The organism is Pseudomonas sp. SJZ079, assembly GCF_007993865.1.
Lineage (GTDB): Bacteria > Pseudomonadota > Gammaproteobacteria > Pseudomonadales > Pseudomonadaceae > Aquipseudomonas.
Genome location: NZ_VIUH01000004.1, coordinates 112804 through 170474, shown reverse-complemented (window position 1 = coordinate 170474; position 57671 = coordinate 112804). Strand labels below are relative to the sequence as shown.

General features: G+C 59.4%; 53 protein-coding genes and 2 pseudogenes (1 of these 55 running past the window's edge). 39 read left to right on the top strand and 16 right to left on the bottom strand.

All coding sequences use genetic code 11. The features are described from left to right. The 4 genes in view from glyQ to FBY03_RS06275 are tightly spaced (at most 35 nt apart) and all read left to right on the top strand, a layout consistent with a single transcriptional unit that may run on beyond the window. On the top strand, positions 1-197 hold the end of the coding sequence (glyQ, locus tag FBY03_RS06290; protein WP_147171338.1) for a glycine--tRNA ligase subunit alpha. The gene continues 796 nt to the left of window position 1, outside the view; the window shows 197 of its 993 coding nt (coding positions 797-993); its start codon lies beyond the left edge, outside the window; its stop codon occupies positions 195-197. Then, positions 194-2308, top strand: coding sequence for a glycine--tRNA ligase subunit beta (gene glyS / locus FBY03_RS06285; RefSeq protein ID WP_147171337.1), 2115 nt, complete (start codon positions 194-196; stop codon positions 2306-2308). Before glyQ ends, glyS begins: the two co-directional genes overlap by 4 nt. A gap of 3 nt (positions 2309-2311) precedes the next feature. Then, positions 2312-2842: a D-glycero-beta-D-manno-heptose 1,7-bisphosphate 7-phosphatase gene (gmhB, locus tag FBY03_RS06280; protein ID WP_147171336.1), complete on the top strand. Its 531-nt coding sequence runs from the start codon at positions 2312-2314 to the stop codon at positions 2840-2842. 35 nt (positions 2843-2877) lie between these two features. Beyond that, positions 2878-3651 carry a 1-acyl-sn-glycerol-3-phosphate acyltransferase gene (locus FBY03_RS06275; RefSeq protein WP_147171335.1) on the top strand — a complete coding sequence of 258 codons (774 nt, stop codon included), beginning with the start codon at positions 2878-2880 and terminating at the stop codon, positions 3649-3651. A 301-nt stretch (positions 3652-3952) separates the two neighbouring features. Here the strand turns inward: FBY03_RS06275 and FBY03_RS06270 are convergent, their stop codons facing one another. The 10 genes and pseudogenes from FBY03_RS06270 to dnaA form a co-directional block, all read right to left on the bottom strand. Continuing rightward, on the bottom strand, positions 3953-5119 hold the full coding sequence (locus FBY03_RS06270; protein WP_147171334.1) for a BCCT family transporter: 1167 nt from the start codon (positions 5117-5119) through the stop codon (positions 3953-3955). Positions 5120-7127: 2008 nt separating this feature from the next. Next, positions 7128-7835: an IS21-like element helper ATPase IstB gene (gene istB / locus FBY03_RS06265; protein WP_147171333.1), complete on the bottom strand. Its 708-nt coding sequence runs from the start codon at positions 7833-7835 to the stop codon at positions 7128-7130. A gap of 17 nt (positions 7836-7852) precedes the next feature. Then, positions 7853-9367, bottom strand: a pseudogene (gene istA, locus FBY03_RS06260) (IS21 family transposase). Between the two features lie 135 nt (positions 9368-9502). Beyond that, positions 9503-9961, bottom strand: a pseudogene (locus FBY03_RS06255) (DEAD/DEAH box helicase); the annotation flags it as partial. A 49-nt stretch (positions 9962-10010) separates the two neighbouring features. Next, a complete protein-coding gene (locus FBY03_RS06250) occupies positions 10011-10298 on the bottom strand; it encodes a type II toxin-antitoxin system RelE/ParE family toxin (protein ID WP_147171332.1) in 288 nt (95 codons plus the stop codon). After that, on the bottom strand, positions 10288-10527 hold the full coding sequence (locus FBY03_RS06245) for a type II toxin-antitoxin system RelB/DinJ family antitoxin (protein ID WP_147171331.1): 240 nt from the start codon (positions 10525-10527) through the stop codon (positions 10288-10290). The genes FBY03_RS06250 and FBY03_RS06245 overlap by 11 nt, the downstream gene beginning before the upstream one ends. Before the next feature lie 524 nt (positions 10528-11051). Next, entirely contained in the window at positions 11052-13469 is a 2418-nt protein-coding gene (gyrB, locus tag FBY03_RS06240) for a DNA topoisomerase (ATP-hydrolyzing) subunit B (protein ID WP_147171330.1), read from the bottom strand. A gap of 3 nt (positions 13470-13472) precedes the next feature. Then, positions 13473-14576 carry a DNA replication/repair protein RecF gene (recF, locus tag FBY03_RS06235; RefSeq protein WP_147171329.1) on the bottom strand — a complete coding sequence of 368 codons (1104 nt, stop codon included), beginning with the start codon at positions 14574-14576 and terminating at the stop codon, positions 13473-13475. A gap of 7 nt (positions 14577-14583) precedes the next feature. Beyond that, positions 14584-15687, bottom strand: a complete 1104-nt coding sequence (gene dnaN / locus FBY03_RS06230; RefSeq protein WP_147171328.1) for a DNA polymerase III subunit beta — start codon at positions 15685-15687, stop codon at positions 14584-14586. A 31-nt stretch (positions 15688-15718) separates the two neighbouring features. Beyond that, on the bottom strand, positions 15719-17185 hold the full coding sequence (gene dnaA, locus FBY03_RS06225) for a chromosomal replication initiator protein DnaA (RefSeq protein ID WP_147171327.1): 1467 nt from the start codon (positions 17183-17185) through the stop codon (positions 15719-15721). A 536-nt stretch (positions 17186-17721) separates the two neighbouring features. Between dnaA and rpmH the strand changes: the two genes are divergently transcribed. The 22 genes from rpmH to FBY03_RS06115 all read left to right on the top strand — a co-directional run bounded on the left by rpmH (position 17722) and on the right by FBY03_RS06115 (position 39180). Beyond that, entirely contained in the window at positions 17722-17856 is a 135-nt protein-coding gene (gene rpmH, locus FBY03_RS06220) for a 50S ribosomal protein L34 (RefSeq protein WP_003213577.1), read from the top strand. Positions 17857-17867: 11 nt separating this feature from the next. Beyond that, entirely contained in the window at positions 17868-18272 is a 405-nt protein-coding gene (rnpA, locus tag FBY03_RS06215) for a ribonuclease P protein component (protein ID WP_178090575.1), read from the top strand. Continuing rightward, positions 18265-18510, top strand: coding sequence for a membrane protein insertion efficiency factor YidD (gene yidD / locus FBY03_RS06210; protein WP_218570759.1), 246 nt, complete (start codon positions 18265-18267; stop codon positions 18508-18510). The genes rnpA and yidD overlap by 8 nt, the downstream gene beginning before the upstream one ends. A 2-nt stretch (positions 18511-18512) precedes the next feature. Beyond that, on the top strand, positions 18513-20186 hold the full coding sequence (gene yidC / locus FBY03_RS06205) for a membrane protein insertase YidC (protein WP_147171324.1): 1674 nt from the start codon (positions 18513-18515) through the stop codon (positions 20184-20186). Between the two features lie 87 nt (positions 20187-20273). Then, positions 20274-21641: a tRNA uridine-5-carboxymethylaminomethyl(34) synthesis GTPase MnmE gene (gene mnmE / locus FBY03_RS06200; protein WP_147171323.1), complete on the top strand. Its 1368-nt coding sequence runs from the start codon at positions 20274-20276 to the stop codon at positions 21639-21641. 569 nt (positions 21642-22210) lie between these two features. Beyond that, entirely contained in the window at positions 22211-24103 is a 1893-nt protein-coding gene (gene mnmG / locus FBY03_RS06195) for a tRNA uridine-5-carboxymethylaminomethyl(34) synthesis enzyme MnmG (protein ID WP_147171322.1), read from the top strand. Beyond that, entirely contained in the window at positions 24103-24750 is a 648-nt protein-coding gene (rsmG, locus tag FBY03_RS06190; protein WP_147171321.1) for a 16S rRNA (guanine(527)-N(7))-methyltransferase RsmG, read from the top strand. The genes mnmG and rsmG overlap by 1 nt, the downstream gene beginning before the upstream one ends. A 12-nt stretch (positions 24751-24762) precedes the next feature. Beyond that, positions 24763-25551 carry a ParA family protein gene (locus tag FBY03_RS06185; RefSeq protein WP_147171320.1) on the top strand — a complete coding sequence of 263 codons (789 nt, stop codon included), beginning with the start codon at positions 24763-24765 and terminating at the stop codon, positions 25549-25551. A gap of 10 nt (positions 25552-25561) precedes the next feature. Beyond that, positions 25562-26434, top strand: coding sequence for a ParB/RepB/Spo0J family partition protein (locus tag FBY03_RS06180; protein WP_147171319.1), 873 nt, complete (start codon positions 25562-25564; stop codon positions 26432-26434). Between the two features lie 151 nt (positions 26435-26585). Then, a complete protein-coding gene (locus tag FBY03_RS06175; RefSeq protein WP_147171318.1) occupies positions 26586-26993 on the top strand; it encodes a F0F1 ATP synthase subunit I in 408 nt (135 codons plus the stop codon). Between the two features lie 16 nt (positions 26994-27009). After that, a complete protein-coding gene (atpB, locus tag FBY03_RS06170; protein ID WP_147171317.1) occupies positions 27010-27879 on the top strand; it encodes a F0F1 ATP synthase subunit A in 870 nt (289 codons plus the stop codon). 173 nt (positions 27880-28052) lie between these two features. After that, positions 28053-28310 carry a F0F1 ATP synthase subunit C gene (gene atpE / locus FBY03_RS06165; RefSeq protein WP_002555987.1) on the top strand — a complete coding sequence of 86 codons (258 nt, stop codon included), beginning with the start codon at positions 28053-28055 and terminating at the stop codon, positions 28308-28310. 56 nt (positions 28311-28366) lie between these two features. Further along, positions 28367-28837: a F0F1 ATP synthase subunit B gene (locus tag FBY03_RS06160; RefSeq protein WP_147171316.1), complete on the top strand. Its 471-nt coding sequence runs from the start codon at positions 28367-28369 to the stop codon at positions 28835-28837. Between the two features lie 14 nt (positions 28838-28851). Beyond that, positions 28852-29388, top strand: coding sequence for a F0F1 ATP synthase subunit delta (locus tag FBY03_RS06155; protein WP_147171315.1), 537 nt, complete (start codon positions 28852-28854; stop codon positions 29386-29388). Between the two features lie 21 nt (positions 29389-29409). After that, positions 29410-30954: a F0F1 ATP synthase subunit alpha gene (atpA, locus tag FBY03_RS06150; protein ID WP_025163729.1), complete on the top strand. Its 1545-nt coding sequence runs from the start codon at positions 29410-29412 to the stop codon at positions 30952-30954. A 50-nt stretch (positions 30955-31004) separates the two neighbouring features. Continuing rightward, the gene (atpG, locus tag FBY03_RS06145) at positions 31005-31865 is read left to right on the top strand and encodes a F0F1 ATP synthase subunit gamma (protein WP_147171314.1); all 861 of its coding nucleotides are present in this window, start codon (positions 31005-31007) and stop codon (positions 31863-31865) included. A gap of 30 nt (positions 31866-31895) precedes the next feature. Then, on the top strand, positions 31896-33272 hold the full coding sequence (gene atpD / locus FBY03_RS06140; protein WP_147171313.1) for a F0F1 ATP synthase subunit beta: 1377 nt from the start codon (positions 31896-31898) through the stop codon (positions 33270-33272). Positions 33273-33311: 39 nt separating this feature from the next. Continuing rightward, positions 33312-33740, top strand: a complete 429-nt coding sequence (locus FBY03_RS06135) for a F0F1 ATP synthase subunit epsilon (protein WP_025163732.1) — start codon at positions 33312-33314, stop codon at positions 33738-33740. Positions 33741-33922: 182 nt separating this feature from the next. Beyond that, positions 33923-35287 (top strand): bifunctional UDP-N-acetylglucosamine diphosphorylase/glucosamine-1-phosphate N-acetyltransferase GlmU, encoded by a 1365-nt coding sequence (gene glmU / locus FBY03_RS06130; protein WP_147171312.1) that lies wholly within the window; start codon positions 33923-33925, stop codon positions 35285-35287. 167 nt (positions 35288-35454) lie between these two features. Then, positions 35455-36225 (top strand): DeoR/GlpR family DNA-binding transcription regulator, encoded by a 771-nt coding sequence (locus FBY03_RS06125; protein WP_147171311.1) that lies wholly within the window; start codon positions 35455-35457, stop codon positions 36223-36225. Between the two features lie 10 nt (positions 36226-36235). Further along, complete coding sequence (gene glmS, locus FBY03_RS06120; RefSeq protein WP_147171310.1) at positions 36236-38098, top strand: glutamine--fructose-6-phosphate transaminase (isomerizing); 1863 nt, start codon at positions 36236-36238, stop codon at positions 38096-38098. Positions 38099-38517: 419 nt separating this feature from the next. Then, positions 38518-39180 carry a class I SAM-dependent methyltransferase gene (locus FBY03_RS06115; protein WP_147171309.1) on the top strand — a complete coding sequence of 221 codons (663 nt, stop codon included), beginning with the start codon at positions 38518-38520 and terminating at the stop codon, positions 39178-39180. Positions 39181-39511: 331 nt separating this feature from the next. Here the strand turns inward: FBY03_RS06115 and FBY03_RS06110 are convergent, their stop codons facing one another. From FBY03_RS06110 to FBY03_RS06095, 4 genes are read right to left on the bottom strand one after another with little or no spacing between them, the layout of a single operon-like run. Further along, positions 39512-42166 carry an ABC transporter permease gene (locus FBY03_RS06110; RefSeq protein ID WP_147171308.1) on the bottom strand — a complete coding sequence of 885 codons (2655 nt, stop codon included), beginning with the start codon at positions 42164-42166 and terminating at the stop codon, positions 39512-39514. Then, the gene (locus FBY03_RS06105; RefSeq protein ID WP_147171307.1) at positions 42163-42840 is read right to left on the bottom strand and encodes an ABC transporter ATP-binding protein; all 678 of its coding nucleotides are present in this window, start codon (positions 42838-42840) and stop codon (positions 42163-42165) included. The genes FBY03_RS06110 and FBY03_RS06105 overlap by 4 nt, the downstream gene beginning before the upstream one ends. Next, positions 42833-43543: an ABC transporter ATP-binding protein gene (locus FBY03_RS06100; RefSeq protein ID WP_218570758.1), complete on the bottom strand. Its 711-nt coding sequence runs from the start codon at positions 43541-43543 to the stop codon at positions 42833-42835. The genes FBY03_RS06105 and FBY03_RS06100 overlap by 8 nt, the downstream gene beginning before the upstream one ends. Further along, positions 43497-44099 (bottom strand): hypothetical protein, encoded by a 603-nt coding sequence (locus FBY03_RS06095; protein ID WP_147171306.1) that lies wholly within the window; start codon positions 44097-44099, stop codon positions 43497-43499. Before FBY03_RS06095 ends, FBY03_RS06100 begins: the two co-directional genes overlap by 47 nt. A 358-nt stretch (positions 44100-44457) precedes the next feature. Here FBY03_RS06095 and FBY03_RS06090 point away from each other — a divergent pair, with 358 nt between their 5' ends. Beyond that, complete coding sequence (locus FBY03_RS06090; protein WP_147171305.1) at positions 44458-44826, top strand: hypothetical protein; 369 nt, start codon at positions 44458-44460, stop codon at positions 44824-44826. A gap of 152 nt (positions 44827-44978) precedes the next feature. Here the strand turns inward: FBY03_RS06090 and FBY03_RS06085 are convergent, their stop codons facing one another. Together FBY03_RS06085 and FBY03_RS06080 are read right to left on the bottom strand one after the other, a co-directional pair. Further along, positions 44979-45827 (bottom strand): FTR1 family protein, encoded by an 849-nt coding sequence (locus FBY03_RS06085; protein WP_147171304.1) that lies wholly within the window; start codon positions 45825-45827, stop codon positions 44979-44981. Positions 45828-45844: 17 nt separating this feature from the next. Next, positions 45845-46198, bottom strand: a complete 354-nt coding sequence (locus FBY03_RS06080) for a cupredoxin domain-containing protein (RefSeq protein ID WP_147171303.1) — start codon at positions 46196-46198, stop codon at positions 45845-45847. 441 nt (positions 46199-46639) lie between these two features. On the opposite strand from FBY03_RS06080, the gene FBY03_RS06075 reads away from it, so the two are divergent. The 12 genes from FBY03_RS06075 to cfaB all read left to right on the top strand — a co-directional run bounded on the left by FBY03_RS06075 (position 46640) and on the right by cfaB (position 57562). Then, positions 46640-47371, top strand: a complete 732-nt coding sequence (locus tag FBY03_RS06075) for a histidine phosphatase family protein (RefSeq protein ID WP_147171302.1) — start codon at positions 46640-46642, stop codon at positions 47369-47371. A gap of 60 nt (positions 47372-47431) precedes the next feature. After that, positions 47432-48253 (top strand): phosphatase PAP2 family protein, encoded by an 822-nt coding sequence (locus FBY03_RS06070; RefSeq protein ID WP_147171429.1) that lies wholly within the window; start codon positions 47432-47434, stop codon positions 48251-48253. Positions 48254-48789: 536 nt separating this feature from the next. After that, positions 48790-50286, top strand: a complete 1497-nt coding sequence (locus tag FBY03_RS06065) for a glycosyltransferase family 39 protein (RefSeq protein ID WP_147171301.1) — start codon at positions 48790-48792, stop codon at positions 50284-50286. Next, on the top strand, positions 50283-51281 hold the full coding sequence (locus FBY03_RS06060) for a glycosyltransferase family 2 protein (protein WP_147171300.1): 999 nt from the start codon (positions 50283-50285) through the stop codon (positions 51279-51281). The genes FBY03_RS06065 and FBY03_RS06060 overlap by 4 nt, the downstream gene beginning before the upstream one ends. After that, positions 51278-51664, top strand: a complete 387-nt coding sequence (locus tag FBY03_RS06055) for a GtrA family protein (protein ID WP_147171299.1) — start codon at positions 51278-51280, stop codon at positions 51662-51664. Before FBY03_RS06060 ends, FBY03_RS06055 begins: the two co-directional genes overlap by 4 nt. Next, positions 51661-52452: a ChbG/HpnK family deacetylase gene (locus FBY03_RS06050; protein WP_147171298.1), complete on the top strand. Its 792-nt coding sequence runs from the start codon at positions 51661-51663 to the stop codon at positions 52450-52452. Before FBY03_RS06055 ends, FBY03_RS06050 begins: the two co-directional genes overlap by 4 nt. Positions 52453-52742: 290 nt before the next feature. After that, a complete protein-coding gene (locus tag FBY03_RS06045) occupies positions 52743-53240 on the top strand; it encodes an ATP-dependent zinc protease (protein WP_147171297.1) in 498 nt (165 codons plus the stop codon). Positions 53241-53281: 41 nt separating this feature from the next. Further along, positions 53282-54100, top strand: coding sequence for a hypothetical protein (locus FBY03_RS06040; protein WP_147171296.1), 819 nt, complete (start codon positions 53282-53284; stop codon positions 54098-54100). Positions 54101-54353: 253 nt separating this feature from the next. Continuing rightward, positions 54354-54605 (top strand): hypothetical protein, encoded by a 252-nt coding sequence (locus FBY03_RS06035; protein WP_147171295.1) that lies wholly within the window; start codon positions 54354-54356, stop codon positions 54603-54605. Positions 54606-54677: 72 nt separating this feature from the next. Then, entirely contained in the window at positions 54678-55523 is an 846-nt protein-coding gene (locus FBY03_RS06030) for a DUF692 domain-containing protein (protein ID WP_147171294.1), read from the top strand. Then, on the top strand, positions 55514-56299 hold the full coding sequence (locus FBY03_RS06025) for a DNA-binding domain-containing protein (protein ID WP_147171293.1): 786 nt from the start codon (positions 55514-55516) through the stop codon (positions 56297-56299). Before FBY03_RS06030 ends, FBY03_RS06025 begins: the two co-directional genes overlap by 10 nt. 81 nt (positions 56300-56380) lie before the next feature. After that, positions 56381-57562 (top strand): C17 cyclopropane fatty acid synthase CfaB, encoded by a 1182-nt coding sequence (cfaB, locus tag FBY03_RS06020; protein WP_147171292.1) that lies wholly within the window; start codon positions 56381-56383, stop codon positions 57560-57562. Positions 57563-57671: the final 109 nt, after the last annotated feature.

Here is a 57671-nt window from a genome sequence, read left to right as displayed (position 1 = left end):
TGACCGAACGTCAGCGTTATATCCTCCGCGTGCGCACTCTGGCTCGCGCCGTGGCGCAGAGCTACCTGCAGGCACGACGCAAACTCGGCTTCCCGATGGCCGCCCCCGAACTGCGTGACGAAGTACTGGCCAAACTGACAGAAACGGATCTGCTTCAAGGCAAAGCCCTGGGCAATAAGCTGGAGGCAGCAGAATGAGTGCACTGGATTTTCTGGTTGAACTGGGCACCGAAGAACTGCCGCCGAAGGCCCTGAAAACCCTCGGTACAGCCTTCCTCGCCGGCATCGAAAAGGGCCTGACAGCGGCCGGTCTGAACTACGCCAACGCCCGCTATTACGCCGCGCCACGCCGCCTGGCCGTACTCGTCGAGCAGCTTGAAACGCAACAGGCGGATCGCGCACTGAACCTCGACGGCCCGCCCGTGCAGGCGGCGTTCGACGCCAATGGCAAGCCGACCCAGGCCGCCCTGGGCTTCGCCAAGAAGTGCGGGGTCGAGCTGAGCGAAATCGATTGCAGCGGTCCCAAGCTGAAATTCAGCCAGAACATTCCCGGCCAGGCCGCCGCCAGCCTGCTGCCCGCTATCGTCGAAACCTCGCTGAATGAACTGCCGATTCCCAAGCGCATGCGTTGGGGCGCGCGCAAGACCGAGTTCGTCCGCCCGACCCAGTGGCTGGTGATGCTGTTCGGCGATCAGGTAATCGACTGCGAAATCCTCGCCCAACGGGCCGGCCGGGTCTCCCGTGGCCACCGCTTCCACCATAACGCCGAGGTGCGCATCTCCGCGCCGGCCAACTATGCGCAAGAGCTGCGCGCGGCCTATGTGATTGCCGACGCCGACGAGCGCCGTGAGCTGATCGCCCAGCGTGTCGAACAGTTGGCCGCCGAACAGCAGGGCACGGCCATAGTGCCGCCGGCACTGCTCGATGAGGTCAGTGCCCTGGTCGAATGGCCGGTGCCGCTGGTCTGCTCCTTCGAGGAACGCTTCCTCGAGGTGCCGCAGGAAGCCTTGATCACCACCATGCAGGACAACCAGAAGTACTTCTGCCTGCTGGATAACAACGGCAAGTTGCTGCCGCGCTTCATCACCGTGGCCAACGTCGAGAGCAAGGACCCGGCGCAGATCATCTCCGGCAACGAGAAAGTCGTGCGACCACGCCTGACCGATGCCGAGTTCTTCTTCAAGCAGGACAAGAAGCACAAGCTGGAGCTGTTCAACCAGCGCCTGGCCAATGTGGTCTTCCAATCGCAGCTCGGCTCGGTCTATGAAAAAGCCCAGCGGGTTTCCGCCCTGGCGGCCTACGTCGCCGAACGGGTCGGCGGCGATAAGGATCGCGCAGCGCGTGCCGGGATACTGTCCAAGTGCGACCTGGCCAGCGAGATGGTCGGCGAGTTTCCGGAAATGCAGGGTATCGCCGGCTATTACTACGCCAAGCATGATGGCGAAGCGGACGATGTCGCCCTGGCTCTCAACGAACAGTATATGCCGCGCGGGGCGGGGGCCGAACTGCCCAGCACCCTGACCGGCGCGGCCGTGGCCCTGGCCGACAAACTCGACACCCTGGTCGGCATCTTCGGCATCGGCATGCTGCCAACCGGCAGCAAAGATCCCTATGCCCTGCGCCGCGCGGCCCTCGGCGTGCTGCGTATCCTGATCGACAAGCAGCTGGATCTCGATGTGGTTGAAACCATTCAGTTCGCCATTGGCCTCTACGGCCCGGGTCTGGAACAAGAGTGGAATAGCATCGTGGCCAGCAAGCTGCAAAAACAGGTCGGCGCCAACGCCACTGCCAGCGGCTTGGCCGAACAGGTGCAGGACTTCATCTTCGATCGCCTGCGCGCTCGCTACGAGGACGAAGGGGTCGATGTGTCCGTCTATCAGGCCGTACGCGCCCTGAGCCCGGCCGCGCCGCTGGACTTCGACCAGCGCGTGCAAGCGGTCCAGGCTTTCCGCGCGCGCAGCGAAGCCGACGCCCTGGCCGCCGCGAACAAGCGCGTGTCGAACCTGCTGAGCAAGTTCGACGGTGACGTACCGGGCCACGTCGACAGTGCCCTGTTGCACGAACCGGCCGAGCAGACGCTGGCTAAGGCCGTAGCCGACGCCGAACTGGCGGTCATGCCGATGGCTGCCGCCCGCTGCTACCGCGAGGCGCTGGAGCATCTGGCCAGTCTGCGCGAACCGGTCGACGCCTTCTTCGAGGCGGTACTGGTGAACGCCGAAGATGCCGCAGTGCGCGCCAACCGCTATGCGCTGTTGGCCAAGCTGCGCGGCTTGTTCCTCGGTGTCGCCGATATCTCGGTGCTTGGCTGAGCGATGAAGCTGCTGATCCTCGATCGCGACGGCGTGATCAATTACGACTCCGACGCCTATATAAAGTCGTTGGATGAGTGGATTCCTCTACCCGGTGCGGTCGAGGCGATTGCCCGCTTATCCAAGGCGGGCTGGACAGTGGCCGTGGCGACTAACCAGTCTGGCTTGGCGCGCGGCTATTACGATCCGGCAACCCTGCAGGCCATGCATGATCATCTGCGCCAGTTGGTGGCGGAGCAGGGCGGCCAGCTCGGTTTGATCGTCCACTGTCCGCATGGCCCGGATGACGGCTGTGACTGTCGCAAACCCAAACCCGGCTTGCTCCAGCAGATCGCCGCGCATTATCGGGTTGCCCTGACCGGCTTATGGTTCGTCGGCGATAGCGCTGGTGACCTGAAAGCTGCACAAGCCGTCGACTGTCAGCCGGTGCTGGTCAAGACCGGTAAAGGCGAACGCACCCTGGCCCAGCCATTGCCACCGGGCACTCTGGTATTCGATGATCTGGCGGCGGTCGCCGAACACCTTCTCCATTGATAGAGCAGGCTTGGCCTGCAACGGTAAAAGTTCCTATGTCGACAGTGCGGGCCTTCAGAATTTTCCTCTTTTACCTGCTGCTGTCTTCCAGCGCCTTGCTCTGGTGTACCCTCAGCTTCTTCGTCGCCCCCTTCCTGGCGTTTCGCGCTCGCTATCGTTTCGTCAACCAGACTTGGTGCCGTTGCGCCGTCTGGTTGAGCAAGGTGCTGCTGGGCATTCGTTATGAAGTCAAAGGCCTGGAAAATATCCCGGCGACCCCCTGCGTGATTCTCGCCAAACACCAGAGCACTTGGGAAACCTTTTACCTCTCAGCCCAGTTCGAGCCACTGAGTCAGGTGCTCAAACGCGAGCTGCTGTACCTGCCGTTCTTCGGCTGGGCGATGGCCATGCTCAAACCCATTGCGATTGACCGCAGCAATCCGAAAGCCGCACTCAAGCAGCTGGCCAAGCAGGGCCACGAACGTCTGGAGCAGGGCGCCTGGGTGCTGATTTTTCCCGAGGGGACGCGCATTCCCACTGGCCAGATCGGCAAGTTCTCGCGTGGCGGCGCGGCACTGGCGGTCAACGCCAACCTACCGGTGCTGCCCATCGCGCACAACGCCGGTGAGTTCTGGCCGAAACAGGGCTGGAACAAAACGCCCGGTACCATTCAAGTCGTGATCGGCCCCGTGCTCTATGCCGAAGGTTCCGGCCCTCGCGCCATTGCCGAGCTGAATGACCGCGCCTTCGCCTGGATCAGCCAGGCTCAACAGGACATCGGCGCCCTTGCCCCTGAAGTCTTGAGCAATGGCTCTCGCGAAGCGGTCTGAATAAAACTGAAATAGCGGTGCTAGAGCGCCCGCAAGCGCGTCTAGGACGGTTTATAGACTGATGGCGTGAGTGACGCAGAGCGCGATAGCCCAGTCGCACTGCCAGACGAAAAAAGCCGCCTCTTCAAGGGCGGCTTTTTCATGGATGGTGCCGGTGCACTGTGCCGCAAGCGTCAGCCGAGCGACTATCCATCCCCGACATCAGCCTGCACAAGCCAACCCTTCAGCAGCAACGTCGGCGCACCCGGGCTGGCTCACAGCGCGTCCTCTCGAGCGAAGCGACTGTCCTCGCAATCCACACTCAACCTACACGTTCAGCCGCTGCCGTGGCCCGCTGCGAGATAGCCGCCAGCGCAGGTCTGTGGCGTAGCGCCATGGTCACTATCGCCGCCGCATACAACGCAATCACGATCAGCCCCACCCACTGAATCTCGAACGGGGTGAACTTGAACAGCAGCACCAGGGTGGCCAGAACGACTACGTTGAGCAGGATAAACCTGGAGCGACCCAACTTCTCGACACTGATCCCCAAATTGTCGGTGTACAGCCGCACCAGGGAGTCGACCGAGTTGATCACGAAGATAACCCCGACTGTGACCATCGCCAGCTTCCAGAACAGGGTGATCTCGATAGCATTGGCAAAATAGTAATAGAGCACGGAAAACCAGACTGCCAAGGGTATTGACGGGATCACCAGCAGCGCCAACAACAGTTGATAGGTTTTGATACCGCCGACAAACCGCGCGACGAACTGACCGATCATCACACTCCAGGCAAACCACCAGAACAGGTAGAAGGCATGGTAGTCGCTCAGGGGCAGAACAAATTTATGCAGATTGGCGAAGTAGCCGGAAGCAATCGCCGTGCTCGCCTCGGAAAAGTAGCTCAAGCCAATATCTGCCATCAGCCACATTCCGCCAATCAACGCGAAGAACAGCCAGGTTGAGGCGACGCTGAGAACTTTCAAATACTTGATATCGGTACTCGAGTAGGCCGCCGCTAACAAGATGGCCAGCACAACCAGGTAGCTCCAAGTGTCACCGAGTTCCGGCGCATACCAGGCGATGTTCACCAGAAACAGGTAGGCGGTGAATGCACAGGTCGCGACAATCACCAGGTTGTTGACGATTTTTACCGGCCTTAATTCGAAGAACTTGACCCGGGGTTCTATCACGCAGAAATAAAACGTCGTGATGAAGTAAAAAGCCCAAATCAGAAAGCCCCAAAAGCCAAACTCAACGGCTAAAGGGTTGGCGAACTGGTATGCGGCTTCCTTGGCATACACCGGGAACTCGGTCAGGGGAAAGATAATCAGCCCCATGTCGAGGCCAGAGGTAAACAGAATGGCCAGGAAGGTGAACAGACTCACCGGCTCAGGCCCTAGACAGCGCTCGTTCCCCCAGCGCACGAGCACAAACAGGGTACTGGCTAACAGGGCAATAATCGCGACTGACAAAATACTATTCATAAGGATCCCATGCGTATCTTCCGAACCTGATAGGCGCGTGGTGCATCGTCGCGACTCAGGCTGGCCTCTTCGTTATGCTTATTATTGCAACGGCTACTCGGGCGTTCTGCGTCAGGGTCAATCTCGCCACCAAGCACGCTGAGGACTGACGGGATTACCAACATCTGTGCGATTTCGCCCTCCGCAGTCACCGTTCGGGCGATCCAGGATGCCGACCCGGTGGGTGAGTCAGGAGAAAACAGCGAGCGTCATGCACGCCAGGCTGACCTATTACCCAGTCGCCATTGGTCACACAGCACTTGGCAATACTGCCCAGCCCAGGTCGGTGCTTATCCTGTCGCGACATGGATAGCCCTGCTTTCCTCCACACGACCCCTTGTGATCTATCTCCGGCGGTACCCTTGCGCATGGCTACCTGTGCGTGAGCCCACGCATGGCGGACGAGATCTTCCTCTCATGGCACTTTTGCATTGAATTCGGGCAGGATTGTTTGGCGGTAGATAAGCGATAGCTTGCAGCGCAATCGGCAAGACTGCGTTGAAGCCATTTTTCACAGGCAACAAAAAACCCGCCGAGGCGGGTTTTTTTCCTGACCATCCCAACATCCTATCGGTAGCTATCCTAGCTATGGTCAATCATCCATGATTCTGAGCGTATCCTGCGCTTCAGAGGATGTGCACAGATTAGTGGTCTGTATCCCAGCGCACTAGCAGCCAACGCCTCCAACCCGTGTAAGACATCCGCTATATCTGCCAGCAGTCAGATACACCGCACCTGAGCAGCACCCACCAGATTGCGCGCTGCGTGTTACTGCCCCCACGCCCAGGTAACGAAGCCGAGTAGGACAGGAACAGAGGTGGCGAATTTGTGAGCGATGCTTCAGTCATAATTTTTATAAAATATTGATTTATAAGGAAAATATAAAATTGGCACGGACGATGCTTTGTTATACGGACAACAATAATAAAATCAGCAGCAAGAAACGACTCGATTCTGAGATAACAAAAACAACAAGCAGATGAGTAGCAAACAGATTTTTTTGGCGAGGGTACGCTGTACCGGTGATTGACCCGGCGACCAGACAAAAATAATAAAACTACCCTGAGGTAGCTGAACTGGTTGGATCGCTAAGTGACTATGGACACACCATCGTTCAAAAAAATACGTTTTCCCTTGATCCCTTTGGGATCATAAAAATCTTGTTCGACATAACGATCAATAAAAATAACAACAGACCGTTAAATAATAAAAAATCATGCAGCAATATTTGAGGGGAGCCACGGCTCCCCTCAGTGCTTTCTGATGTCCGCTCCCCTCAGTACGGTCGCGCAATTGCCCGCAACCCTAGCTAATCCACACTAAGGTTGGATAGTGCCTAGAAAATCGGGGCGAGGTACATCACCTTATCTCACTACCCGATGCCAGGGCGTACCAACCCCTGTTCTTAGCAATGGCCTGTGTGGCTAGTTCAATTGGTCAATTTCGGCATCCGGCTCCCTGATGCGGCGTTACCACTTTTCGCCATAGCCCACTATGACTCGTCGCAGCGCCTGGTCTCGGAGGAAGCTCAGGCGAGCAGTCCGATTCGCCGAACTTGCTACCCCAGCGCAGCGCAAACACAACGGTTCGGCCTCGGAACAATCGCTGAACAGTGCCAGTTTGGCATCCGAGTCGAGCTTCAGGCTCAACGGCGGAGCTGCACGACCGGGGCAGGACTTGGCGACGCAACCGGCACCCGCCTTTCAATGCCATGGGTTTCCAGCAGGGCAACCTGGCGGACATTTCGGCCCGTAGGCGCTCCAGCTGATCGGCACAGTCATCGCGTCGAGGCAACCTTCTGCCAACCGCAGGTAAACAGCTGGCCCATTCGCTGCTATTTGAGGCGTTCGGTAGCCTTGTGGTAAGCCTGCTCACGCTCACGCCGATCAGCCGCCACCATAAACACCACCACCTCATGCTCAAGCACCTGGTAGACCAACCGATAGCCGCTGCAGCGCAGCTTACTCGTCTAGCAGTCGGGCAACGCGTGCAGATAAGCGTTGTGCACCAGGCGGTCGAGGATGGCGTCGGCCAGGGTCGGATCGCCGATCAGTTCGTGCCAGTTGTCCACCGTCATCTGGCTGGTGACGATGGTCGAGCGCTGGCCGTAACGGTCGTCCAGTAGCTCCAGCATGTCGCGCCGTTGCCCGGCAGTGAACGGGGCCTGGCCCCAGTCGTCGAGGATCAGCAGGTCGGTCTTGGCGTAGCTGCTCATCAACTTAGCGAAGCGGCCGTCGCCATGGGCCAGACCCAGCTCTTCCAGCAAACGTGGCAGGCGCAGGTAGCGCACGCGATAGCCGGCCCGGCAGGCCTGGTGGGCCAGGGCACAGGCCAGCCAGGTTTTACCGACGCCGGTGGGGCCGCCGATGATCAGGTTGAGGCCGTCGCGCAGCCACTGGCCGCTGCTCAGTTGCAGGATCAGCGCCTTATCCAGCCCGCGCGGGCTGCGGTAGTCGATGTCTTCGATGCAGGCCGAGTGCCGTAGCCTGGCCTGGCGCAGACGGCTACTCAGACGCTTGTCGTCGCGCTCGGTCAGCTCGCGGTCGACCAGCAGGCCGAGGCGTTCTTCGAAGCTCAGGCTGTCGATGTCCGGGGTTTTCAGTTGTTCATTCAGCGCCTTGAGCATGCCGTGCAGGCGCAGGGTTTGCAGCTTGTCCAGGATCGGATGAGACAGCATGGTGGGATTCCTTGGGGTCAGTGGTAGTAGCCGGGGCCACGCAGGTTGGCGTGATCGTCCGGTAGCAGAGACAGGTTGGCTTGAGCCAATGGCAGGTTTTCCAGCCCCTGGCGCAGGATCGATTCGAGGCTCTTGTAGCTGCACGCGCCGAGACTGAGGGCGCGCCGGCAGGCCAACTCCAGACGCACGTCGCCGTGGGTCTTGCCCAGACGCAGGATGCCCAGGCAGGCCCGGTAGCCGTGGGTCGGGTGGATGCGCCGCTCAAGGATGTGACTGATCACGCTGGCGGTGTTCGGCCCGGTCTGCTCGGCCCAGCGGATCAGCCGTTGCGGCGTCCACTTGGCATGCTCGCGATGGCTCTTGGGCATGTGCTCGGCTTGCGTGCTGTGCCTGCCCTTGTGCATTGAGCGCAGGTGGCTGGCCACCCGCTGGTTGGCGTGGAAGCACTCCACCGTGCGCGCCGTCAGGCGCACCTCCAGCTGCTTCTTCACCAGTTGATACGGCACCGAGTAGTAATGCCCATCGACCTCGACGTGGTAGTCGATGTGCACCCGCGCCTTCTTCCACACGGCATAGACGTAGGGTTACTCCGGCAGGGGGCGCAGCGCCGGACGATCCAGAGCCTCGAAGGCCGATTGTCGGGAGCCAGGCAGTTTGCGAAACAAGCGTCGATTGAGTCGCTCCAGCAATACGGAGATAGCGCTGTTGAGTTCGTCCAGAGAGAAGAACTGCCGGTTGCGCAGGGCGGCGAGGATCCAGCGCTCGACCACCTGCTCGCCGACCTCGGCCTTGGCCTTGTCGCGCGGCTTACGGGCTCGCGCGGGCACCACCGCCACGCTGTAGTGCTCGGCCAGGTCGCGGTAGCTGGGGTTGATGTCCGGCTCGTAGCGATGACTCTTGCTCACCGCGCTGCGCAGGTTGTCCGGTACCACGATCTCCGGCACTCCGCCGAGAAAGGCAAAGCAGCGGGTGTGCGAGCCCAGCCAGTCCGGCAACTGCTGCGACCAGGTCGCTTCGGCGAAGGTGTAGCTGGAAGCACCCAACACTGCGACAAACACTTGGGCCTGACGAATCTCGCCACTGTGGCGATCAATCACCGGCACCGTCTGCCCGGCGTAGTCGACGAACAGCTTCTCGCCGACGCGGTGCTCCTGGCGCATCACCACGTCCAGTTTGCCCTGCCAGGCCCGATAGTGTTCGCAGAACCAGCTGTACTGAAAGCCCTGCGGCTGGCTCAGGCGGTACTCCTGCCAGAGCAGGGCCAGGGTCACGCCGGGACGACGTAGCTCGGCATGCACCCAAGACCAATCGGGCAGTGGCCGCTGCTCGCTGGGCACCGCAGGGGCCGGTGGGAACAGCTGCTGCTCCAGCGCTGCATCGGACAACGAACAGGGCCAGGTGAGGCCGCTGGCGGCAAAGCGACAGAGGTAATCGCCGGCACTGCTGTGGCCAATACCCAGGCTGCGGGCGATCTTGCGCACGGACAGGCCGCAGTCGAACTTGAGGCGCAACACCTCTCGGATTTTACGCATGGATAGACGCTCCACGACGACCTCTTTGCTTCGAAAAAGAGGCCGATGGTAGTGAAGAAATCCTGCGTAGCTGCCTGCCAGAAAAGTGTCCGGATGGCCGTGGAATCGGTGTCCGAGTCAGCGTGGAATCCGCACGCGCCAATCGGCCTCGTCAAAATCCACCGCTAGGAAGTAGCAGGAGTCGTCCGGTAACAACGGGTAAACGCCGATGACAATCTCTCCGGCCAGGTGCCTATAGAGCACCTGATCGGTCAGCGGCAGGAGCTGACGGTACGAGCAATCCCCACATTTGATCCGTGGCTTCTCGCACACACCCGCTCGCCACTCATTGGCGCAAGCGGGCGAATAGCCCGATTTACCGGCCCTGCTTTCCCAGCGCACTGGGAACACATCGGCTCGGCCCCGGAACAGTCGTTTGAACAGCGCCAGCTTTGCATCCGTGTCTAGACTCGAACTTAACAGTGGAGGTGGGCTAGCCGGTTCAACTTGCGACGGCTCGTCAGGCAAACGCCACTCAATACCATGCGCTTCCAACAGAGCGATCAAGCGCGCATTTTCGGCCCGTAGATGCTCAAGCAGATCACCACCATCCATCGTGCCTAGACCACCTTTTTAGTCGTAGGGGAACAGCTGACCCAGCCAGCTATTTGAGGCGTTCGCCTGCCTTGCGGTACGCCTGCTCACGTTCACGGCGATCAACCGCTACTACAAAAACCACCACCTCATGGTCGATCACCTGATACACCAAGCGGTAGCCGCTGCTGCGCAGCTTGATCTTGTAGCAATCGGGCAGCGAGTGGAGACGGTTGGCTTCGATTCGCGGATTCAGCAAGACTTCAGCGAGCTTTTTCTTGAGCTGCTGGCGAACGGTATCACCCAGCTTTTGCCATTCCTTCAGTGCCCGCGCATCGAACTCAAGGCTATAGGTCATCCAGCGCAACCTTCACGCGCTGGGGAGCTGTCAAGCGTTCACTAACAGTGGCGATTAACGCTTCATCTTCCTCGGTCATCAGCACTGGACGAAATGGCAGCTGTCCGCGCTCGGCCACATACTGCAAGGCTTGGCGCATAAGCTCAGAAGGGGTAACACCGAGCTTTTCCAGCTCTCGGTAAGCCCGGACTTTAAGCTCGTCGTCGATACGAATATTGATAGAAGCCATGGTTACAGACACCTGTAATGACATTTGTCATTACGATGCCAGCCTTGCTGTTTTTTGGCAACTGCCGATTAGCTGATTGAATCGACAAACAAGATGCCCGACCTTTTTCCAAGACAATAAAAAACCCGCCTTAGCGGGTTTCGTTCCTGACCATTCCACATCCTGTCGGTGCATCCTAGCGATGGTCAATCGTCTTTGATTCCGAGCGAGTCCTTCGCTCTGTGGATAAGCTTAGGTTAGTGCTGAGAGCCAAAAGCAGATAGCAGCAAACGCCATCATCTAGTGTACCCCTCAGAATCTCCCAGATTCAGCCCCCACCAAAACGAGATTTTCCGGCTTTTCTCTGTAGCTTCACTACACATCCAGCCTGCGTTGGGCTCTGTCCCTATATCGTTGGGCTCTGTCCCTATATCTAAGAGCCTGATCCAAAAAGAAAAACCCCGGCGCTAGGCCGGGGTAGTGGCTGATTTTGGCATGCCAATAACTCGCACAAACATGCCAATTAATCTGCCCATCGACACCGCCTAGAAGTCCAGATTAGACACAGCCAGAGCGTTGCTCTCGATGAATTCTCTACGAGGCTCTACCGCATCGCCCATCAGGGTGTTGAATATCTGATCCGCACCAATTGCATCTTCGATGGTGACCTTGAGCATACGGCGAACTTCCGGATCCATTGTGGTTTCCCACAGCTGATTCGGATTCATTTCACCAAGCCCCTTATAGCGCTGAATGCTATGGCGCTTGGTGCTCTCGGTCATCAACCAGTTCAACGCTTCCTTGAAGGTAACTACCGGCTTTTTGCGCTCGCCGCGCTGCACATAAGCGCCGTCTTCCAACAGGCTATTCAGCTGATCGCCAAGACTGGTGACAGTCTTGTAGTCATTGCTGGAGAAGAAGTCGCGATTGAACGTGACGTAGCTGGATACACCATGTGAAATCAGCTCGACTTCAGGCAGCCACAGATGACGCTCATGGTCCTCGCGCAGGCTGGTCTTGTACACCAGGCCAGACTTTTCCATGCCCTTCAAGCGGCCGTCGAGCTCACCGATCCAACCCTGCATGGCAGTGTGGTCGGCCAGCTGCTCGAGGCTCACGCGCGGCAGATAAACGAAGTGCTCGGTCAGTTCCTGTGGGTACAGACGCGATAGGCGCTTGAGGGTCTTCATGACCAAACGATAATCGTTGACCAGACGCTCCAGGGCTTCACCGGCCAAGCCAGGGGCGCTTTCATTGACGTGCAGGCTGGCATCTTCCAGAGCCGACTGAGTCATGTATTCATCCATGGCCTCGTCGTCCTTGATGTACTGCTCCTGCTTTCCCTTTTTGACCTTATACAGCGGCGGCTGAGCGATATAGATGTAACCGCGCTCGACCAGTTCCGGTAACTGTCGAAAGAAAAAGGTCAGCAGCAGGGTACGGATGTGCGAACCGTCGACGTCGGCGTCGGTCATGATGATGATGTTGTGATAGCGCAGTTTTTCGATGTTGTACTCGTCGCGGCCGATCCCGCAGCCCAGCGCGGTGATCAGGGTGCCCACTTCCTGCGAGGAAATCATCTTGTCGAAACGGGCCTTCTCGACGTTGAGAATCTTGCCCTTGAGCGGCAGGATCGCTTGAGTCTTGCGGTTACGGCCCTGCTTTGCAGAACCACCCGCGGAGTCCCCTTCCACTATGTAGAGTTCGGACAGCGCCGGATCTTTTTCCTGGCAGTCGGCCAGTTTGCCAGGCAGCCCGGCGATATCCAGCGCGCCCTTGCGGCGGGTCATTTCCCGCGCCTTACGCGCCGCTTCACGGGCGCGGGCGGCGTCGATCATCTTGCCGACCACGGCTTTGGCTTCGTTTGGATTCTCCAACAGGAAATCGGAGAAGTACTTGCCCATCTCCTGTTCGACCGCCGTTTTCACTTCGGAGGAGACCAGCTTGTCCTTGGTCTGTGAGCTGAACTTGGGGTCCGGTACTTTGACCGAGATGATCGCGGTCAGACCTTCACGGGCATCATCGCCGGTGGTGGCAATCTTGTGTTTCTTCGCCAGGCCTTCCTGCTCGATATAGGCATTCAGGTTGCGCGTCAGCGCCGAACGGAAACCGGCCAGGTGTGTACCACCGTCGCGCTGTGGAATATTGTTGGTGAAACACAGCAGGTTCTCGTTGAAGCTATCGTTCCACTGCAGGGCGATTTCCACGCCAACGCCATCATCACGCTGTACGTTGAAATGGAACACCTCGTTGACCGGGGTCTTGTTGACGTTGAGGAACTCCACGAAGGCGCGCAATCCGCCTTCGTACTTGAACAGTTCTTCCTTGGCGCTACGCTCATCCTTGAGGACGATACCAACCCCAGAGTTCAGGAATGACAATTCACGCAGGCGCTTGGCAAGAATGTCCCAGCTGAAGTGAATATTCTGGAACGTGTCTTCGGAGGGTTTGAAGTGGATCTGCGTCCCGGTGCCATCGGTATCGCCAACCGGTGCCAGCGGCGCTTGAGGCACGCCATGTACGTAGGTCTGCTCCCAGATCTTGCCGCCTCGACGAATCGTCAGCACCAGTTCCTTGGACAGCGCGTTGACCACCGAGACACCCACGCCGTGCAGGCCGCCGGACACCTTATAGCTGTTGTCGTCGAACTTACCGCCAGCGTGCAGCACCGTCATGATGACTTCGGCAGCGGAAACGCCTTCTTCCTTGTGGATGTCCACCGGAATACCGCGGCCATTATCGCGCACGCTAATGGATTCATCGGGGTGGATGGTAATGGTGATATCGCTGCAGTGACCGGCCAGCGCTTCGTCAATCGAGTTATCGACCACCTCGAACACCATATGGTGCAGACCGCTGCCATCGTCCGTATCACCGATGTACATACCCGGTCGCTTGCGTACGGCATCCAGGCCTTTCAAGACCTTGATGTTGTTGGAGTCGTACGTTTGGTTTTCGCTCATGCTTCACTCCCGGTGGTCGTGGGTCTGGGTGACACAGCCATGTTCCACGTGGAACATGGCAACCGGCGTGTCCGTGCGCCAGCCTTCCCTCAACAATTCATGGTCTACACAGGTAATAAACACCTGGCAGTGCAATTCTTCTAACAAACAACACAAGGCGCGCCGGTGTTGCTCATCCAGTTCCGATGGCAAATCATCCACCAGATAAATACATTGGCCGCGCTTGGCCTGACTCACTAAATGACCTTGTGCAATCCGCAGGGCACAGACAACCAACTTCTGCTGACCACGCGATAAAATATCCGTGGCGTTGTGCGCTCCCGAACGTAACCGCAGGTCGGCCCGCTGAGGACCGGCCTGGGTATGGCCAATCTGTTGATCTCGGGAGAGGGAGGCGCGCAGCACTTCATCCAGCTGGCGATCCTTATCCCAACCTCGGTAATAACTGAGCGTAAGTCCTTTCAGCTCGACCAGCTCGCTCAGGATGCGTTCGAATACCGGCTTCAACGCCTGAATATAGGCTCGTCGATAACCGTCAATTTCGTCGCTAGCCAGGCATAGCTCGCGGTCCCAGGCCGCCTGAGAAGCGGCGTCAAGTGTACCATGCCGCAGCCATGAGTTCCGCTGCCGCAAGGCCTTCTGCAAGCGCTGCCAGGCCGGTAAAAAGCGAGGTTCCACGTGGAACACTCCCCAATCGAGAAACTGCCGCCTGATCTTCGGTGCACCTTCCAGCAGACGAAAGCTGTCCGGGTTGATCAATTGCAGTGGCAGGGTTTCGGCGAGCTGTGCCGCACTCCGTGCATTCTGGCCGTCGATGCGAATCTGAAACTCGCCTTGGCGATCACGAGAAACACCGAGGTTACTTTGCCGGCCATCCGCCAACTGCACCTGACCAAAGATCGTGCAGGCAAGCTGATCGTATTGAATAACCGGAAGCAAATTAGTGCTACGAAACGAGCGCGCAAGGCCAAGCAGATGGATGGCTTCCAGCACGCTGGTTTTGCCACTGCCGTTGTCGCCATGGAGGATATTGATACGCGGGGAGGGAGAGAGCGTCACCGGGTGCAGATTACGCACCGCGGTGACTGTAACGCGGGTCAGGGACATTGAAGTGTTACAAACGCATAGGCATAACGACGTAAGCTGAGTCGTCGTTATCTGCCTCCTGTACCAGGGCGCTGCTGTTGGAATCAGAGAGAATCAGCCGCACCTGATCGGTGGTCATGACGCCCAGCACATCCAGCAGGTAACTGACGTTGAAGCCGATCTCCAACTCACTGCCGCTATAGTCAACGGCGATCTCTTCTTCCGCTTCTTCCTGCTCCGGGTTATTTGCCTGAATTTTCAGCAGACCAGATGCCAGTTGTAAGCGAATACCGCGGTACTTTTCGTTGGACAGAATCGCGGTGCGGCTGAACGCCTCGCGTAAACCCTGACGATCGGCGAGCACCAACTTGTCACCACCACGAGGCAACACGCGCTCGTAGTCAGGAAACTTACCGTCAACCAGTTTCGAGGTGAAGGTGAACTCGCCTGTGGTCGCACGAATATGATGCTGTCCCAAGACGATACTCACGCTGCCGTCCTGTTCGGTCAGTAGACGCGCCAGTTCCAGAATACCTTTGCGTGGCACGATGACCTGGTGGCGATCGACTTGCTCTATAGCCGCTTCCATCGAGCACATCGCCAAGCGATGACCATCGGTTGCCACGGCACGCAGCACGCCGCTTTGCACCTCGAGCAACATACCATTGAGGTAATAACGCACGTCTTGTTGCGCCATGGCGAAACTGGTGCGTTCGATCAAACGGCGCAACTTGCTTTGCACCAAACTGAAGGTCAACGAGCCAGGACCTTCTTCGACCGTCGGGAAGTCATTGGCCGGTAGGGTCGATAGACTGAAACGACTACGCCCGGCTTTGACCAGTAGTTTCTGCTCATCGAGGCGGATATCGATCAGGGCATCGCTCGGCAAGCTTTTGCAGATGTCCATCAGCTTGCGCGCAGGAACGGTTATTTCGCCTGGCTCGGCCGGCTCTTCCAGGCTGACCCGACCAACCAGTTCGACTTCCAGGTCGGTACCGGTCAACGACAGTTGCTGGCCTTCAACCACCAGCAGCACATTGGAGAGCACCGGCAAGGTCTGGCGGCGTTCCACGACGCCGGCGACCAGTTGCAGAGGTTTCAACAGGGCTTCGCGTTGAATAGTGAAATGCATGGTCTAGTCCCTTGCCTAGTGGAGTTGCGTATTAGGTAGTCAGTGTACGCAGCAGATTCTTGTAGTCCTCGCGGATATCCGCGTCGGATTCCCTAAGTTCAGCAATCTTACGGCAAGCATGCAATACCGTAGTGTGATCACGGCCGCCGAAGACGTCGCCGATTTCCGGCAGGCTATGGTTGGTCAGTTCTTTCGACAGCGCCATCGCGACCTGCCGGGGTCGCGCCACGGAACGCGAACGACGCTTGGAGAGCAGATCCGACATCTTGATCTTGTAGTACTCGGCAACTGTGCGCTGGATATTGTCGATGCTGACCAGCTTGTCCTGCAGCGCCAACAGATCCTTCAAGGATTCACGAATCAACTCGATGGTGATGTCGCGGCCCATGAAGTGCGAATGAGCGATAACGCGCTTCAACGCACCTTCCAACTCACGCACGTTGGAACGAATGCGCTGGGCAATGAAAAAGGCGGCATCGTGCGGCAGATCGACTTTGGCCTGATCGGCCTTTTTCATCAAGATGGCGACGCGGGTTTCCAATTCGGGCGGTTCCACCGCCACCGTCAAGCCCCAGCCGAAACGCGATTTTAGACGTTCTTCCAGGCCCTCGATTTCTTTCGGGTAACGGTCGCTGGTGAGAATCACCTGCTGACCACCTTCGAGTAAGGCATTGAATGTATGGAAGAATTCTTCTTGTGAGCGCTCTTTCTTGGCGAAGAATTGAATGTCATCGATCAACAGCGCATCCACCGAACGGTAGAAGCGTTTGAACTCGTTGATGGCGTTCAATTGCAGGGCCTTGACCATGTCGGCGACGAAGCGCTCGGAATGCAGGTAGACCACCTTGGCATTCGGATTCTTCTGCAACAGATGATTGCCCACTGCGTGCATCAAGTGGGTTTTACCCAAGCCCACACCACCATAGAGGAACAGTGGGTTGTAGCCATGCTTAGGGTTATCGGCGACCTGCCAAGCTGCCGCCCGCGCCAACTGGTTGGATTTACCCTCGACAAAATTATCGAAGGTGAAGGTACGGTTCAGGTAACTGGTGTGCTTGAGTCCACCTTCAACCTGCACCGTCCGCTCGGTACGCGCCGGGGCCGTCTGACTGGCCGCCCCCGCCATGGGATCGAAACTGGCACGCGAGGGTTCTTCCACTTTAGCCGCCGGTTGCTGTGTTGCAGCCGGAGCACTGGTTACCTGCGACGGGGCGGCAGCGGTCATCGCGGTGGCAACCCGAGGAGCGGCGTTGCGTTTACTGCCTATTAATAGAGACAGCGCAGGCACCAGACCGTTAGTACGTTCAGCCAACAGTTCCAGCATGCGGCTCAGGTATTTCTCGTTGACCCAGTCGAGCACGAAACGGTTCGGCGCATACACGCGCAGCTCGTCGCCTGTGGCCTCGACCTGTAGTGGACGGATCCAGGTGTTGAATTGCTGGGCAGGCAGCTCATCGCGCAGAAGCTCCACACACTGCTGCCAAAGTTCCACGGACACGGATATCCCCTAAGTCGAAAAGCGCTGAGGCAAAAACAGCCGCCATTGTAGCCGCCGAAGCCTGAGTTATCCACACGTAAACGCCCTAGACAGCATGCTAAATCAAGGTGTTATTGATTTTTTACTTCATGCACAAGGTCGTCAAAAACACTGTGGATAACCATTCGTAAGCTAGCGGGATAAACCTGGGTACAAGCGGTTGGCAAACCGCTCTGTGGATAAGAGCTCATTTCATCCCCAGCTTATCCGAATGCTCCACACAGCTACCTCACCTCTTCTAGACAGGCTTACGCCATGCTGAAGGACCTGTGGTTACTGGCCTTAAGGTACTTATCCACAGAAACCTTGCTCACTAGTAGTTACAGACACTACAAAAGATCTTTAAATATTCTCTTCTTTATATTTCTATCTGATCAGCTCTCTACACAGCGAAAAGCTGGTTGGAAATTGACCTGGCCTTCGGCTTTCTCTAGAATCGCCGGTCTCTCAAAACGGGGGCCATTCCGGCCCGTAGTCGACGACCCAGGTAAAGCATCATGAAACGCACTTTCCAACCCAGCACCATCAAACGCGCTCGCACCCACGGTTTCCGTGCTCGCATGGCTACCAAGAACGGCCGTGCCGTCCTGTCGCGTCGCCGCGCCAAGGGCCGTGCCCGCCTCGCTGTCTAATTTTCAGTCTTGTGGTGAGTCGAGGCTTCGGCCGGGAAAAGCGTTTGCTAACCCCCCGGCAATTCAAGGCAGTCTTCGACTCCCCTAGCGGCAAAGCTCCGGGCAAAAATGTCCTACTGCTCGCGCGCAACAACGAGCTCGATCATCCCCGCTTGGGTCTGGTGATCGGCAAGAAGAGCGTCAAGCTCTCGGTTGAGCGCAATCGCCTGAAACGCCAAATCCGCGAGTCGTTCCGCGCCAATCAGGAAAACCTGATTGGCTGGGACATCGTGGTGGTGGCGCGAAAAGGCTTGGGTGATCTGGAAAATGCCGAACTTGCACAGCAGTTCGGCAAACTCTGGAAACGCCTCGCGCGCAGCAAACCTAACCCGCAGGCGAATGCCGAAACGGGAGGAAGCGACAGATCCAATGCGTAGACTGGTCTTGGCTTCAATCCAGTTTTACCGCTATGCCATCAGTCCATTGATGGCCAGTCACTGTCGTTTCTACCCGAGCTGTTCTTGCTACGCGCATGATGCCATTACTCAACTTGGTGTCATGCGTGGTGGCTGGCTGACCTTGCGTCGGCTTGGCCGCTGTCACCCGTGGAATCCCGGTGGCTACGACCCGGTCCCCCCCGCGAAAACCTCAAGCCCCTCTTCGATGGCCGAATAATCATGGATATTCAACGCTCGATCCTGATCGTCGCCCTGGCAGTCGTGACCTATATGATGGTTCTCCAGTGGAACCAGGACTACGGTCAAGCTGCCCTGCCGACTCAGACTGCCGCAGCCAGCAGCACGGTTCCTGGTTTGCCAGAAATTTCTGCGGCCACCGGCGGTAGCGACGTTCCTACGGCGAATGCCACCGGCAACGAAACGAGCGTGGCGCCCAGCGTGATCAGCGATGCGCTGATCCGGGTGAAAACCGATGTCCTCGACCTGGCCATCGACCCGCGCGGCGGCGATGTGGTGCAGTTGAAACTGCCTAAATTTCCTCGTCGCCAGGATCACCCCGAAGTCCCGTTTCAGCTGTTCGATAACGGTGGCGAACGACTGTACCTCGCACAGAGCGGCCTGACCGGCAGCAATGGACCCGACGCCCGCGCCAGTGGTCGTCCGCTGTATCGCAGCGAGAAAGCCACTTACGCCCTGAGTGATGGCCAAGACCAACTGGTCGTCGATCTGAATTTCAGTGAAGCTGGGGTCAATTACATCAAGCGCTTTACCCTCAAGCGCGGACAGTACGACCTGAATGTCAGCTACCTGATCGACAATCAGAGCAATCAAGCCTGGAGCGGTAACCTGTTCGGTCAGCTCAAGCGCGATGACAGTGGCGATCCGTCTTCCAGTACCGCAACGGGCACCGCCACTTACCTGGGCGCCGCCATGTGGACTCAGGAGAAACCTTACAAGAAGGTCTCCAAAGGGGACATGGACGACAAAAACCTGCGCGAGACCGTGCAAGGTGGCTGGATCGCCTGGTTGCAGCATTATTTCGTCACCGCTTGGGTGCCGAGCAAAGACAGCAACAACGTCGTGCAAACTCGCAAGGACAGCCAAGGCAACTACATCATTGGCTTCACCGGCCCAGTCCTGAATATCCCGGCCGGTGCTAGCGCGCAAACCGACGCCACGCTGTATGCCGGCCCGAAATCCCAGGGAAACCTGGAAGTACTGTCGCCAGGTCTCGACCTGACGGTCGACTACGGCATTCTGTGGTTCCTGGCCAAGCCGATCTTCTGGCTGCTCGGTCATATCCATGATCTGCTGGGTAACTGGGGTTGGTCGATCATTGCCCTGACTATCGTCATCAAACTGGCGTTCTTCCCGCTGTCCGCCGCCAGCTATAAATCCATGGCCCGTATGCGTGCCGTCGCGCCAAAACTGGCGGCATTGAAAGAACAGCATGGCGACGACCGGCAGAAAATGTCGCAGTCGATGATGGAGTTGTACAAGAAGGAGAAGATCAATCCACTGGGCGGCTGTCTGCCGATCCTGGTGCAGATGCCGGTGTTCCTGGCGCTCTACTGGGTGTTGCTGGAGAGCGTGGAAATGCGCCAGGCACCTTGGCTGCTGTGGATAACCGACCTGTCGATCAAGGATCCGTTCTTCATTCTGCCGATCATCATGGGCGCGACCATGTTCATCCAGCAGCAGCTGAACCCGACCCCACCGGACCCGATGCAAGCCAAGGTGATGAAAATGATGCCGATCATCTTCACCTTCTTCTTCCTCTGGTTCCCGGCCGGTCTGGTGCTGTACTGGGTAGTCAACAACTGCTTGTCGATCGCCCAGCAGTGGTACATTACCCGCAAGATCGAAGCAGCAACCAAGGCGGCTGCGGCCTGATAAGCCAGAGCGTTTAAGCTCGAGCAAGCCGTACTACAAGACGCCCCCATCGTGGGGCGTCTTGCTATCCAGGATTTGGAGTCTCGCATGCAAGCAGCCCGTGAAACCATTGCCGCCGTCGCCACCGCCCAGGGTCGTGGCGGCGTCGGTATCGTGCGGGTCTCCGGTCCCTTGGCCGGACAACTGGCCAAGGCGGTTTGCCAACGTGAGCTGAGCCCCCGCTACGCCCATTACGGGCCGTTTTTCGCCGACGCCGAGCAGGTGATCGATGAAGGCCTGGCCTTGTATTTTCCCGGGCCTAACTCCTTTACCGGAGAGGATGTGCTGGAGTTGCAGGGCCACGGTGGTCCCGTGGTCCTGGACCTGCTGTTACGTCGCTGCCTGCAGCTCGGGGCGCGTCTGGCCCGACCCGGCGAATTCAGCGAACGCGCCTTCCTCAATGACAAACTCGACCTGGCCCAGGCCGAGGCCATTGCCGATTTGATCGAAGCAAGCTCGGAACAAGCCGCGCGCAACGCCTTGCGTTCACTACAGGGCGAGTTTTCGAAACGTGTGCATAACTTGACCGAGCGGCTGATCAGCCTGCGGATCTATGTCGAAGCCGCTATCGACTTTCCCGAGGAGGAAATCGACTTCCTCGCCGACGGACACGTGTTGAAGCTGTTGCAAGAAGTGCGCGCCGACCTCGCCGAGGTACTGCGCCAGGCGGGGCAAGGCGCACTGCTGCGCGATGGCATGACCGTGGTGATCGCCGGCAGGCCGAATGCCGGCAAATCGAGCCTGCTCAATGCGCTGGCCGGGCGTGAGGCAGCCATCGTCACCGAAATTGCCGGCACCACGCGCGACCTGCTGCGTGAACATATCCACATCGACGGCATGCCACTGCATGTGGTGGACACCGCAGGCCTGCGCGACACCGATGACCAGGTGGAGAAAATTGGCGTCGCACGCGCCTTGAATGCCATTGGCGAGGCGGATCGAATTCTGTTGATGGTCGATACCACGGCGCCTGAAGCGGCGGACCCCTTCGCGTTGTGGCCGGAGTTTCTCGACCAGCGGCCGGATCCGGCCAAGGTCACGCTGATCCGCAATAAAGCCGATCTGTCCCACGAGGCCGTTGGCTTGGAGGTCAGTGCCGATAATCATGTAACCATCAGCCTGTCGGCTAAATCGAATGCCGGCCTCGAGCTGCTGCGTGAGCACCTGAAAGCCTGTATGGGCTACGAACAAACCTCCGAAAGCAGCTTCAGCGCCCGCCGACGCCACCTGGAGGCGTTGCGTCAGGCAGAAACATGCCTGGCGCACGGTCACGCCCAGCTGACCCTGGCAGGCGCCGGCGAACTGCTTGCCGAAGACCTGCGGCAGGCCCAGCACGCTCTCGGCGAAATCACCGGTGCATTCAGTTCAGACGACTTGCTCGGACGCATTTTTTCCAGCTTTTGCATCGGTAAATAAGCCGCTTCCAGATCCCGCCACCTGCTGGTTTCTCACCTGTGACCAGTCCGGCCAGGTGACGCTTCGTCGATCCAGCCTTGCTCGCAACAATCGAAAACCCACGTTTGACTCCAATTAGCCCGACCGCGAGGCGGCTTTAGTGTGGGCGCAGGTCCGACATAAGCCCTGTGGAAAACCGTGCCTAAACCCGGTCGATAAGCAGTGGGGAAAACTGCAGATAAACCCCTCTGTGGACAACTGGCTGTTTCATCCACAGGCTTAAGTCGTTTATCCAAGCCCCTCATCCCTGGCTGAGCACAGCCTTATACAGAAACGGAAGCATTGGCTGCAGAGGGCTGCAGCCATCTATCCACAGAAAATGGCTTCAGCATTAATAAACATAAAAACAAAGCTTTATAAAAATTCATTCTTTTAATTCTTATTAACCGAGCGCTTTCCGTTCGGCCCGAGAGCTGGCTATTTTTTGTGCAGAAGGGTTCTTTCAGGTCAGCTAAGTGCCTATACTTGCCGGCTTTCCGCTTTTCCCGATAAAAGCCTCCCCATTTTTCTCAACAGGCACGAGGTGCGTGGTGGATTTCCCTTCCCGTTTTGATGTGATCGTAATCGGCGGTGGCCACGCCGGCACCGAGGCGGCGCTCGCGGCTGCACGCATGGGGGTAAAAACCCTGCTGCTGACCCATAACGTGGAAACCTTGGGGCAGATGAGCTGCAACCCAGCTATTGGCGGCATCGGCAAAAGCCACCTGGTCAAGGAAATCGACGCCCTCGGCGGCGCCATGGCCCACGCCACCGATCTCGGCGGTATTCAGTTCCGCGTGTTGAACAGCCGCAAGGGCCCCGCCGTTCGCGCCACTCGCGCCCAGGCCGATCGCCTGCTGTACAAGGCCGCCATCCGCGAAACCCTGGAAAACCAGAGCAACCTGTGGATATTCCAGCAAGCTGCGGATGACCTGATCGTCGAGAACGAACAGGTCAAGGGCGTGGTCACGCAGATGGGCCTGCGTTTTCTCGCCGACTCGGTGGTGCTGACCACCGGCACCTTCCTCGGCGGACTTATCCACATCGGTATGCAGAACTACACCGGTGGCCGCGCCGGCGATCCACCCTCGATCGCCCTGGCCCAACGCCTGCGTGAACTGCCACTGCGCGTCGGCCGCCTGAAGACCGGAACGCCGCCGCGCATCGACGGCCGTTCGGTGGATTTCACCCAGATGACCGAACAGCCGGGCGACACGCCGATTCCGGTGATGTCGTTCCTCGGCCACCAGCTGCAACATCCGCGTCAGGTCAGTTGCTGGATTACCCACACCAACGCCCGCACCCACGAGATCATCGCCGCCAACCTGGATCGCTCGCCGATGTATTCCGGGGTGATCGATGGCGTCGGTCCGCGTTACTGCCCGTCCATCGAAGACAAGATTCACCGTTTCGCCGACAAGGACAGCCACCAGGTGTTCATCGAGCCGGAAGGCCTGACCACCCACGAGCTGTATCCCAATGGCATTTCCACGTCGCTGCCCTTCGATGTGCAGCTGGAGCTGGTGCGTTCTATTCGCGGCATGCACAACGCGCATATCGTTCGCCCCGGCTACGCCATCGAGTACGACTACTTCGATCCGCGGGACCTGAAGTACAGCCTGGAAACCAAGGTCATCGGTGGCCTGTACTTCGCCGGACAGATCAACGGCACCACCGGTTACGAAGAAGCCGGCGCCCAGGGATTGTTGGCCGGCTGCAACGCGGCGCTGCGTGCCCTGGGTCGCGAAGCCTGGTGCCCGCGCCGCGACGAAGCCTACCTCGGCGTACTGGTCGACGACCTGATCACCCTGGGCACCCAGGAACCGTACCGCATGTTTACCTCGCGGGCCGAGTACCGCCTGATCCTGCGTGAAGACAACGCCGACCTGCGCCTGACCGAGAAAGGCCGCGAACTGGGCCTGGTCGACGATCGGCGCTGGGCGGCGTTCGAGGCCAAGCGCGAAGGCATCGCCCAGGAGGAGCAACGACTGAAAAGCACCTGGGTACGACCGAATACTGCGCAAGGCGACGCCATCGCCGCACGCTTCGGTACGCCGCTGACGCATGAATACAACCTGCTCAACCTGCTCTCGCGCCCGGAAATCGACTACGCCGGTCTGGTCGCAGTGACCGGCGGCGGTGCCGAAGACCCGCAGGTCGCCGAACAGGTCGAGATCAAGACCAAGTACGCCGGTTACATCGACCGTCAGCAGGATGAAATCGCCCGTCTGCGCGCGAGCGAGAATACCCAGCTGCCGGCCGATATCGACTACCACGGGATTTCCGGGTTATCCAAGGAGATCCAGCACAAACTGGGCGAGGCTCGCCCGCAGACCCTGGGCCAGGCTTCGCGGATTCCCGGGGTGACCCCGGCCGCGATCTCGCTGTTGTTGATCCACCTGAAAAAGCGCGGTGCTGGCCGCCAGCTGGAGCAAAGCGCCTGATGCCCCTGGTCACCCCCAGCCATGCCGAAGAACTCAGCCACGGTGCGCGTGAGTTGGGCGTCGAACTGTCCGCCCAGCAACACCAGCAACTGCTCGCCTATCTGGCGCTGCTGATCAAGTGGAACAAGGCCTACAACCTGACGGCGGTGCGCAATCCGGACGAAATGGTCTCGCGCCATCTGCTCGACAGCCTCAGCGTGGTGCCCTATGTGGTCGAAGCCGGGGATAACTGGCTGGACGTCGGCAGCGGCGGCGGTATGCCGGGCATTCCCCTGGCGATCCTGTTCCCCGAACGGCGCTTCACCCTGCTCGACTCCAACGGCAAGAAGACCCGCTTCCTCACGCAAGTGAAGCTGGAGCTGCAACTGGCCAATCTGGAAGTTATCCACAGCCGGGTCGAAGGCTTTACCCCCGAGCACCCATTCAGCGGTATCTGCTCGCGGGCCTTCAGCTCGTTGCAGGACTTCAGCGACTGGACGCGTCACCTCGGCGATGGCGATACCCGCTGGTTGGCGATGAAAGGCGTGCACCCCGATGACGAACTACAAGCCCTGCCGACGGATTTCTCGCTGGTCGCCACTCATGTGCTCAAGGTTCCCGGTTGCCAAGGTCAGCGCCATCTGCTGATACTGCGGCGCTCGGTCTAGGGGAAAAGCAGCATGGCTAAAGTATTCGCAATCGCCAACCAGAAGGGCGGCGTGGGCAAGACCACCACCTGCGTCAATCTGGCTGCCTCACTGGTAGCGACCAAGCGCCGCGTGCTGTTGATCGACCTCGATCCGCAGGGCAACGCGACCATGGGCAGCGGTATCGACAAGCATGCCCTGGAGCATTCGATCTATGACGTGCTGATCGGCGAATGCGACCTGGTGCAGGCCATGCAGTTTTCCGAGCACGGCGGTTATCAGTTGCTGCCGGCCAACCGCGACCTGACCGCAGCCGAAGTCTCCCTGCTGGAGATGAAGATGAAGGAGAGTCGCCTGCGCTATGCGTTGGCGCCGATTCGCGAGAATTACGATTACATCCTCATCGACTGCCCACCGGCCTTGTCGATGCTGACGATCAACGCGCTGGTCGCCGCCGATGCGGTGATTATTCCCATGCAGTGCGAGTATTACGCCCTGGAAGGTCTGAGTGACCTGGTCAACAGCATTCAGCGCATCGGCCAGTTGCTCAATCCGAGCCTGAAGATCGAAGGCCTGTTGCGGACCATGTACGACCCGCGCATCAGCCTGACCAATGATGTCTCGGCGCAGCTCAAAGAACATTTTCCCGATCAGCTGTACCAAACGGTGATCCCGCGCAATGTGCGCCTGGCCGAAGCCCCGAGCTTTGGCATGCCGGCGCTGGTTTATGACAAGCAATCCCGTGGTGCCATCGCCTACCTGGCGTTGGCTGGCGAACTGGTTCGTCGCCAGCGTGCAAACGCTCACACGGCAACCGCATAAGGAATTCCGCATGGCCGCCAAGAAACGAGGGCTGGGAAGAGGGTTGGATGCCCTGCTAGGGGGAACCAGCGTCGTCGCCCTGCAAGACGAAGCGGCCCAGGCCGACAGCAGCGAGCTGCAATATGTGCCGCTGGATCTGATCCAGCGCGGTAAATACCAGCCGCGCCGCGACATGGATCCAACTGCACTGGAAGAGCTGGCCCAGTCGATCAAATCCCACGGGGTGATGCAGCCCATCGTAGTGCGGCCGATTGCCGACGGACGCTTCGAGATTGTCGCCGGCGAACGCCGCTGGCGCGCCAGCCATCAGGCGGGTCTGGAGAAGATTCCCGCCATGGTGCGCGAACTGCCGGATCAAGCCGCCATCGCCATGGCGTTGATCGAGAACATCCAGCGCGAAGACCTCAACCCGATTGAGGAAGCCGTGGCGCTGCAGCGCCTGCAGCAAGAGTTCCAATTGACCCAACAGCAAGTGGCAGAGGCAGTCGGTAAATCCCGGGTGACCATCACCAATCTGCTGCGCCTGATCGCCTTGCCGGAAGAGATCAAGACCTTGCTCGCCCATGGCGATCTGGAAATGGGCCACGCCCGCGCTTTGCTCGGTCTACCGGCCGAACAGCAGGTCGAGGGGGCGCGACATGTTGTCGCGCGTGGGCTTAGCGTGCGCCAAACCGAGGCACTGGTGCGGCAGTGGTTGAACAGCAAAGAAAAGCCGGTCACCGAGACCAAGGTCGACCCGGACATCAGTCGGCTGGAACAGCGCCTGGCTGAGCGCCTGGGCTCGCCGGTGCAGATCAAACACGGGGAAAAAGGCAAAGGCCAATTGGTCATTCGCTATAACTCGCTGGACGAGTTACAGGGAGTACTTGCGCACATTCGCTGAAACATTTGGAGTTGTAGTGAGTAGTCGGAAATCACTACCCGGCAGTTGAATGGGCTGGGAAGCGCCCCTATACTCTGCGCGCATTTCGTCGGCACAAAGTATGCCAATTTTTTTGGCGCCGACACCCGGGGACTGATTCAGGAACAACTCGATGGATGTTCGCACGCAAAACCGCCTGCCCTTCCATCGTCTACCGGTTTTTCCGGTGTTGCTGGCTCAACTGGTCGTAGTCCTGCTTGCCGCTGTCGTTCTCTGGCAGTGGCGCGGTGTAACGACTGGATACTCTGGGTTGCTGGGCGGCCTGATTGCTTGGCTACCCAATCTGTACTTTGCCCACAAGGCGTTCCGATTCACTGGAGCGCGGGCCGCCCAAGCCATAGTCCGGTCTTTTTATGCCGGTGAAGCGGGCAAGTTAATTCTGACGGCAGTGCTGTTTGCACTGACGTTTGCAGGGGTGAAGCCATTAGAGGCGCTGGCAGTGTTCGGCGTTTTTGGTCTGACCCAAGTGGTCAACTGGTTCGCACCGCTGTTGATGAAAATAAGATTTTTGAGACCTTAGGGCGTTTGAGGCAACCATGGCAGAACAAACCGCTTCGGGCTATATCCAGCACCACCTACAGAACCTGACTTTCGGGAAACTGGGCAACGGTGATTGGGGCTTTGCCCACACTGCGCAAGAAGCCAAAGAAATGGGTTTTTGGGCATTCCACGTCGATACCCTGGGCTGGTCTATTGCCGTGGGTCTGATCTTCATCCTGCTATTCCGCATGGCCGCGAAAAAAGTGACCTCCGGCCAGCCTGGCGCTTTGCAAAACTTCGTCGAGGTGCTGATCGAGTTCGTCGATGGCAGCGTCAAGGATACCTTCCACGGCCGCAACCCGCTGATCGCCCCATTGGCACTGACCATCTTCGTCTGGGTCTTCCTGATGAACGCCATCGACCTGGTGCCGGTGGATTGGATTCCACAGCTGGCGGCGATCATTTCCGGTGATCCACACCTGTTCTTCCGTGTGGTGCCGACCACCGACCCGAACGCCACCCTGGGCATGTCCCTGTCGGTATTCGCGCTGATCATCTTTTACAGCATCAAGGTCAAGGGCATCGGCGGCTTTATCGGTGAACTGACCCTACACCCCTTCGGCAGCAAGAACCTGTTGGTGCAGGCGCTGCTGATTCCGGTCAACTTCCTGTTGGAGTTCGTGACGCTGGTGGCTAAGCCGATTTCCCTGGCCCTGCGTCTGTTCGGCAACATGTATGCGGGCGAGCTGGTGTTTATCCTGATCGCCGTGATGTTTGGCAGTGGTCTGCTCTGGCTCAGTGGCCTGGGTGTGGTGCTGCAATGGGCGTGGGCGGTGTTCCACATCCTGATCATCACCCTGCAAGCCTTTATCTTCATGATGTTGACCATCGTCTACCTGTCGATGGCGCACGAAGATAACCATTAAAAACCACACGCACATCCGCTGACCGTCTCCCCTCGGGAGACGGAGCCCAAGGGCGCAAGAGGCTGTGCTGTGTTCTTGATGGATGCCCGCAAGGGCAGTGATTCAACCGATTTTGCTTTACCGCTTTACCTTTAAAAACCTTAACCAATACGACGTAAAAGTCGGGAGGAAAAATGGAAACTGTAGTTGGTCTGACTGCGATCGCTGTTGCACTGCTGATTGGCCTGGGTGCCCTGGGTACTGCAATTGGTTTCGGCCTGCTGGGTGGCAAGTTCCTGGAAGGCGCTGCGCGTCAGCCGGAAATGGTGCCAATGCTGCAAGTGAAAATGTTCATCGTCGCCGGTCTGCTCGACGCCGTGACCATGATCGGTGTTGGTATCGCACTGTTCTTCACCTTCGCGAACCCCTTCGTTGGTCAACTTGCAGGCTAATCACTCGATTTTCGAGTGGATTGGTTTGACGGACAACGAACGAGCGAGGTGTTGGCGTGAACATTAATGCAACCCTGATTGGCCAGTCCGTTGCCTTCTTCATCTTCGTGCTGTTCTGCATGAAGTTCGTATGGCCTCCGGTCATTGCGGCTTTGCACGAACGTCAGAAGAAGATCGCAGACGGCCTGGACGCTGCCAGCCGTGCGGCTCGTGACCTGGAGTTGGCCCATGAGAAAGTGGGTCAACAACTGCGCGAAGCCAAAAGCCAGGCAGCCGAGATCATTGAGCAAGCCAAGAAACGCGGTAACCAGATCGTCGACGAAGCCCGTGAACAGGCCCGTCTCGAAGCTGACCGGGTGAAGGCTCAGGCTCAGGCCGAGATCGAACAGGAACTGAACAGCGTCAAAGACGCCTTGCGCGCCCAAGTGGGTAGCCTGGCCGTCAGCGGTGCCGAGAAGATCCTGAGCGCATCTATCGACCAAAACGCGCATGCGGAGCTGGTTTCCAAACTGGCAGCTGAAATTTAAGCGAGGGCGCGATCATGGCAGAATTGACCACGCTGGCCCGACCTTACGCTAAGGCTGCTTTTGAGTACGCTCAGGCCCACCAGCAACTGGCCCCTTGGTCAGCCATGCTCGGCCTGGCCGCTGCGGTGTCGCAAGACGACACCATCCAGCGCATGCTCACGGCTCCGCGTCTGACGAGTACAGATAAAGCCACCGCCTTTATCGAGGTGTGTGGTGACAAGTTCAACGAGCAGGTACGCAATTTCGTCCACGTAGTCGCCGAAAACGATCGTCTGGCGTTGTTTCCAGAGATCGCCGAACTGTTCGAGCTGATGAAAGCCGAACAGGAAAAATCGGTTGATGTGGACGTCACCAGTGCCTTTGCATTGAACGAAGAACAGCAAGACAAACTCGCCAAGGTTCTCAGTGCACGGCTCGGTCGAGAAGTGCGTCTGCACGCCGCGGAGGATGCCACCTTGATTGGTGGTGTTGTTATTCGCGCCGGCGACCTGGTTATCGATGGCTCAGTTCGCGGCAAGCTCGCGAAACTGGCCGAAGCATTGAAATCTTGAGTTTGAAGGGGCAGCAGAGCTATGCAGCAACTCAATCCTTCCGAAATAAGTGAAATCATCAAGGGCCGCATCGACAAGCTCGATGTAGCCTCGCAAGCCCGCAACGAAGGCACAGTCGTCAGCGTGTCCGACGGTATCGTGCGGATTCACGGTCTGGCCGACGTTATGTACGGCGAAATGATCGAGTTCCCGGGCAGCGTTTACGGTATGGCCATGAACCTGGAGCGCGACTCTGTCGGCGCCGTGGTTCTCGGTGCTTACCAGTCCCTGGCCGAAGGCATGAGTGCCAAGTGCACCGGCCGCATCCTCGAAGTGCCGGTTGGTCCGGAACTGCTGGGTCGCGTGGTCGATGCCCTGGGTAACCCAGTCGACGGTAAAGGCCCGCTGAACAACGTCGCTACCGACGCGGTTGAGAAGGTTGCACCGGGCGTGATCTGGCGTAAGTCGGTCGACCAGCCGGTACAGACCGGTTACAAGGCCGTCGATGCCATGATCCCGGTTGGCCGTGGTCAGCGCGAGCTGATCATCGGTGATCGTCAGATCGGTAAAACCGCTCTGGCGATCGACGCGATCATCAACCAGAAGAACAGCGGCATTAAGTGCGTGTACGTGGCTATCGGTCAGAAGCAGTCGACCATCGCCAACGTGGTGCGCAAGCTGGAAGAAAACGGCGCCTTGGCTAACACCATCATCGTCGCCGCCAGTGCTTCCGAATCCGCTGCGCTGCAGTTCATCGCACCGTACGCCGGTTGCACCATGGGCGAGTACTTCCGCGACCGCGGCGAAGACGCGCTGATCGTGTATGACGATCTGTCCAAGCAGGCCGTGGCTTATCGCCAGATTTCCCTGCTGCTGCGCCGTCCGCCAGGCCGTGAAGCCTACCCAGGCGACGTGTTCTATCTCCACAGCCGTCTGCTGGAGCGCGCCTCGCGCGTGTCCGAAGAGTACGTTGAGAAGTTCACCAACGGTGAAGTGAAGGGCAAGACCGGTTCCTTGACCGCTCTGCCGATCATCGAAACTCAGGCTGGCGACGTGTCTGCGTTCGTACCGACCAACGTGATCTCGATCACCGACGGTCAGATCTTCCTGGAATCGGCCATGTTCAACTCCGGCATCCGTCCGGCAGTGAACGCCGGTGTGTCGGTATCGCGGGTAGGTGGTGCGGCTCAGACCAAGATCATCAAGAAGCTCTCCGGTGGTATCCGTACCGCTCTGGCTCAGTACCGTGAACTGGCGGCTTTCGCCCAGTTCGCTTCTGACCTGGACGAAGCCACCCGTAAGCAACTCGAGCATGGTCAGCGCGTAACCGAGCTGATGAAGCAGAAGCAATACGCGCCGATGTCCATCGCCGACATGTCGCTGTCCCTGTATGCCGCCGAGCGTGGCTTCCTGCAGGACATCGAGATCGTCAAAATCGGCAGCTTCGAACAAGCGCTGATTGCTTACTTCAACCGCGATCACGCCGAACTGATGGCGAAGATCAACGTGAAGGGTGACTTCAATGACGAAATCGATGCAGGCCTGAAAGCCGGTATCGAGAAGTTCAAGGCCACCCAAACCTGGTAAGCCGCAGCGGAGGTCGCAAGACCTCCGCCTGCTAACCCGATAGGTGTTACATGGCAGGCGCAAAAGAGATTCGCAGCAAGATTGCGAGCATCAAAAGCACGCAAAAGATCACCAGCGCCATGGAAAAGGTGGCTGTCAGCAAGATGCGCAAAGCACAAATGCGCATGTCTGCCAGCCGTCCTTACGCGGAGCGTATCCGCCAGGTAATTGGTCATCTGGCCAACGCCAACCCGGAATACCGTCACCCATTCATGATCGAGCGTGAAGTAAAGCGTGTCGGTTATGTAGTGGTGAGCAGTGACCGTGGTCTGTGCGGCGGCTTGAACACCAACCTGTTCAAGGCCCTGGTCAAGGACATGGCGGCAAACCGCGAAAACGGTGTAGAGATCGATCTCTGCGTAGTAGGCAGCAAGGGTGCGGCGTTTTTCCGCAACTTCGGCGGTAACGTCGTCGCTGCAATCAGCCACCTGGGTGAAGAGCCGTCGATCAATGATCTGATCGGCAGCGTCAAGGTGATGCTGGATGCCTACCTCGAGGGTCGTATCGACCGCTTGGCCGTGGTTTCCAACAAGTTCGTCAATACCATGACGCAAAAGCCGACAGTGGAGCAGTTGATTCCGCTGGTGGCCGATCCGGATCAGGAACTCAAGCATCACTGGGACTATCTCTACGAACCCGACGCCAAAGAGCTGCTTGACGGCCTGATGGTGCGTTACGTGGAGTCGCAGGTGTACCAGGCGGTGATCGAGAACAACGCAGCTGAACAAGCGGCGCGGATGATCGCGATGAAGAACGCTACCGACAACGCCGGTGATCTGATCAGCGATTTGCAGCTGATCTACAACAAGGCACGTCAGGCGGCGATCACCCAAGAGATCTCGGAAATCGTTGGCGGCGCTGCCGCGGTCTGATACCAGTTCATATATTCAGAGGATCCAGCTATGAGTAGCGGACGTATCGTACAAATCATCGGCGCCGTGATCGACGTGGAATTCCCACGCGATCAGGTCCCGAGCATCTACGACGCTTTGAAAGTTCAAGGCGCCGACACCACCCTGGAAGTTCAGCAGCAGCTGGGCGACGGCGTGGTACGTACCATTGCGATGGGCTCGACCGAAGGCTTGAAGCGCGGTCTGGACGTCAACAACACGGGTGCAGCCATCTCCGTACCAGTCGGTAAAGCTACCCTGGGCCGGATCATGGACGTGCTTGGCAACCCGATCGACGAAGCCGGTCCGATTGGCGAAGAAGAGCGTTGGGGCATTCACCGCCCGGCACCGTCTTTCGCCGAACAAGCGGGCGGCAACGACCTGCTGGAAACCGGCATCAAGGTTATCGACCTGATCTGCCCGTTCGCCAAAGGCGGTAAAGTCGGTCTGTTCGGTGGTGCCGGTGTGGGCAAGACCGTCAACATGATGGAACTGATCCGTAACATCGCCATCGAGCACAGCGGTTATTCCGTGTTCGCCGGTGTGGGCGAGCGTACCCGTGAGGGTAACGACTTCTACCACGAGATGAAGGACTCCAACGTTCTCGACAAGGTAGCCCTGGTCTACGGTCAGATGAACGAGCCACCAGGCAACCGTCTGCGCGTAGCGTTGACCGGCCTGACCATGGCCGAGAAGTTCCGTGACGAAGGTAACGACGTACTGTTGTTCGTCGACAACATCTACCGTTACACCTTGGCCGGTACCGAAGTATCCGCACTGCTCGGCCGTATGCCGTCGGCAGTAGGTTACCAGCCGACCCTGGCCGAAGAGATGGGCATCCTGCAGGAGCGCATCACGTCGACCAAGCAGGGTTCGATCACCTCGATCCAGGCCGTCTACGTACCTGCGGACGACTTGACCGACCCGAGCCCGGCGACCACCTTCGCCCACTTGGACGCCACCGTCGTACTGTCGCGTGACATCGCCTCCCTGGGTATCTACCCAGCGGTCGATCCGCTCGACTCCACCTCGCGTCAGCTGGACCCGATGGTTATCGGCCAGGAGCACTACGACACCGCTCGCGGCGTGCAGTACGTGCTGCAGCGCTACAAAGAGCTGAAGGACATCATTGCGATCCTGGGTATGGACGAGCTGTCGGAAACCGACAAGCAGTTGGTATCCCGTGCACGTAAGATCCAGCGCTTCCTGTCGCAGCCGTTCTTCGTGGCTGAGGTCTTCACCGGTGCTTCGGGCAAATACGTTTCCCTGAAGGACACCATTGCTGGCTTCAAGGGCATCCTCAACGGTGACTACGACAGCCTGCCAGAACAAGCGTTCTACATGGTTGGTGGCATCGAAGAAGCCGTCGAGAAAGCCAAGAAACTGTAATCCGTGCGCCCGGAGACGGGCGCTTACGTGAGGCAAGATATGGCTATGACAGTCCATTGCGACATCGTCAGCGCGGAAGGCGAGATCTTCTCCGGTCTGGTCGAGATGGTGGTTGCGCACGGTAACCTGGGCGATATCGGTATCGCCCCGGGTCACGCGCCGCTGATCACCGATCTCAAGCCGGGTCCGATCCGCCTGATCAAGCAGGGTGGCGAAGCCGAGGTGTTCTACATCTCCGGCGGCTTCCTGGAAGTGCAGCCGAACATGGTGAAGGTCCTGGCCGACACCGTACAGCGCGCTGCCGACCTGGACGAAGCCTCCGCTCAGGAAGCCGTCAAGGCTGCCGAGAAGGCCCTGCATGACAAAGGTGCGGAGTTCGATTATGGCTCCGCCGCCGCACGCTTGGCCGAGGCTGCAGCTCAGCTGCGCACCGTCCAGCAGCTGCGCAAGAAGTTTGGCGGCAGCTGATTCCGTCAGGCTTCATCGCACAGTAGAAAAAGGGTAGCCTTGGCTACCCTTTTTTTCGTCTGTTATTCCACCCCTAGGCTGGGTCGAGCGCAGCGCAATCCAGCATGACTGGCAGTTGCTGCGCAGCCGGGGTTTCGGCAAAAACGTCTCTACCCAGTCACGTATCTTCAGGATCAACTTTCATGTCGCTCGATATCGTCATCCTCGCTGCCGGCCAAGGCACCCGCATGCGCTCCGCGCTGCCCAAGGTACTGCACCCGGTGGCTGGAAAATCCATGCTCGGACACGTCATCGATACCGCGCGCACACTGCAGCCACAGGGTATTCATGTGGTGATCGGCCACGGTGCCGAGCAAGTGCGTGAGCGTCTGGCGGCGGATGACCTGAACTTCGTGCTGCAGACCGAGCAGCTGGGGACCGGCCATGCCGTGGCCCAGGCGTTGCCCGCGTTAAGCGCCGAGCGGGTGCTGATTCTCTATGGCGATGTACCGCTGATCGAACAGGGCACCCTGCAGCGCTTGCTGGAGAAGGTCGGCGACGAGCAACTGGCGTTGTTGACCGTCGACCTCAACGATCCGACCGGTTACGGGCGCATCCTGCGCGACAAGACGGGCAAGGTGCTGGCCATCGTCGAGCAAAAAGACGCGAGCCCCGAGCAGCGGCAGATCTGCGAAGGCAATACCGGGATTCTTGCGGTGCCCGGCAAGCGTCTGGGCGACTGGCTGGGGCGTTTGTCCAACAGCAACGCCCAGGGCGAGTACTACCTCACCGACGTCATCGCCATGGCGGTGGCCGACGGTTTAGTGGTGGCCACCGAACAACCGCTGGACGCCATGGAAGTGCAGGGCGCCAACGACCGCATCCAGCTCGCCGAACTGGAGCGCCATTACCAGCAGCGGGCGGCGCGCCAACTGATGGCCCAGGGTGTGACCCTGCGTGATCCGGCACGCTTCGACCTGCGCGGCGAGGTCACGGTGGGGCGCGACGTGCTGATCGATATCAACGTGATCCTCGAAGGTCGGGTGGTCATCGAGGACGGCGTGCACATCGGCCCGAACTGCGTGATCAGCAACAGTACGCTGCGCAAGGGTGCCGTGGTCAAGGCCAACAGCCACCTGGACGGTGCCGAGGTCGGTGAGGGTGCCGATTGTGGCCCCTTCGCCCGCTTGCGCCCCGGAGCCGTGCTGGGCGCCAAGGCCCATGTGGGTAACTTCGTCGAACTGAAAAATGCCGTGCTCGGCGCAGGCGCCAAGGCCGGCCACCTCAGCTACCTGGGCGATGCCGAGATCGGCGCGCGCACTAACATCGGCGCCGGCACCATCACCTGCAATTACGATGGTGCCAACAAGTTCAAGACGGTATTGGGTGAGGATGTATTCATCGGCTCCAACAGCGCCCTGGTCGCCCCGCTGACCCTGGGCGATGGCGTCACCACCGGCGCGGGCTCGGTGATTACCAGCGATGTGCCGGCCGACACCCTGGCCGTGGGGCGGGCCAAGCAGCGCAATATCGAGGGTTGGAAACGCCCGGTGAAGATCAAGCAGTGAGGCTGATCGGGGGATGGGTTAGACGCGTAGCGGCATAACCCACCGCTTAGGCAGGATGGGTAGCGCCGTGCTCAACCCATCTAACGGCCTTCCATCGGTTTTACTCTTGACGCAAAAGCTTCATTAGGTTTTGATTCGCGCAATTATCTTTCGAATCGAAACTTAGCATGTCGAAACGCAACACTCCGCAGCGGCGTCACGCCATTCTCGCCCTGCTCGCCGAGCAGGGCGAGGTCAGTGTCGATGCGCTGGCCAAGGGGTTTTCGACCTCGGAAGTGACCATCCGCAAGGATCTCGCCGCCCTGGAAAAGAATGGCCTGTTGCTACGGCGTTACGGTGGCGCGGTGCCCATGCCGCAGGAGCTGATCGCTGATGGCGGTCAGCCGGTGTCCAAATACAAGCAGGCGATTGCCCGCGCCGGTGTGGCGCGCATTCGTGAGCATGCGCGGATCATCATCGACAGCGGCACCACCACCGCGGCGATGATCCCCGAGTTGGGGCACAAGCCGGGCCTGGTGGTGATGACCAACTCGCTGAACGTGGCCACTGCGCTGCGCGACCTGGAGCATGAGCCGATGCTGTTGATGACCGGTGGCACCTGGGACCCGCACTCCGAGTCGTTCCAGGGCCAGGTCGCCGAGCAGGTGTTGCGCTCCTATGACTTCGATCAATTATTCATCGGTGCCGACGGCATCGACCTGGCGCGCGGTACCACCACCTTCAATGAATTACTGGGTCTCAGCCGGGTCATGGCCGAGGTGGCCCGCGAAGTGGTGGTGATGGTCGAGAGCGACAAGATCGGCCGCAAGATTCCCAACCTGGAGCTGCCCTGGAGCAGCATCCATACCCTGATAACCGACGAACGCCTCAGCGCTGAGGCCCGTGAACAACTGACGGCACGCGGGATCAACTTGATCTGCGCGGCCGTCGACGCTTAAGGAGAAATCTATGTGTGGCATCGTGGGCGCCGTCGCCGAACGTAATATCACCGCCGTGCTGGTAGAAGGCCTCAAGCGCCTGGAATACCGCGGCTATGACAGTGCCGGCGTGGCGCTGTTGAATGACCAGGGCCAGCTCGAGCGCCGTCGCCGTGTGGGCAAGGTCAGCGAGCTGCAAGCGGCGCTGAACGCTGAGCCCTTGGCCGGTCGTCTGGGCATCGCCCACACGCGCTGGGCCACCCATGGCGCGCCGAGCGAGCGCAACGCTCACCCGCATTTCTCAGGTAGAGAGCCCGGTAGTGAGCTGGCGGTGGTGCATAACGGCATCATCGAAAACCACGATGCCCTGCGCGAGCAACTGAAGAGCCAGGGTTATGTATTCAGCTCGGACACCGACACCGAAGTCATCGTCCACCTGCTCGAGCAGAAGCTGCAAAGCCTGGGCGACCTGGCCGCTGCGCTGAAAGCCGCAGTCAAGGAGCTGCACGGTGCCTATGGCCTGGCGGTGATCAGTGCCAAGCAGCCGGATCGTTTGCTCGCCGCGCGCAGCGGCAGCCCGCTGGTGATTGGCCTGGGCCTGGGCGAAAACTTCCTGGCCTCCGACCAGTTGGCGTTGCGCCAGGTGACTGACCGCTTCATGTACCTGGAAGAAGGCGATATCGCCGAGATTCGTCGCGAGAGCGTGCAGATCTGGGACGTTTCCGGTGAGCCGGTGCAACGCGAAAGCGTGCAGTACCACGAAGGCGCGGAGGCCGCCGACAAGGGCGAGTTCCGCCACTTCATGCTCAAGGAAATCTTCGAGCAGCCCAAGGTGGTGCAGCGCACCCTGGAGGGCCGTCTGGGTTCCGATCACGTGTTGGTGCAGGCCTTCGGCCCCCAGGCCGCCGAGCTGTTCGCCAAGGTCAAGAACGTGCAGATCGTCGCCTGCGGCACCAGCTACCACGCCGGTATGGTCGCCCGTTATTGGCTGGAAGGCCTGGCGGGTATTCCCTGCCAGATCGAGGTGGCCAGCGAGTTCCGCTACCGCAAGGTGGTGGTGCAGCCGGATACCCTGTTCGTCAGCATCTCCCAATCCGGCGAAACCGCCGATACCCTGGCTGCACTGCGCAACGCCAAGGCGCTGAGCCCGGAGCAGGGCGGTTACCTGGCCAGCCTGTCGATCTGCAACGTTGGCATCAGCTCCCTGGTGCGCGAATCCGACCTGTGCCTGCTGACCCAGGCCGGCCCGGAAATCGGCGTGGCCTCGACCAAGGCCTTCACCACTCAGCTGGTCGGATTGATGCTGCTGACCTTGTCCCTCGGTCAGGTGCGCGGCACATTGGACAAGCGGCTGGAAGCCGAACTGGTGGATGAACTGCGCCGCCTGCCGACCCGCCTCGACGAAGCCCTGGCGATGGATACGATAGTGGAGAAGGTGTCCGAACTGTTCGCCGAGAAGCACCACGCGCTGTTCCTCGGCCGCGGCGAGCAATACCCGGTGGCCATGGAAGGTGCGCTCAAGCTCAAGGAAATTTCCTACATCCACGCCGAAGCCTACCCGGCCGGCGAGCTCAAGCACGGCCCACTGGCCCTAGTCGACAGCGACATGCCGGTGGTCACGGTGGCGCCGAACAACGAACTGCTGGAAAAGCTCAAATCCAACCTGCAGGAAGTGCGCGCCCGTGGCGGCGAACTGATTGTGTTCGCCGACCAGCAGGCCGGCATGAGCAACGGCGAGGGCACCCACGTGGTCAACATGCCGCACATCCACGACGCCCTGGCGCCGATCCTCTACACCATCCCGCTGCAGCTGTTGTCCTACTACGTCGCCGTGCTCAAGGGCACCGACGTCGATCAGCCACGCAATCTGGCCAAGAGTGTCACCGTCGAGTGAGGCGGTGGTGAAAAAGGCTCAGCTAGTTTTTGAGACAGGACAAAATAGCCCGCCACTTAGCATAATGTTTTGACTCGATAGCCAGCCCCCTACCTCAGGGGGGTTCCATTTTTAGGCATTCATTACTTATCCGATTCCGCTCCAGCAACTCATGTTCGGTAGTCGGTAGACAAAGATTCGGACTCCAGCTTTCTGCCTGCGTTTTCTAAGCGGACGCAACGTCTGCAGCAGACTAGTGGGTCAACAAACCTTTCAGACTTTTTTCACCGAATCTTGACCTTGCCCAGCCGACACTGCATCTATCCGTAGGTAACGCCTGCTCTCCGCGCGGACTCCCCCAAGTCCACCATTATCGGGCGCGGCGGAGCAAGGCCGCTGTCTAGCCAAGGAGACCTTTTCACCTGCTGGAGCCAGCCACCATGCATTCCCATGTCAAGTCTCTGTACCGTGGTCGTAGCAAGTACGACAAACCGACGGCCCAGCGCTACGAGGAACAACGTCAGGTCGCTAAACACGCCGCAGAAATGCGCCTGATTGATCGTGCATTTGCCCACATCCCACGCACCCACCGCGTACTCGATGCCCCTTGTGGTGGTGGGCGGGTGACTGCTCATCTGGCGGGTAAGGGTTACGCCGTGAGCGGCGTCGATCTGTCCCAGGCGATGCTGGACATTGCTCGAGCCAACCTGTCCGCCCAGAAACTCTCCTGCACGGTCGAGCAGCAGGACCTTGAACACTTGACGTTGGCCAATCGCAGTTTCGATACGGTCATCAGCTTTCGGTTGTTTCACCACTTCCCTGAGCCGCGTATCCGGCAAAGGGTGATCGGTGAGCTGTGTCGCGTCGCCGAGCACTACGTCGTTCTCTCCTATTTCAGCCCCGCGTCCGTCACCTCGCTGAGACGCCGCCTGCGTGAACTGCGCGGTGGTCGGAAATCGGAAAAACATTCGACTTCATTGAAGGAGATCGACATCTACTTCCAGCTCGCAGGTTTTCGCCTGGTCAAAGATTTCGCCCGACTACCGCTACTGCACACTCTGCATCTAGCACTCTTCGAACGTGTCGATGCTGGTCCCACCTGATCAGTTTGCACAGTCGAGAAAGTAGCTGTTCAGGCTCATTGGCAGCGCTCATTGCGCCCTGAGTTCAACCATATGTGCCAACGCAGGTTGGTTAAGGACTCATGACAATTTCACTGGCTCAGCCGTCGGTATTGCTGGGGCGACGAGCGTCCCGGCGCGGCGACTACGCTGCGCAGCACGGAACGCAGGTGCAAGATATTCTTTACCATGTACAACCGGGTGGCTAGGCGTAGGGGCGCTCCTTCGAGCAGAGCGCCTGAAAACGCCTCCCAGTAGCCGTAGTGCGAGTTCGCACGGACGCTGAAAGCAGGGCTCGCAGATACGGCTTTTGCTAGAACTCGCGCATTCGCTGTACTGCCGGGACGCGTGTTTCCCACTGGGCGCCAAGCACTGCGCAAACAACTGAAACCAGCGCCACACCGACCAGGATGACCAAATAGAGCCACGGCACGCTGAGCGATTCTGGCGGCGGGTCGAAAACCCCGGTCAAGAGCTTGACCAGCATCCAGGCAAGCGCAAAACCGGTCAGTATTCCGCTGCTGGTGCCGATGACAAAGAGCAGTAAGGCTTCGCTCCAGAGAAAGGCGCCGAGCTGACGGGGTTTCGCGCCGAGGGCAGACAGAATGGCGAAGGTTCGTCGCCGGTCGGCAAGCCCGAGCGCGAGAATAAGCCCTGTTGCCCCGGCCACCATGAGCACGGCGAAACCCAGTTCGAGTCGCGTCAGGCCACCAAGATCGACGGCAGTCAAACTGGAGCCGATGAGGTGTTGAGCCTGCGCGAGGTCAGTGACCTTGACCCCCGGCAGCGCGGTGACAACTGCCCGCGCTGCTGAGGCAACTTGCGCGGGAGCCGTGGAGGTCTTCAGTAGCACAACTTCTGCCGCATCGGCATTAGTCTGTCGCGTAATGTAGTCAGCATTGGCCACCAGGAAAGAGTCGCGTGGCGCGGTCGGGAATTCACGTACCACGCCAATGAAGTGGAATCGAACCACCTGATACTGATGATCCAGGGCATTTTGCAGCCGCAGGTTGAGCTCATCGCCGACCTGTAATTGGAAATCATTGACGGTTTCTTCCGAGACGAGAATGCCGTCAGGCGTTTGCGCGAGCAGGTCGAGCGTTTGTTTTGCATTTGCGCCGGCGAAGTAGGCATTCGACATCCTCGTGGCATCGCCGATGGACCCGGCGTCTATGCCATACAGGTCCTGCAAGTCGGTACCGACGTAGGCAAGCCGGTGCTGCATCGGTTGCGCAGCGCTCACCCCGGGCAAGGCGGAGAGCTCCTTCAGTTTCATTGATGCGGGGGCCTGTGAGGTACCGGTGACGGTCACGTCCGCGCCGTTCGTGAGTTCTGCATCGACCCGCGTCTGCGCGTTGTAGGTGGTGTTAAAGACCGCGGTCGATGTGGCAAATGCGAAGGCCAGCGCAATCAGGACGATACCTTGGGTCATGCGCTTGCGCTGGCGGCTGATGGCGGCGGCAACGACTCCGGCGAGGGACCCCGCGATAGGGTTCAGCCACTTGGCCAGGCGTTCTCGACCGCGGTCGAGCCCCAGCAGACAAAGCCGGACTGTCAGCAGCCCGAGACCAAGCCAGAGCAAGACGGGCGCGAGAAACGCCGGATATTCCACCGATGACGACGGCGTCCCTTCGGGGGCCAGGACGACCTGATACCCCGTGCTCCATGTTCTCCAGAAGATCAGGGCCGACAGGACCAGGAGCATGAAATCGACGCCAAGGCGTTGCCAGAGTCGGGCGCGTTCCTGGCCGATCAGCATCCGGGCCGTCGCGACGGTTGTATGCCTGGCATCCAGCCATGCAGTGGCGAGAATGGCGGCTGGCGCGAGCACAATGCCTGCCAGGGCTGCGCCTGTGAGCCAACCGATGGCGGAGACCGCAAAAATACCAACGCCGAGCAGCAGTCGAGACAAGAGTGTCGCGAGGAGCAGTCCGGCAGCGGTGCCGACGATGCCGATGCACACTGCTTCGACTGCTGCCAACTGCAGGATTTGTGTGCGTGAGGCCCCGCGAATGCGCAACAACGCCTGATCGCGTCGCCGCCGAGCGGCGCCGGAAGCCACCACCGCCAGCGACAGGAAGGCCGCCAGGAGTACGCCCGGGGCGCCGAGAAATAGAAACAGCACTCTGGCATACAGCGCATCGCTGCGAACCGCATCGAGTCTCGCCGCCAGATTGTCCGCTACCAGGCCAGTGCCCGCGATGCGTGCCTCAAGATTTCTCGCGGCATTCTGTACCGCGGTAAAGGCGGCCTGGGGTTCGCTCGGAAGCCCGTCATGCATTAGGCGGGCGTGCAGTTGCAGGCGAACGGAATCCGGCCTGATTGCCGCCTGCGGATCAAACAGGCGATGCCACTGGTCGATGGGCAGCAGCACGACATTATCCGGTGGCGCCTGCGGTGCCGCCCCAACCGGAACGCCGATAGCCTGGAACAGCGAATCGGCATACGGCAAATCGACGATCCCCGCCACCCTGACGTCGGCAGGCTCGAGGCCAGCGCGCTGGATGCTGACAACGTCACCAACGCCGGCATGCAGGTTGGCCGCCGTTTGTTGCGCAATGAGCACGCCAGCCAGGCTACCAAGCAGCCTGCGAACCTGCTGCGGATAATCGCTGGCATAGGCAGTGGCGATACCCAGCACCTTGCCTGTGCCGGTGGTCTGCACGGTCGCGCCGGTATGGCTCTCGAAACCCTCTACCTCGGCATAGCCGACCGTTTGCAGCCTGGCAACGGCAGTGGCATTTGCGAGGGCAGCGGACATTGCCTGCACGGTTGTTCCAGGGACCAGTTGCACCTGCCAGTCAACCGGCACCCCAGTGATGGCGCGACGCGTCATCGAGGCGCTGCTCTGGGCCAGAAATGCGCCGAGCGTGGCCAACAATGCGACGCTGAGCATGATGCTCGCCGCGGCGCCTGCGAGGCGTAATTTGCGTTCCTTGACCAGGCCGAAAAACCACAACCAGGTCATACGCCCACCAACCTCTTGTCGGCTTCGATGAGGATGCCCTGCTCCATCTGCCAAACCCGCTGCATGCGCTCGGCCACTGCCAGATCATGGGTGGCAATTACCAGTGCGGTCTGGGTCCCGGCGAGATGGGCGATGAGCGCATCGAGCACGGCACGGCCAGTCGCTTGATCCAGTTGACCGGTCGGTTCGTCAGCCAGAATCACCCTAGGGTTTCCAACAATCGCACGAGCCATGGCGACACGTTGCATCTGCCCACCGGACAACTCTTCCGGCAGCTTGAGGGCAAGGTTTTCCAAGCCGAAGATGGCAAGAGTGTTCGCCACTGCCCGGCCGATATCGCCGTTCGCGTTCGCCATGAGCAGCGGCAGGGCCACGTTCTCGTTCACCGTCAATGGCTCGAGCAAGCTCGGCGACTGAAACACCAGCGCAATTTTCTCCGGCAAGAGCGTGTCGGCGGCGCCCAGCGCGGGCCATGTGATGGCGCCGCTGGTCGGTACCTCGAGTCCGGCCATGAGATGCAATAGGGTCGACTTGCCGCTTCCGGATCGGCCGACAAGCGCTACACGGTCTCCCGCCTGCAAGCGGAACGTCGCGCAGGCGACCGCGGCGACGGATACCCCGCTTTGCGGGTAGCAGCGGCCCACCGATTGGGCCTCGATTAGCGAGTCAGACATACGTGATGCGCCCGTCTTGGATGCTGATGCGACGGTCGGCATGAGTGGCGATGACTTCGCTATGCGTCGCGACGAGCACGGCAACCCCTGCGCGACAGCGTTCCATCAAATGGTTCAGGATGGTGGCTTCGGTGGTCGCGTCCACTTCTGCGGTGGGTTCGTCCGCCAATAGCACTTGGGGATTCGACGACAAGGCAAGCGCCAGCCCGGCGCGCGCAGCCTCGCCCCCCGACAGTTGCGAGGGGTAGGCCTGGCGTTGTCGGGTAAGGCCGATCACCGCCAACAGTTGCTCGATGCTCTGTCGATTGGATTGCCCAGACAGAGACATCTGCAGTTTTATATTGGCCTCCACCGTAAGGTGATCAAACAGGTTGCCCGTTTGCATCAGCATACCGATATGTCGAGCTCGCAAAGCGGCGCGGGCTGCTTCGGAGCGCCGCGACATACGCTGCCCCATCACCTCAACATGCCCGCCATCCGGTTCGTCTAACCCAGCGAGGCAAGCCAGCAACGTGGACTTGCCGCTCCCGGATGGCCCCATCAGGGCGACGAATTCGCCTGCCAGGAGCCGCAGTGACACTCCGCGCAATGCCGCCGTCTCGTCGTCGCCACGGTGAAAGAATCGGTAGAGTTCAAACGCCTCCAGCGGTCGCACTTCAGCGCCATTGGAACGAATCTGACATGAGTTTCCATTGGTCGGCATTGTCTGCTCCGAGCGGCGCAGAGAGGTCGAGGGTGGCGAGTTTGCCGCCCCGGTAGATCAGGTAACGATTACTCTCCAGCCGCAGCTGCTTGTTGGTGACGGCATTGACTGCGGAATTCGAGGTGTAAACGATCAACAGTGCCGGGTTGGATCTAAGCTTGACTTGGCTGATCGCCTCGATCTTCACCGCGCGACCGGCCTTGAGCAGATCCACAGCCTCGGAATCGGTCGCGGAGGTAACGGTGGGAGCGCGGGAGGCGGCGGTGACGCTGACGTCGATCCTGTTGTACTTGTCCGAAAAGCTTGCCCCATCACTGCGATCCGTTCGCGCCCAGCCCTCTGGCACCTTGAGCGAAAAACCCAAGGGTGACCTATAGGTCACGAAGACTTGGCTGTCGGGAATGTCACCGGGTGGATTTTTTTCAGGCATGGCCGGCCGCTCGGTTGCCATTGCGGGCGTGGCAACTATTTGCACACTGCCGATCAAGGCAGCCAGCGCAAAACAGCTCATGAGTACAAGCAGGAAGTACCGTCTGATCCGACTGCAACCTCGCATGGCGGCTCCTTTGGCTCCAAGTGCGTTGTTACTTCTGCCATACAACAAATCAGTCATTCGTGCGTATACAACTAACTCTGCACGGCACTTTGCCTGGTGTGGTCGCACCGCAGAGCAGTTATTTGCGGGCAGTTTCGAGAGGCTGGAAAGGTAACTCCCCATTGTTTAGTACGCGTCGGAAATTATAGTTCAGGAAACCTGTGCCAACGCTTCAGCCATCTATTCAAAGGCATATTCCGGCATAACGGGCAGTTCCCGTTCTGATTGATCGTGTTTGTGCGGCCCAGGCAGCTCTGGCAACAGATCAAAAATAACACCTCGTTGAGGCTCGTCACTTGCGCCGCTGTTGGTGTTTTCTGTGTTCAGCGAAAAGCATGCGAAGTATTTGCTGCCCACGTACCTTGCTATCGCGTTGTTGCTGGCCTGGCAATGGGTCGACCTGCTCAAATCCAGAGAAGGTTGGCAACGCCAGCAAATGATAGGGCTCCCTCTGGTTGTATTGGTCGGTTTCGTCATTTTTTACAGTATTTTTGAAGGCAAGATATTCGCCTCCCGAGTCCAGGCGCTGCCTGAAATCAGCCAGTTAACCAGCGAGCACTCAGACCTGCCGATCTACAGCCTGGGTCAATCAGATATGCGTCCGGTCTACTGCGTTGGACACCCCATCAGCCGCTCGCAGAAGATGCGGTCATGCCGCATTCTGCAACGGATGCCCTGTTGTTTGTGAAGGGCAAACTACCTGAATCGCTCGCGTCGCTTCCGCACTGCGTAATAGGTCGTTTCAACCCTTACCTGAAGCATCGCGGGGAAGGTCTTTTGATCCATCTGGGCGGTGCCTGTCGGTCCATGAACTGACAGGCACTGTAGGTCCCGCCAGTCCTATCGGCTGTTGCGAGCTTGCCTGAGCGCCTGTGGATAAGTGGGTTTCGGCTGCCCCAACACGCGAACCAACGCGACTATCCCAAGCAGTGTGCCGAGGTAGGCGATCACCTGTATGCCACTAGGTTGTGCGGTATAGCCAATCAACGTGTGCAGCATTTTGCCGACGATGCTGTTCTCGTTAAGCAGGCGCGAGCTGTCCCATAAGGTGTCGCCCAGTGCCGGCAACCAGTCTGCCGCCACGAGAAAGCCAACGCACTGACTCGCCATACCGGCCGCCAGCGCAATGATCATCGCATTGGTCACCCGGAACAGGTGCCGCATCGCGACCCTCAGCAGGCCAAAGTAGATCGCCACCCCGGTTGCTACGCCACCGGCTATCCCGAGCGCGCCACCGGCAAGCATCTGCGGTGCCTGCCCTGGATCACTGGCCGCGATACCGTAGAGGAACAGCACGGCTTCCGAACCTTCGCGCAAAATGGCCACGGCGATCACCACGGCCATGCCGGCCAGCGACTGCTGTCCACTGACCACCGCCTGCCCGAGCACGTTGAGTTGCGCGGACATTTCCCGCCCATGGCGGCCCATCCAGATGCTGTGCCAGGCCAGCATCAGCACTGCGATTAACATCACCGCCGCATTGAACAGCTCCTGGCCCATACCCGAGGCCAGGTCACTGATCACGTCGGCAAAGGCGGCCACCAGGCCTGCGCCGCCGATACCCGTCGCCAACCCCCAGGACACCCAATAACCTCGCCGAGGTACGCCCTTGGTAGCCGCCAGCACAATGGAAACCACCAGGGCAGCTTCGAGAATTTCACGGAAAACGATGAGGGCCGTCGAGAGCATGCTGATGTACGCCAGGCTTATTGAACGATCAGCTGCGTCTTTGACGCCGCCTCATGGTATTCGTCATGGAACTCGTAGGTGCCGGCCTTGAGCGGGCCGATGAAAAAGCTCACGGTTTTGCCGCCAGTGGCCAACTTGCCGCCCTTGAAGTCATCGCTGATGAACTCGGCAGTGCTCTGATCGAGGTTTTTCAGGGTGATCTTGACCTTGGTATCTGCCGGGATAATCAGCGGTGCCGGGGAGAATTGGTGATCCTTTACGGTGAGCTCGAAAGCATTGTCTGTTGCCAGGGCAGGTTGCATGAAAGCGGCCAGAATGCCACCGGCCACCAGAGTCGAGGCAGCCGTGAATGCGCTATTGGTAAATCCCATGATACTCATTCCTATTAGTGTTCAGCGTTCGGGGAATATGCCCAGGCCAATGTGAAAATTTCGTTCAAAAGACGTTATGAAAACGTCCTGGCTTGCGTCCACTGAGCGCCTTTCAACCCGCCTCTCCATGCGCGAGGTTTGCCAGCCGCCCGCTCACATTTGCTCCGCGTACACTGGAAAAGAACGGAGTAGAACCCGCCAACCCTGACTCACAGCCACCGATCAGTCCTGAATCAGGTCCTCCCCGACGCTGCGCTGGTACACATAACGGTCACACCGCTTCGACCTAATTTTCATGTTCACCCCCGTAATCTGCGCCATATGGATCGCTTATCCGGACCTCAGCACCGTCGACTGCAAACCACGCTGGCGCAAAAATGCCTACATGGCGCGGTCTGACATACCTGGAGCGTGAAAGGCGAAGTTATTGTGAAGCCCGTAGTGAATATTGAGAGCAGCGGCCTGCGATGTGATTGGGATTGGCGCCGATATTCCCGCCTACCCTGCATCTGCGCCTTTCTCTGGGCCGCCCTGGTTTCAAGCCTGTCGCTGTTCCAGCCGCCCGCGCCGCGCCAGCTAACGGAGGCTGGCAATTGGCCTGCTGCTCAGTTCAAGGCGCTCTGGAACAGGGGCGAGATCGTTGTATTAGTGCGCCACGTCGAACGCTGCGATCACTCCAGCGCCGTGTGCCTGAACGCTGCAGACGGCATTACCGCGAGGGCCAAAAATGTTGCCGTCCACCTTGGCGGTCACTTCAAGACCCTGGGCCTGGATAATGCGGATATTTTCGCCAGCCCTCTGACCCGCACAGCGCAAACTGCAACCTTCATGTTCAATTCCAAGGTGACTAAGCACGATTGGCTCTATCGCTGTAAAAAGCACCTGCTCAAAGACGTTGCTCAGCACAAACAGGTGCGGCGCAACCTGATTTTGATTACCCACAGCGAGTGCATCGAGCAGCTGGAGCAAGAGTTGCACGTACCCCACAACCAAGTGCCCGGTTATGGCGCTGCGCTGTTCCTCTCGTACGACACTGAAAACGGCCCGACTGCCCTTGGCGTCGTCAACGCGAGTGACTGGCCGGAGTTCCTCACCCGACTCAACCGTGACGGCCCGAGGGCTACCCTGGTAAGCAAATCAATTTCAGGTGGATATAGGCCGGCTACTCGATGAATGAGTGCCACCTTTTCAGAACGGCGAGCACTGCAACCCTCAGCGCCCCCTGGAGTCACTATGAGTCAAACGGTCAGACATCGATTCTATTTGAGTCACGTTGGCATCCCCCTGCTGTGCGCCGCCACGGTCTTCGTCCTGTTCGACCTCAGTAACCTGGATGTGATTTTGAGCAACCTGCTGTACAACCCGGACAGCCACAGCTTTGTCCTACAGCACAGCTACCTGTTTGAACAAATCACGCACAAGTGGGCGCGCATCATTCCGAATTGGACCGGTGAAATCGCCATTATGGGATGTCTGCTCTCGTTTATCTGGCCACGGCTTGATCCGTGCCGACATGCTCGGCTGCTGGGTGTATTGAAACGCTCCAATATATCTCTGGTGCTGGCGTTGGCTGCGCGTCACCGCAAGGACCTGTTGTTTGTCGTCATCGCTTTTGCCGTGAGCACCGGTTGTATTCACTTCTTCAAGAGCCACACCAGCATCTATTGCCCGGTGGAAACCACACTGTTTGGTGGCGCGATGCCCAAGCTCGAGTGGTTTCGCAACTTTATCCTCTGGCACGACGCAGGCGAGGGTCGATGCTGGCCGGGCGGTCATGCCTCGGGAGGATTCAGCATGCTGGCGCTGTATTTCATTGCCCGCCGGCATCGCTGGCGCTACGCGAAAACCTTGCTGAGTGCGGCCTTGGCCTTGGGCTTGGTCTACGGCACGACCCGGGTTTTCCAGGGCTGGCACTACATGTCGCACACCTTCTGGTCGGGCATAGTGGTCTGGCTGTCCATGCTGTTAACCGCCTTGGCTTTCTATGGCCGCCAGGCACTTGAGCAGCCATCCACTGTTGGCAATCCGCCACCCGCGTGCCCAGTCTCCACCTGAGCACAGACAAGCCCACTGGGCACAGCGCCAGTTAGTAAATCTGCTTCATGCCGCGTTGCTCCCGCGCGGGGTCAGCCTGCATGGGTGGCTAAAGCCAGCAGCGTCAGAGCGAGTATCGGCACAAGACTGGCGTTTCACCTCGCCGGATAAATTTCGGTAAGCTCCCCGGCCGTATGGCTTGCTCCACGCAGCAGTACCGAGTCGTCGGCGACCACCCTGGGCGATACACCAGAGTGAACGGGTAACTGCTTCAGGAGTTGACCTTGTCCGCCCCTCGCGACAGGATATTGGTTGTGAGCAGGGTCCCGCCTTGACACTTTTTTTAGATATCCCTCTGTAGACTTCGGGCACTTCGTAATCACTCGCTGAAGCCTTTCCTTGAGCAGCCATTCTCCCGCGTCAATCTCGCATCATGTCCTGGGCTCAGACCCTACGGCTCCTCTGCGACTAAGCTACCGCCTGTCGAACCGTCTTCCAGCATCGACCCCTGGGGTTCGCGGTGGTGTGTTGAAACCCGTTCATCAAGGGACTGACTGATGGAACCTACGACCCAGCCGCAATGGCACCGCACCGCCCTATACGTTCTTTTGGGTTTACTGATACTGCGCCTGGTCCTGATGGCGGTGATCCCTTTAACCGACACCACCGAGGCCCGCTACAGCGAAATTGCCCGCAAGATGCTCGAGACGGACAATTGGGTCACGCTGTTCCACGACTATGGGGTGCCGTTCTGGGCCAAACCTCCGCTGTCGACCTGGCTGTCGGCTGCCGCAATGAAAATCTTTGGCCTGCACCAAATGGCCGCCCGTCTTCCGGCCCTGTTGTTGTCCATCGGCGTGATTGCCCTGACATTCCGCCTCGCCTGGAGACACAGCAGCAAGGATGTAGCCGTCGCAGCCGCCCTGATATTGGCCAGCAGCCTGCTGTTCTTCATCGCCGCCGGTACCGTGATGACCGACCCGGCCCTGATGTTCTGCGTCAGCCTGAGCCAGATTGCCTTCTGGTACAGCATGACCAGCAACAGTCGAGTCTGGCCTTACCTGTTCTTTGTCGGCCTGGGCTTGGGCCTGCTGGCCAAGGGGCCGCTGGCATTGGTGCTGACCGGTTTGCCGATTTTCTTCTGGACCCTGATCCGCAACCAGTGGCTCGGCCTATGGCAACGTCTGCCCTGGATCAAGGGCAGTCTGCTGATGCTAGCCATTGCCTTGCCCTGGTACATCCTCGCCGAGATTCGCACCCCGGGTTTCCTCGACTACTTCATCATGGGCGAGCACGTTGCCCGCTTTCTCGATCCGGGCTGGAACGGCGACAAGTACGGTTTCGCCCACCGCACCGCACACGGGATGATCTGGCTATTCGTCATTGCCGCCATATTCCCCTGGTCGCTGCTGCCGCTGTGGTTGCTGCGTCGCCCAGGCAAGCTGCGGGCAAAGCCGCCGCGCAACGATGGCTGGATGCTCTACCTGTGTCTGTGGACATTGCTGACCCCGGTGTTCTTCACGATGTCCGGCAATATCATCTTCCCCTACCCGCAGCCCATGCTGCCGGGCTGCGCGCTGTTGCTGGCTGAGCTGTGGAACCGCAGCCGCAAGCCGGACCAGCGGGTGATGCTGCCCTGGGTGGCCGCGGCCACTGGCGGACTCTTCCTGGTGCTGCTGGTCGTCAACAGCGCCACTGCAGATCGCTACCTCTCGACTCAACTGGCGGTCATCAACGCCTGGAACCAAGATCACCCCGCCACTTCGAGCAAGCTGGTGTATTGGTCCAAGAGCCGCGCCTTTTCGGCCGAGTTTTACTCCCGCGGACGGGCCCAAACCACTCACGATCTCGACACCCTGACACAGCTGATTGCCAGCCCGACCCAGGACTATCTGGTGATTCGCCAGAAAGACCTGGATGAACTGCCAGGCGATCTGCTCAAGCAGTTCGCGCAAGTCGCGGATAGCTCGGTCAAGCAGGAGCAACTGTTGCTGCTCAAGCAGATAGATACCGTCACACAGCAGGCTGCCCGCAGCCAGGGGGTCGTACCATGAATGCCTTGGTTCTTCCTTACGCGCTCCAACAGCGCATGGCCGATCGCCCGCATGATCCACTGGTGAGCTGCGTCATCCCGGCGTTCAACGAGCAGGACAACATCGTCCCCCTGCTCAAGACCTTGCACAGAGTGCTCAATGAGGCGGGCTGTCGGCATGAATTGCTGGTGGTCGATGACGGGAGCAGCGACAGCACGGTGCCGCGGATCGTCAGCGAGGCCGCAGCGCTGCCTGTGGTGCTGATCCAGCTGTCACGTAACTTCGGCAAGGAAATTGCGCTGTCGGCCGGCATCGACCAGGCCCAGGGTGATGTCGCCGTGCTGATCGACGGCGACTTCCAGCATCCGCCGGAAATGGTCCCGGCCTTTCTCAAACAGTGGCGTGCCGGCTATGACATGGTCTACAGCGTGCGCACCTGCCGTAAAGACGAAGGCCTGCTCAAACGCCTGTTCACCCGGGCGTTCTACAGCCTCTTGAACAGTGGCGCTCGCCATCGCATTCCGGAAAATACCCAGGACTTCAGGGTGCTAGACCGTTGCATTCTCGACGCCCTGCGCCAGATGCCCGAGCGCAACCGCTTCATGAAGGGGCTGTACAACTGGGTCGGCTTTACCCAAGTCGCCATCGAGACCCAGACCCGGCAGCGCCGGCATGGCAAGAGCAGCTTCAATTTCAGTAGCCTGCTGAGATTGGCCATGACCGGGCTGACGGCATTCTCCAACATGCCGCTGCGCATCTGGACGATCATCGGCTGCGTGATTTCGCTGCTGTCGATTGCCTATGCAGGCCTGGAACTCGTACGCACCCTGTTGTTCGGTAATGCACTGCCGGGCTGGCCGACCCTGACTGTCGCCATCACCTTCCTCGGCGGCGTGCAACTGCTGTCGATTGGTATTCTCGGCGAGTACATCGGGCGCATCTTCGACGAGGTCAAACAACGTCCTCGCTACCTGATCAGCCGCATCACTCACCTGAACAAGCGCGACCCAGCATGAACCGACAGTTTTATTGGTTTGCCGTAATCGGGGTGGCCGCCATGGCGACCCACTTTCTGCTGGTCTCGCTCCTCCTGGTACCACTGGGCATGGCGCCGCTGCTGGCCAATGTGCTGGCCTATCTGCTGGCGTTTCAGATCAGCTATTGGGGGCATCGGCGGAAAACATTCGAGGCCGATCATCTGGCCCACAGCCAGACCTTGCCACGTTTCTTTGCCGTGTCCTGCCTGAGCTTCCTGGCTAACGAAGCCCTGTATTTCGCCCTGCTGCACTACACCGCACTGGACTATCGCATCGCCCTGATCGTCGTGTTGATCGCGGTGGCCGCGGTCACCTTCATCCTGAGCAAAACCTGGGCCTTTCAGGAATCGGAGTCGACGTGAAGCACCTGACCCTCTGTGCCGATGATTTTGCCCAGTCCGCACCTATCAGCCAGGCGATTCTCGAGTTGCTCGAGCGCGGCCGACTCTCGGCCACCAGCGTAATGACCCAGTCACCGCTGTGGCCCGGGTTTGCCGGCCAGCTCGAAGCCTTCGCCGGTACCAGCGATATCGGCTTGCACCTGAATCTGACGCACCCCTTCGATGATCACGCGCGGCCGCTGTCCTACTGGCTGTTGCGCAGCCAGGCCAGATGCCTGCCGCGCGCGCAGATTCGTGACCAGCTGCTGCGCCAGATCGACCTGTTTACCGAGCACTTCCAGCGGCTACCCGACTTCATTGACGGTCACCAGCACGTACATGCCTTCCCGGTTATTCGTGACGCGCTGTTCGAGGCCATCGGCATGCGCTGGCAATTCGTGCCGCCATCCTATATCCGCGCGCCGGACCTGCTTGCCGAAGCTGGCGACAGCTGGCTCAAGTCATCGATCTTGAAAGGGGTCTGCCATGGTTTCTCCCGGCAACTGCAGGTGCAGGCGCTGGTCCATCCCCGCTGGTTTGCCGGGCTCTACTCGCTATCCCCGCTGGCGGATTACCCGAAACTCATGCAGCGCTGGCTGAAAGCCGCCCCCCATGGTGGACTCATCATGTGCCATCCAGGGATAACCCTTGAGAATGCCGGAGACCCGATAGGTCCAAGCCGACTCTTGGAGTATTGCTATCTGCTAAGCGATGAGTTTGCCGAAGACTGCACGCAATACAACGTTGAACTGAAGCCGTTCTCTAACTAACGAACTGCTCTTCGAGCGGTACGAGAGCAGCGGCAATTGCCCAGTTGTCGTCTAATTATTATGGGTGCACCCGTGAGCGGTTCTCCCGCTTAGTTCTTCAAGCATTTTTCACATCTTCCTGACACAACCTTCACCGCGTCGAACTTAACCTCTTGGCCACGCTAGTCATTCGGCATGCGGGCTATTTCACTGCTGCATGCCCCATTCATCAGTGACTGCTGCGTTCTACGTTTGCTGTCCGCGGTTAAAGCACCCGCTTGCCGCACTGCAGGACCCAGAGAGGATGTGCAATGCGCGCAAAGGTATGGGCTATTGGGGGGTTGCTGGGAGCATTGAGTGTTATCGCTCAAGCGCAACCGCAGGTATTTGGTTGGGTGGAAGAAGGCGTACTGCTACCCGAAAACGTTGAGGTCAAGGTGAAAATGGACACCGGCGCACTGACTTCCTCGATGGATGCCAGATCCATCGAGCGGTTCAAACGAGCTGGAAAATCCTGGGTGCGCTTCACCATCGACCTGACCGATAACAAGACTGGCAAAGCGTTTATAAAAGAGTTTGAACGTCCCCTAGTTAGAAACATCAAGGTCAGCGGTGCAGGCGGCGTAGACCACCGTCCGGTGGTAACCATGCCGATCTGTCTCGGCAACCAGCGCTACGACGAGCAATTCTCACTGCGCAACCGGGGCAAGATGGTTTATCCCGTCCTGATTGGCCGGCGCACGCTTGAGCACCTTGGGGCGATCGATGTGTCGCGAACTTTTACCGTAGAGCCGCATTGCCCGAAATAACTGCCCCGACTTAATCAACTTCCCTATTTTGGAAACTGGCTATGAATGACTCAAATACTTCACAGGCGGCCTTGATGAACAAGGTTCCAGTAGTGACGTTGGTGTTCTGGATTATCAAGATTATGTCGACAACCGTCGGTGAGACCGGCGCTGACTTTTTGATATTCAAGCTGCATTTCGGGCTGCCAATGACCTCGTTGCTGATGGCGGGCGTATTGTTGATCGCGATGTTTTTGCAACTGCGCACGGACCGTTACATTCCCTGGGTGTATTGGTTAGCCGTGGTACTGGTCAGCATTGTGGGCACCTTGATAACGGATAGCCTGGTTGACACCTACGGTGTGGCGCTGACTACCACCACGCTGTTTTTCAGCGTGGCGTTGCTGCTGACATTTGCCCTTTGGTACGCCAGTGAAAAGACCCTGTCTATTCGCAGCATCTATCGCGGGCGGCGAGAGTATTTTTACTGGACGGCGATCTTGATGACATTCGCCCTTGGCACCGCCGCAGGCGATCTGCTGGGTGAAGAAATGGATCTCGGCTATGCCGTGTCGGCCCTGATTTTTGCCGCCTGTATTGCGGCAGTGGCCGTCGCCCACTATGTCTTTGGTTTTAATCTGGTGGCGACTTTCTGGATCGCCTATGTCCTGACCCGTCCATTCGGTGCATCGTGCGGCGACTGGCTGTCGCATTCGGTCGCCAAGGGCGGGCTGGGGCTCGGCACTGTGGGAACCAGTGAAATTTTCTTGGTGATCATTATTGCTCTTGTGGGCTATCTCACCTGGCAAGAGCGCAGCAATGGCAGGATTCAGCTCGGGGGTAATCCCCAGGGGGTGGCGGACGAGCAAGACGCGTCTTAGCCACGTCTGCTGGGAGCGCAGTCTGCAACCAGCGGATTTCCGGGGTGGCTGAACCTGCCCCAGATTCGGCCCTACAAGCCGAGCCAGCCAGCTCTGATAACCTCAAGCGTTGCCCGGCTGCGCTTGATCGTCGAGTGTCTTGAAGATTTTTGCATGGCGCGTGTAACGCCTGCGAATGACCAGACTCTAGTGCTATGCCTGCATCGAACAAGCCTTGTTCGTCCGGCAACCGAAACCACTCGAGGATCACCGCATGTCTATCACTACTACTGCCACTGGTGCCGCCATCGCTTTCGCCGCGGCTACGCTGTTCGCCAGCCTGTCCACTGTTGTGGCGGCCGAAGAAGCGCAGGTGCATTGCTACGGCGTGAATGGCTGCAAAGGCCAGAATGACTGCAAGACCGCCGCCAACAGCTGCAAAGGTCAAGGCTCGTGCAAGGGACAGGGCTTCAAGAACATGACCCTGTCCGAGTGCAACGCGGCCAAGGGTACCGTCGGCGAGTAAGGGCACACGGAGTGGCCGGCTGCGGCCACTCCAGCCCATTTTCAGGTTCTCACTCGTTCGGGGAGTTGTCGCATGTCCGTTGAGTCAGCGTGTCTGGGTTATGGCCTGGGCCTGCGCAGCACCTACTACCAGGAGATTCTCGAGCAGCGGCCGGATGTCGACTGGTTCGAGATTCTCTCGGAAAATTACCTGGTCGATGGCGGCAAGGCGCTCTACTACCTGGACGCGATCGGCGAACAGTATCCGTTGGTGATGCACGGCGTATCGCTGTCCATTGGCGGCCCGCATGAGTTGGACCGGGACTACTTGCAACGTCTCAAGCACCTGGCGGCGCGGGTCAAGCCGGCGTGGATTTCCGATCATCTGTGCTGGAGCCGTGGCAGCGCGCACCAGCTGCACGACCTGCTGCCGCTGCCCTACACCGAAGAAAGCCTGCAGCACGTCGCCGCGCGCGTGCGCCAGGTGCAGGAGGTGATCGAGCGACCCCTGGTGCTGGAGAACGTCTCCAGTTACCTGCGCAGTGCCGACGATCAGTTCAGCGAGTGGCAGTTTCTCGCCGCGCTCAGCGAGCTGAGCGGCTGCGAGCTGTTGCTCGACGTCAACAACGTCTACGTCAGCAGCCGCAATCACGCCTTCGATCCCTGGGATTTCATCAGCGGCCTGCCACCGCAACGCATTCGCCAGCTGCACCTGGCCGGGCACAGCGATTACGGCAGTTACCTGATCGACACCCATGATCAGCCGGTCAGCGATCCGGTCTGGCAACTGTATCAGCGCACCTTGCGTCACCTCGGTCCGGTGGCGACCCTGCTGGAGCGAGACGACCACTACCCGCCGCTATCCGAGCTGCTGGCTGAATTGGACCAAGCCCGCGCCTTCGGAGCGGCAGCCTTGCCTGCGGTGCCGTCATGCAACTGAATGACTGGCAGCGCGAGATCGAGGCCTACTTGCTCGGCCAGGAGCCGACACCCAACCCGGCGTTGCGTGCCAGCCTGTTGGGTAGCCCGGCGCTGAGCGCCGAAGACGGCCTGGCGATTTACCACAACGCCTACCGCGCGCGGTTGTTGGAAGCCCTGCGCGATGACTACCACGCGGTACACGGCTGGCTCGGCGATGAGGAGTTCGACGCCCTGGCCGGTGCCTATATCGAGGCGCATCCCTCGCAGCACTTCAGCTTGCGCTGGCTGGGCGCGCGCCTCGCGGAGTTTATCGAAGGCTATCTGGTGGCCGAACAGAGCGCGCCGCTCGGTGAACTGGCGCGGCTGGAGTGGGCCTTTACCCTGGCCTTCGACGCGCCTGAAGGCGAGCCCCTGAGCCTGCAGCAGATGGCCAGCCTGCCGGCCGAGGAGTGGCCGACCCTGCAGGTGCGCCTGCTGCCCAGCGTGCAGTGGCAAAGCTGTCGCTATAACAGCGTGGCGATCTGGCGCGCGCTCAAGGACGACGCGACCTTTCCTGGCAGCGTGCTGCTGGAGCAGGCGCAGGTGTGCCTGATCTGGCGGCAGGGCTTGATCAGCCGCTATCGCAGCCTGTCCCACGCCGAAGCGGCGGCCTTGCAGGGTATGGCGGTGGACGGCTGGAGTTTCGCCGAACTCTGCGCGCAGTTGAGCGAGCTCGGCGACAACGCGCCGTTGCAGGCCGCCACCTGGCTGCGCCAATGGCTGAGCGAGGGCCTGCTACGGCGCTATGGCATATAGCCACTGGTTATGGAACCGAAAAGCTGACAAATGAGTCATCTGAACTACCTTTTCAATTATTTTTTAAAGGTGGAGGTTCCTATGCTCGCGTATCTGCCGCCAAACCTGCGTGACCTTCAGCTGCCCCTGCGCTTGCGCCTATGGGACGGCACGGAGCTCGACCTCGGCCCTCAGCCGCGGGTCACCCTGGTGGTCAAAGACCCGAGTCTGGTGGCGCAACTGGCCCATCCCAGCCTGGATGCCCTGGGCGGTGCCTATGTCGAAGGGCGGGTGGAGCTGGAAGGGCCGATGAGCGAAGTGATTCGCATCGGCGATGCCCTCAGTCAGGCGCTAGCGGATGAAGAACCCAGCGAGCTATCGCGTGTGCCCCACGACAAGGACAGCGATGCGGCGGCGGTCAGCTACCACTATGACCTGTCGAATGACTTCTACGCGCTGTGGCTGGACCAGCAGATGGTCTACTCCTGCGCCTACTTCGAGACCGGCACGGAAGACCTCGAGCAGGCGCAGCAGGCCAAGCTGCGCCACCTGTGTCGCAAGCTGCGCCTGCAACCGGGCGAACGGCTGCTGGATGTCGGTTGTGGTTGGGGCGGGCTGGCGCGGTATGCCGCGCGTGAATTCGGCGTCGAGGTGTTCGGTATCACCCTCAGTCGCGCGCAGCTGAAACTGGCGCGTCAGCGGGTCAAGGATGAGGGCCTGGCTCAGCAGGTGCGACTGGAGCTGCTGGACTACCGTGACCTGCCGCAGGACGGTCGCTTCGACAAGGTGGTCAGCGTCGGCATGTTCGAGCACGTCGGCCACGGCAACCTGCCGCTGTATTGTCAGCGCCTGTTCGGCGCGGTGAAGGCCGGCGGCCTGGTGATGAACCATGGCATCACCGCCAAATTCACCGATGGCCGCCCGGTGGGTCGCGGCGGCGGCGAGTTTATCGGCCGCTACGTGTTTCCCGAAGGCGAGTTGCCGCACCTGGCGACCATGACCGCGCACCTCAGCGAGGCAGGCCTGGAGGTGGTCGATGTGGAAAACCTGCGGCTGCACTATGCGCGCACCCTGGAGCACTGGAGCGCGCGCCTGGAAGCGCGCCTGGAGCAGGCCGCCCAGCTGGTGCCGGAGCAGGCCCTGCGCATCTGGCGACTGTATCTGGCCGGCTGTGCCTACGGCTTTGCCCGTGGCTGGATGAGCCTGCATCAGATCCTCGCGATCAAACCCTATGAGGATGGCAGCCACAACCTGCCCTGGACCCGCGCCGACCTGTATCGATGAGCGCAGGACGTCATCTATACGCGCGCTAGTGAATGGAGAAAACCCCATGCCTTGAGCAGGGCATTTTTCTTCAATACCGCGATCTTCACGCCTGTCAGTCTGCGCCTTC

What these genes read in the sequence shown, in the direction of transcription:
- mnmE (WP_147171323.1), top strand. Translation starts at nt 20,274, where the DNA reads ATGCAAGCAGCCCGTGAAACCATTGCCGCCGTCGCCACCGCCCAGGGT.
- FBY03_RS06100 (WP_218570758.1), bottom strand. Translation starts at nt 43,543, where the DNA reads ATGCCGACCAATGGAAACTCATGTCAGATTCGTTCCAATGGCGCTGAA.
- istB (WP_147171333.1), bottom strand. Translation starts at nt 7,835, where the DNA reads ATGCTGTCTCATCCGATCCTGGACAAGCTGCAAACCCTGCGCCTGCAC.
- FBY03_RS06105 (WP_147171307.1), bottom strand. Translation starts at nt 42,840, where the DNA reads ATGTCTGACTCGCTAATCGAGGCCCAATCGGTGGGCCGCTGCTACCCG.
- atpA (WP_025163729.1), top strand. Translation starts at nt 29,410, where the DNA reads ATGCAGCAACTCAATCCTTCCGAAATAAGTGAAATCATCAAGGGCCGC.
- FBY03_RS06110 (WP_147171308.1), bottom strand. Translation starts at nt 42,166, where the DNA reads ATGACCTGGTTGTGGTTTTTCGGCCTGGTCAAGGAACGCAAATTACGC.
- atpG (WP_147171314.1), top strand. Translation starts at nt 31,005, where the DNA reads ATGGCAGGCGCAAAAGAGATTCGCAGCAAGATTGCGAGCATCAAAAGC.
- FBY03_RS06070 (WP_147171429.1), top strand. Translation starts at nt 47,432, where the DNA reads ATGAGTCAAACGGTCAGACATCGATTCTATTTGAGTCACGTTGGCATC.
- FBY03_RS06065 (WP_147171301.1), top strand. Translation starts at nt 48,790, where the DNA reads ATGGAACCTACGACCCAGCCGCAATGGCACCGCACCGCCCTATACGTT.
- FBY03_RS06055 (WP_147171299.1), top strand. Translation starts at nt 51,278, where the DNA reads ATGAACCGACAGTTTTATTGGTTTGCCGTAATCGGGGTGGCCGCCATG.
- rpmH (WP_003213577.1), top strand. Translation starts at nt 17,722, where the DNA reads ATGAAACGCACTTTCCAACCCAGCACCATCAAACGCGCTCGCACCCAC.
- FBY03_RS06270 (WP_147171334.1), bottom strand. Translation starts at nt 5,119, where the DNA reads ATGAATAGTATTTTGTCAGTCGCGATTATTGCCCTGTTAGCCAGTACC.
- FBY03_RS06025 (WP_147171293.1), top strand. Translation starts at nt 55,514, where the DNA reads ATGCAACTGAATGACTGGCAGCGCGAGATCGAGGCCTACTTGCTCGGC.
- cfaB (WP_147171292.1), top strand. Translation starts at nt 56,381, where the DNA reads ATGCTCGCGTATCTGCCGCCAAACCTGCGTGACCTTCAGCTGCCCCTG.
- gmhB (WP_147171336.1), top strand. Translation starts at nt 2,312, where the DNA reads ATGAAGCTGCTGATCCTCGATCGCGACGGCGTGATCAATTACGACTCC.
- FBY03_RS06250 (WP_147171332.1), bottom strand. Translation starts at nt 10,298, where the DNA reads ATGACCTATAGCCTTGAGTTCGATGCGCGGGCACTGAAGGAATGGCAA.
- FBY03_RS06275 (WP_147171335.1), top strand. Translation starts at nt 2,878, where the DNA reads ATGTCGACAGTGCGGGCCTTCAGAATTTTCCTCTTTTACCTGCTGCTG.
- FBY03_RS06080 (WP_147171303.1), bottom strand. Translation starts at nt 46,198, where the DNA reads ATGGGATTTACCAATAGCGCATTCACGGCTGCCTCGACTCTGGTGGCC.
- glmU (WP_147171312.1), top strand. Translation starts at nt 33,923, where the DNA reads ATGTCGCTCGATATCGTCATCCTCGCTGCCGGCCAAGGCACCCGCATG.
- FBY03_RS06115 (WP_147171309.1), top strand. Translation starts at nt 38,518, where the DNA reads ATGCATTCCCATGTCAAGTCTCTGTACCGTGGTCGTAGCAAGTACGAC.
- yidD (WP_218570759.1), top strand. Translation starts at nt 18,265, where the DNA reads ATGCGTAGACTGGTCTTGGCTTCAATCCAGTTTTACCGCTATGCCATC.
- dnaN (WP_147171328.1), bottom strand. Translation starts at nt 15,687, where the DNA reads ATGCATTTCACTATTCAACGCGAAGCCCTGTTGAAACCTCTGCAACTG.
- glmS (WP_147171310.1), top strand. Translation starts at nt 36,236, where the DNA reads ATGTGTGGCATCGTGGGCGCCGTCGCCGAACGTAATATCACCGCCGTG.
- atpE (WP_002555987.1), top strand. Translation starts at nt 28,053, where the DNA reads ATGGAAACTGTAGTTGGTCTGACTGCGATCGCTGTTGCACTGCTGATT.
- FBY03_RS06060 (WP_147171300.1), top strand. Translation starts at nt 50,283, where the DNA reads ATGAATGCCTTGGTTCTTCCTTACGCGCTCCAACAGCGCATGGCCGAT.
- FBY03_RS06185 (WP_147171320.1), top strand. Translation starts at nt 24,763, where the DNA reads ATGGCTAAAGTATTCGCAATCGCCAACCAGAAGGGCGGCGTGGGCAAG.
- FBY03_RS06155 (WP_147171315.1), top strand. Translation starts at nt 28,852, where the DNA reads ATGGCAGAATTGACCACGCTGGCCCGACCTTACGCTAAGGCTGCTTTT.
- FBY03_RS06135 (WP_025163732.1), top strand. Translation starts at nt 33,312, where the DNA reads ATGGCTATGACAGTCCATTGCGACATCGTCAGCGCGGAAGGCGAGATC.
- FBY03_RS06095 (WP_147171306.1), bottom strand. Translation starts at nt 44,099, where the DNA reads ATGCGAGGTTGCAGTCGGATCAGACGGTACTTCCTGCTTGTACTCATG.
- FBY03_RS06125 (WP_147171311.1), top strand. Translation starts at nt 35,455, where the DNA reads ATGTCGAAACGCAACACTCCGCAGCGGCGTCACGCCATTCTCGCCCTG.
- atpD (WP_147171313.1), top strand. Translation starts at nt 31,896, where the DNA reads ATGAGTAGCGGACGTATCGTACAAATCATCGGCGCCGTGATCGACGTG.
- glyS (WP_147171337.1), top strand. Translation starts at nt 194, where the DNA reads ATGAGTGCACTGGATTTTCTGGTTGAACTGGGCACCGAAGAACTGCCG.
- rsmG (WP_147171321.1), top strand. Translation starts at nt 24,103, where the DNA reads ATGCCCCTGGTCACCCCCAGCCATGCCGAAGAACTCAGCCACGGTGCG.
- FBY03_RS06045 (WP_147171297.1), top strand. Translation starts at nt 52,743, where the DNA reads ATGCGCGCAAAGGTATGGGCTATTGGGGGGTTGCTGGGAGCATTGAGT.
- FBY03_RS06180 (WP_147171319.1), top strand. Translation starts at nt 25,562, where the DNA reads ATGGCCGCCAAGAAACGAGGGCTGGGAAGAGGGTTGGATGCCCTGCTA.
- FBY03_RS06085 (WP_147171304.1), bottom strand. Translation starts at nt 45,827, where the DNA reads ATGCTCTCGACGGCCCTCATCGTTTTCCGTGAAATTCTCGAAGCTGCC.
- FBY03_RS06040 (WP_147171296.1), top strand. Translation starts at nt 53,282, where the DNA reads ATGAATGACTCAAATACTTCACAGGCGGCCTTGATGAACAAGGTTCCA.
- atpB (WP_147171317.1), top strand. Translation starts at nt 27,010, where the DNA reads ATGGCAGAACAAACCGCTTCGGGCTATATCCAGCACCACCTACAGAAC.
- yidC (WP_147171324.1), top strand. Translation starts at nt 18,513, where the DNA reads ATGGATATTCAACGCTCGATCCTGATCGTCGCCCTGGCAGTCGTGACC.
- FBY03_RS06030 (WP_147171294.1), top strand. Translation starts at nt 54,678, where the DNA reads ATGTCCGTTGAGTCAGCGTGTCTGGGTTATGGCCTGGGCCTGCGCAGC.
- FBY03_RS06245 (WP_147171331.1), bottom strand. Translation starts at nt 10,527, where the DNA reads ATGGCTTCTATCAATATTCGTATCGACGACGAGCTTAAAGTCCGGGCT.
- FBY03_RS06175 (WP_147171318.1), top strand. Translation starts at nt 26,586, where the DNA reads ATGGATGTTCGCACGCAAAACCGCCTGCCCTTCCATCGTCTACCGGTT.
- gyrB (WP_147171330.1), bottom strand. Translation starts at nt 13,469, where the DNA reads ATGAGCGAAAACCAAACGTACGACTCCAACAACATCAAGGTCTTGAAA.
- FBY03_RS06035 (WP_147171295.1), top strand. Translation starts at nt 54,354, where the DNA reads ATGTCTATCACTACTACTGCCACTGGTGCCGCCATCGCTTTCGCCGCG.
- recF (WP_147171329.1), bottom strand. Translation starts at nt 14,576, where the DNA reads ATGTCCCTGACCCGCGTTACAGTCACCGCGGTGCGTAATCTGCACCCG.